Origin of the sequence: Marinobacter sp. P4B1, assembly GCF_001447135.1 — a bacterium.
Classification (GTDB): Bacteria; Pseudomonadota; Gammaproteobacteria; order Pseudomonadales; family Oleiphilaceae; genus Marinobacter; species Marinobacter vinifirmus.
The window spans coordinates 56,215-113,885 of record NZ_LLXM01000014.1; the positions used below are offsets into that span (position 1 = coordinate 56,215).

Genomic DNA, 57,671 nt, shown 5'->3' on the forward strand with positions numbered 1-57,671 from the left:
ATGCGACAACTGCAAGGAAACCTACGAACCCAGCCAGCAGGAGCAGATCTGGCTGCAGTCGTTCGACCTGGACCCGCTGGATATGGAGGCCGGCTTCGTAAAAGGCCGTGGCTGCTACCAGTGCAGCAATACCGGTTACCGGGGCCGGGTGGGCGTCTATGAAATGCTGGAAATGGACGAAGACATGCTTGATGCCCTGCGCCGTAGGGATGTCAGCGACTTCACCAAGGCCGCCCGGCGCAGCCCGCTGTTCCGGCCGCTGGGCCAGTGTGCCATGGACTACGCCTTGCAGGGCGTAACCTCCCTGCAGGAAGTCGCCCGGGTAGCGGCAACCAGTGAGGGTGCCAGCTGATGCAGTTCAGTTACCGGGGCAAAGACAGCCGTGGCGCTGTCCAGCAGGGGTTGCTCACCGCCGCCAGTGCCGAGGCCGCGGCCAGTGAACTCATGCGCCGCGGTATTACCCCGCTGGCCATCCGGGAACAGCAGGAAAAGAAAAGCGCATCCCTTGGCAAACTGAACCTGAATATTTTTGCCGACAAGGTCACCCTGGACGAACTGATCGTGTTCTGCCGGCAAATGCACGCACTCACCAAGGCCGGCATACCCTTGATCCGCACCCTGCGCGGGCTGGCGGAAACCACCCGCTCGCCGGCACTGGCAGAGGTGCTGGAAGATGTCTGCAACCGGCTGGAAGGCGGTACCACCATGGCCACCGCCATGCAGGCCCATCCGGAAGTTTTCTCCGACCTGTTCGTGGCCATGATTCACGTAGGCGAAAACACCGGCCTGCTGGACGATGCCTTCAAACGCCTGTCGGAAATCCTGGAACTGGAACGGGACACCAAGCGCCGGGTAAAACAGGCGCTGCGTTATCCCATCTTTGTGATTGTGGCCCTGCTGGCGGCCCTGATGGTGGTGAACTTCCTGGTGATTCCCAAGTTTGCCAACGTGTTTGAACGCATGGGTGCAGACCTTCCGCTGCTCACCCAGGTTCTGGTGGGCACCTCCAACTTCCTGCTGAACTACTGGTACGTGATGCTGTTTGCCACAGCGGCCACCGCCGTCTTGCTGCGCCAGTGGGTGCAAACAGAAAAAGGCCGGCTGGTATGGGACAGGTACAAATTGAAATTACCGGTGATCGGCCCGCTGCTGCAGCTGATTACCCTGAGCCGCTTCGCCCGCAACTTCGCCACCATGCTGCGGGCCGGCATGCCGGTAACCAGTGCACTGAGCGTAGTGGCCGATGCCACCGACAACGCCTGGCTGGCCAGCCACTTCAAAGACATGCGCCAGGGCATTGAGCGGGGTGACAGCCTGCTGCGCACCGCCCGCAGCAGCGGTATGTTCAACCCGCTGATTCTGCAGATGATTGCGGTAGGCGAAGAAACCGGCTCGGTAGACGACATGCTCAACAACGTGGCCGATTTCTACGACGAAGACGTGGACTACGGCCTGAAGCGGCTGGCGGAATCCATCGAGCCGATACTGATTGTGGTGATGGGCGTATTGGTACTTATTCTGGCGCTCGGCGTATTCCTGCCAATATGGGATTTGGGATCCGCCGCCATGGGGCGGGGATAAGCCTTGGCAGGCCCGGACGGCCGGACAGCGGCAGACAACCACCGCCGCTTCCGGGCACTGGTTGCCTTCAGCATACTGGCCATTGCCATGTGGTTTTTGCTGGACGCCATAGAACAAACCCAGTACCGGGCCGAGCAGCAAAGTGCGCGGCTGATGCTGAACCAGGTGCGCAGTGCCCTGGTAGTGCGCAGTGCCGAAGCCATACTGACCCGGGGCGAAACCCTGGAACAGTTGGCCGGCCTGAACCCGCTGCCCCTGCTGGACTTTGGCACCGGGGCGCAAGTTGAAACGAGTTGCGAGGAACTGGCCCCGGACAAACCGGGCTGGTGCTTCAACCCACAGCAGCAATGGCTGGTTTACCAACCCGGCCAGCCCCTGCTGCTGGAAGGTCGCCGAAGGGAGCCCGGCGCACCGTTTATATGGCAGGTGCAGGTGGATTACGCCGCACCGGCCACTCAGGGAAATAATAAAAACAAGCGGGCTACTGGCCTGAAACTGAGGGAAATTGACGACCATCAAGTAAGCGTAAGTCAGTAGGGAATGGTCATCAGAACACATGAGATAATTATCAATAAGCTTTAACACTCTGAGGAGAATTAAATGAGCGCTAAGCAACGGAACAAAGGTTTTACCCTGATTGAACTGGTGGTGGTAATCGCCATCCTGGCTATTCTGGCAGCGTTTGCGTTGCCGCGGTTTGCGCAGCTTTCGGAAGAGGCGCATAGCTCGAACGTCAAAGCCACTGCGGGTGCATTGGCTGCGGGTGTGGCCTTGGCAAAGGCTCAGTGGGTTGCGAATGGCCTTACAGCAGCGACCGACACCCTCGAAGGCTTCGGTGACGGCGACCTGAACGTTTCCAGCCGCGGCTGGCCGGTAGCCTACACCGGTGGCTATACCGGAGAAGCTGACGGAACCGCTGCCATGAACCCCAGCCGCTGCGAGCAAGTATGGGAAGGTGTTCTGCAATCTAATGCGCCGACGATTACCGGCACTGCGCCTGACTACGTGGTCACTGGTGCGGACTCCGTATGTACCTATACCTACCAGGTAGATGGCCTTGCGGGTACAGCTGATGAAAAGAACATCACTTATGATGCGTCTACCGGTGACATCGAAACCACTGAAAACCAGTAATTTTCACGTAAGACCTAGTTAATCAATCTAACGGAGAAATCCTATGAGAAATATGATTCCGAACAGAAAAGAGAAAGGCTTCACCCTGATCGAACTGGTCATGGTGATTGTGATTTTGGGTATTCTGGCGGCGTTTGCTTTGCCGCGGTTTGCGGATTTTGGTACTGAAGCGAGAGTGTCGTCGATTAATGGTTTGGCAGGCTCTATGAGATCTGCTGCTTCTATTGCCCATGCGCGTCAGTTGGCTGACGGCTCAGCGTCTGATGCTGATGTAATTCTTGAAGGCGTTACTATTGATATGGTTGCCGGTTACCCAACTGCGGATGAAAATGGTATCGAGAAGGCGGCTCAGATTAGCTCCGACTACTCGAAAGACTCGACAGGTGCAGGTCCTGATGCAGGAGATTCAATTGTTTATTACATTGCGCCTGATGAGGGGGCAACGACAACTGATACATCGGACCAATGCCGGGTGAAATATACCGCGGCAAATGATACGAGTGGTTCTGAAGCGCCAATTTCTGTGACCGTACAAACCGGCGGTTGCTAACGATTGTATGAATGTGAGGCGACGCCTTTACAGTGATCGGCTGGAAGGTTATTCGCTGGTTGAGTTGATTCTGGTAATCAGCCTAATCGGCGTGCTTTCTGCACTCGGTATCGGGCTGTATACCAGATCCTCCGCCTTCTCCCCCCTGCTGGCCACCCAGCAACTTGCCTCCGCCACGCTGCTTGCCCAACAGGCAGCGCTGGCGGGCAATTCTGCGAATACTGTAACCATCAGCCGGGATACGAAGAGTTTCAGTTTCTCGGCTGCTGGTTCCAGCTTTTCCATGCGCCATGAAGGCGCCACCATGAGTTACCGGCCTGTGAGTCAAACTGCAGCGTCTCCTGTAACCAGCACGAATACCCAGATTGCCTTCGACCGGATGGGGCGCATTGCCCCACCCGTTAGCGGTCAGGACATCGAATTCAAAATCTCCGGCGACAGCAACTTCACCCTGTGCCTGAGTTCCCTTGGTGCCGTTTACCAGGGGGCATGCCAGTGAGGCAGCCATGCCTCGGCAAACCTCGCCAGCAGGGCGCCACCCTGGTGGAACTGGTCATGACCATCGTCATCATCGGCGTCGCCATCGCCGGTGTAGTCGGTGCCTTTTCCCTGATCACCGGCCGCAGCGCCGACCCGCTGAACCAGACCCGCGCCGTGGCACTGGCTCAGTTGTATATGGATGAAATTCTCGCCCGCAATTACGACGAATCCAGCAAGGTTGGCGGTGGTAAGGTTTCGAGTTCGCAAGTGGATTGCGAGCCAGCTGAGACAAGCAGTCAACCGCGGGCCGATTATGAAGATGTAAACGACTACCACGCCATCACCAACGCGATTCCCGAGGATGGCGAAGGCAATCCGCTGCCCGGCTACGGCAATTTCCGGATTTCCATCACCGTGGCCTGTGCCGGCAATGATATCTCAGAGATGCCGCTCGCCAATGCCGACGCCAAACGCATCGACATCACCATCACCGATCCCTCCAACGCCACCTACCAGTTCAGCGCCTACCGGGGGAACTTCTGATGCGCAGGCAGCCCGGTTTCACCCTGGTTGAACTGGTTATGGTTATCGTGCTGCTAGGCATCGTGGCCACCATTTCCGTGCAGTTTGTTTCGCTGTCGACTCGTGGGGCGCTGGATGTGGGGGCTCGACAGCAGCGGGCCTTGCAGACCGTGGTGGTCAGTGAACAGATTTCCCGGGAACTGCGTAATGCCTTCCCCAACTCCATCCGAATCTCGGGCAATTGCCTGGAGTGGATTCCGATAGAAGCGGCCACTACCTACATCCGCCTTGGCGGGCCGGACTTTGACCGGATTGCGGTCGTACCATTTGCGGAGGAGCCTGAAACCGGCAATCGAGTGATCGTTTATGGCTATGGTGGCAGCCGTGATGATCTTTATACCGTTGACTCCGGCCGCGGCCCATTAAGTTCTCCGGTCCAAAGTATTGATGACAGCGTGTCGCCTCCGGAGATTGTGCTGGAATCAGATCACCGCTTTAACGGCCAGTCACCGGAACGCCGCCTGTATGTGGTAGGTGACCCAATCAGCCTGTGCCAGGCTGGCACCTTCCTGCGCCGTTACAGTGATTACGGTTTCAATGGGACGCAGTCTGCACCGCCTGCCGGCACAGGCGCAGTGCTGGCCGCAAATCTGACCGGCCCTGTGGAATTCGATTACAGCCCCGGCACCCTGGAGCGCGGCGCTATACTGCGTTTCGCTTTCACTCTGAAAGACCCCGCCGGCGATGAAACCACCCCCGTCAGCCAGGAGGTACAAATCCGCAATGTCCCCTGAGCGCAGCATCCAAAAGCAGGCTGGTGCTGGCCTGCCTATCGCCATCTTTATCATCACTGTATTGGCGTTGCTGGTGTATGGCATGACGCAGTTGCAGGAAAGTTCCGGTAAATCTGTGAGCTTGCAGATTCAGTCCCAGCGGGCATTTTTTGCGGCGGAGAGTGGGGCGCAGTTGGCGGTGGCTGAGATTCTGGATTCCGGCGATTGTGCCGGCGTGCCGGCAGAATTGGATTTCACCGTGGGTGCCCTGCGCGATTGCAAGGCAACGCTCGTATGTTCGGTTAGTGATCCGTATCCGCTGACGGGTAGTGGTGGTGACCGTGTGCTATCGCTGATAAGCACCGGGGAGTGCGGGGCTGGAAACGAGCTGGCTCGCCGAAGTGTGGAGGTCAGGGTCCGATGAGGGCTTTTGTTGCGTTTGTGATGGCGTTGTTCAGTTCGCTCGTGTGGGCCGAATGTTCAGAAGACTATGTTGGGCTGGCGGTGATCAACGAGGTCGCGGACACCGGAAACTTTATCGAAGTAAAGTTGCTTTCCTCAGCGATTAGCCCTGAAGAGTACAATCAATGGACGCTGGATTATTGCACTTTGACCGGTCAGGGAAACAATCAACGCGTTGAATGTGTGGGTGATGGTGCGGCGGCTGGCGGATTACCGTTGTCCGGTGCCGATTCCACCGGTTATCCGTGGCTTGTTCTTAGTCCAGGTAGTGGAGATCCAGACGTTAACCTTAACGGCATTGAAATCCGCCTTCAGGACCAGAATGGAGGCACGATTGACTACCTTCGGGTCTACGATGGGAAAAGCAATAAATTCGATGGCTCGGATTTTGACAGTCTTACCAATGATTGTTCTATTGCAACGGTCATTGATGAAGGAGGCTCGCAGGGTAAGTTAACCAAGCGTGAACCAGATGGCGCTGGCGACTGGCAACTATCCGGTGGGCAGTCTGGAGGCGGAACGTCTGAGGGCTCATCGAATGATGGCGGGAATGTTGCACCAGATGCAGTGGTCGGTATTGATAGTGTGACCGTAGAGCGTGGTCAGGTTGCAACGCTGAAGGTCACGCTGGATGAGACTGTGGCTGTGAGTACCACGGTTAGTTATCGCACTCGGGATGACTCTGCGGAGGCTAACAGCGATTATGTTGCCAAAATCGGCACCGTGACCATTCCAGCGAATAGTACAGAAGCAACTATCACTGTGGTAACTCAGGGCTCTCCTTCACAGCAATCCGAACGATTCTTTGTTGAGCTCACTGGCGTAACCGGTAATGTCGCGCTTGGCTCACAGATCGGTGTAGTGACGATAATGCCGGCTCCGGTGGCGTGGTGGCGGTTTGAGGGGAATGCGGAGGATGAAACAGGGAGCGGGTTGAATGGAACGGTGAACGATGATGTTTCTTTCTCAGGACTCAGTCCTGCGCTCCCCGGCTCCCCCGGAACCTGCTCATATGCGCGCTTAGATAATCAGAATTTTTTGATTATTCCGGCTACCGTCGGACGGATCACTGTTCCAGACTCTGATCAACTTGACTTAAATGATGAGTACACTATCGCTGGATGGGTTCGGCGGGAGGAAAGTGGGGGAGGCTATATTCTTTCCAAACCTGACAACTATCAATGGTATGTTGACAGTTCCGGTCGTTTTTACTGGTACTGGGGCAGTTCCGGGCAACTTCGCAGTCAAACGGGAGTTCTGCCTGAAGGTCGATGGGTTCATGTGGCGGTTACCTATGAATCTGGTTACCAGGCGCTTTATGTGGATGGAGAGTTTGTTGAGAATGAGTTTCTTGGCGGGCTGATCCCAACCTCGACTGATGATTTAGTCTTCGGCCGAGAATCCTATTTGAATCTTCTGTCCTCCAGCCGCCTTTCCGGCTCTATTGATGAATTTCGCATCTACAGTGAAGCGTTAGCTCCCGCGGCTATCAATAAAATCTACAACGCAGTCTTCCCCTGCGCAGGAAGTGAGCCCAGGCTCGCAGACTTTCGCATTTCCTATGACCCCGCCGGTAGTGTCTGCGAACCGCTGGCGGTGCGTGTAGAGGCGTTGGATTTGTCCGGGGCCACGTTGACGGGCTACACCGGTAAGATCGATTTATCGACCACTAGCAACCACGGTACCTGGAGCGTCAACGAGGGTAATGGTGCTCTCTCTCCCCTGCCGGATAACTCTGATGACGGCCAGGCCAGTTATCAGTTCGACCTGAGTGATGCAGGTGTTGCCACATTTGCTTTTTCGAATACTCATGCCGACCTGCTCTCCATTAGGGGCACCGACTCGAGTGAAGGTGTTGTCGCATCGGGTGGCGCGGTCGAGTTTCTGGAAAATATCTTGCGCCTGTCGCCTAACGACCTGCTTGGGGATGACCTGATTGCGGGGCGGGCGCATCAGTATGATGTGTCTTTGATCAAAAGAGATGACTCTGGTGAGTGTGGCGTTGCAACAGACTACGAAGGTACACACCTGCTGGATGTTTGGCTGGATCGTACCTCAAATGACCCCGGGGGCGCGGGCCCTGAAGTTCGTGGCGAGAACACCCTTCAGGAAGCGGGAAATGAATCAGGAAGCGGCAGCGTGGAAGTGGAGTTCACAGGAGGTCAGGCAGACCTTTTTATAAAGCCTGTCGATGTGGGGGAGTACACGGTACGGTTGCTTGATGCATCCAGTGGTTATGCCAGAGATCTGGCGGGTGCGGCGATTCCTATACCCTCTACATCTACCGGATCTCCCTGGACAGCCCGGCCCTTTGCGTTGGCGGTGAATGCTCCGGGTAATCCGGGCGCTACGGATGCCAATGGTGGGGTTTTCCGGGCAGCGGGAGAGTCATTCCGTCTTGAAGTGGCCGGCGTTTTGTATGATGCCGCTGATGACTCGGATGGAGATGGTCAGGCAGAGCCCGGTGCCAATGTTTGGGATAATGCCCGGGCAGTGTCGTTTGGCCAGGAGGGAGAAAGCACTGTTCTGAAAAGCACGCTGCTGGCCCCAGCTTATGGCGAGGCTGATGCTTTTTTCCCGGGTGCAGAGCCGATAGCCGATTATTCCGGTGGCATAGGCGGTCGGGATGATTATCGGTTTGACGAGGTCGGTATTATTTCTGTCAGCGGCAGCATTGCCGATGGTAGTTATCTGGGCGCCAGCATCGCTAGAACCGAGCGGATGACGGTGCTTTCGCCCGACATTGGTCGTTTCACGCCGTCATATCTTGAAGTGCGGCTGTTCGATGAGGGCACTTTGGGTTCCGCCTGTTCAGCGGGTGCTCTAGCTTTCACCTATCTTGGCCAGCCGTTCAGCTGGCAGGAAACGCCAACCATTCGGGTGATTCCGCGTGCGGTTGGCAGTCAGGAAACCACCAATTATCTGATTGGTGACTTTATGAAGCTGCGGGCGAGCGGGATCACGCACGCCTGGCCTGATGAAGATCCGGCAGCGGAAGTGACAGATGGATCGGGCGCGTTTTTGACTTTTAGATTCGTAACGGAAGACGGCAGTATCGAGGATCGTTCGGATGGCGCCCCCATCTACTACCGCTATTCGGTGGCTGACCAGTTCAGCCACGAGAAGACGGCCTTCACCCGCGTGACACCTTTCGACCCTAAACCTGTATTCGGACTTGAAAGTGTATCTGATCTTGATGGTGTTGGCTGGGCGGCTGACCCGGACGCGCTATTGGGTTCCCCGGAAGCGTTTACCCCCGCAACCGAAGGGCCTGTCCGATACGGCCGTCTGGAGCTGGAAAACGTCTACGGCCCCGAAACCGGCGATCCTTTACTAATGCCGTTCCGCGCCACCTACTGGGACGGCACCCGGTTCGTCACCAACACCGATGACAGCTGTTCGCCCTGGGCCACCAGCGATATCACGGTGACAGACCCGGGTGGTGTGATGGCTGAGCTAGCCGATTTGTCGGGTGAGCTCGAACAGGGGACAGCTGCGCCGCTGGAGCTGGTGCCAACGGGTAATCGGGGCGAAGCCATCCTGGAGTGGGACGTTCCGGTATGGCTGCAGGATGACTGGAATCAGGACGATACGCTGGTGAACCCCCGCGCCACCGCCACCTTCGGCGTCTACCGCGGCAACGACCGCATCATCTACTGGCGCGAAGTCCCCGCCAACTGAATCCAATCTCATGGGGGAAGAGGCTTACTCCTCCTCCCCCTCCGGATGGTCCATCCCCAACTCGTTAATCTTCCGCGTCAGGGTATTCCGCCCCCATCCCAGCAGTACCGAGGCATCCCGGCGGCGGCCGCCGGTGTGTTTCAGGGCAGCCTCGATCATAATTTTCTCGAACTCCGGCACGGCGGTGTCCAGGATGGCTTTCTTGCCCCGTTTCAGTTCCAGTTCGGCCCAGTTTTTCAGGCCTTCCTGCCAGGTCTGGCCGGTGCCGGTGTTGTCGGTGTCGGCCTGGTGCAGCAGTTCCGGGGGCAGGTCGTCTACGTGGATTTCCCGGCCGCTGGCCATTACGGTCAGCCAGCGGCAGGTGTTTTCCAGCTGGCGCACGTTGCCGGGCCAGGGCAGGGTGGTCAGGTATTCTTCGGCATCTGGCCGCAGTATTTTCGCTTCTACCGACAGTTCCTTGGCGGCCCGCTTCAGGAAGTGCTGCATCAGCTTGGGGATGTCTTCCCGGCGTTCGGCCAGTTTGGGCAGGTGTACGCGGATTACGTTCAGGCGGTGGAACAAGTCTTCGCGGAAGCTGCCGGCCTGCACCAGTTTTTCCAGGTCCTGGTGTGTGGCGGCGATGATGCGCACATCCACTTTGATGGGGGTGGTGCCGCCTACCCGGTAGAATTCTCCATCCGCCAGTACCCGCAGCAGTCGGGTCTGGGTGTCGGCGGGCATGTCGCCGATTTCGTCCAGAAACAGGGTGCCGCCGTTGGCCTGCTCAAACCGGCCCTGGCGGGTGGCGCCGGCGCCGGTGAAGGCGCCTTTTTCGTGGCCGAACAGTTCCGATTCAATCAGGTCTTTGGGGATGGCGGCCATGTTCAGGGCGATGAACGGGTTGTGGGCCCGGGGGCTGTGGTTGTGCAGGGCCTGGGCCACCAGTTCTTTACCGGTGCCACTCTCGCCGTTGATCAGTACGGTAATGTTGGAGTTGGAGAGCCGGCCGATGGCCCGGAACACCTCCTGCATGGCCGGTGCTTCGCCGATGATTTCCAGGTTTTTCTGAACCGACTCCATCTGGGGTTCTGCCGCGGCCTTTTTCTCGTGGCTGTGGGCGATGGCGCGCTTAACCAGGGCCACGGCTTCATCCACATCAAAGGGTTTGGGCAGGTATTCGAAGGCACCGGTCTGGTAGCTGGTCACCGCGCTGTCCAGGTCGGAGTGGGCAGTCATGATGATAACGGGCAGGTCCGGGTGCTTCTTCACGATCCGGGACAGCAGGGTAATGCCATCTACGCCGGGCATGCGGATGTCGCTGATGATGGCATCCGGTTGTTCGTGCTCCAGGCGCATCATGATGCTTTCACCGCTGTCGAATACGCGGGGGTGCAGGCCGGCCTGGGTAAGGGCACGGTCCAGTACCCAGCGGATGCTTTTGTCGTCGTCTATGATCCAGACGTTTCCCGTTCGGCTCATTGGTTTTCCTCCAGAGGCAGGAAGATGATGAAGTCGGTTCTTCCCGGTTCACTCTCGCATTCCACCAGCCCGCGGTGCTGGCCGATGATGCTTTGGGTAATGGAAAGCCCCAGGCCCGTGCCGGATGCCCGGCCACTGATCATGGGGTAGAAAATGTTCTGCAGCAGTTCCGGCGGTATGCCCGGGCCGTTGTCGATGATGTCTACCCGGCACACCAGGCGGTGGCGGCGGTGGCCGATGGTGAACTGGCGCAGGGCACGGGTGCGGAAGGTGATGGTGGGCATGTCACCGCTGTGGCTGTCCACCTGGTTTTCGAAAGCAGCTTCCATGGCGTTCCGCGCGATGTTCAGGAAGGCCTGGATCAGCTGTTCCTTGTCGCCGGTGAATTCCGGGATGCTGGGGTCGTAATCCCGCTTCAGGCGCACCCGGCCCTTGCTTTCGGCTTCAATCAGGGTGCGTACCCGTTCCAGTACTTCGTGGATGTTGGTGCTGGCCATCTGCAGGGCTTTGTTGGGGCCCAGCATGCGGTCCACCAGGCTGCGCAGCCGGTCGGCTTCGTTGATGATCACCTGGGTGTATTCGCGCTGGTCTTCGCTGTTCAGTTCCCTGTCCAGCAGTTGTGCCGCGCCCCGGATGCCCCCGAGCGGGTTCTTTATTTCATGGGCCATGCCGCGCACCAGGATGCGGGTGGTTTCCTGCTGGGAGATGATGTCTTCTTCCCGGCTGATGCGCAGCATCCGGTCTTTCGGCTGGATTTCGATCACCAGCTCGGTGGGGTCTACGCTGACCGGGGTTACCGAATAGTCTACGGTGAAGCGTGAGCCTGTCAGCAGGGCGAACTCGGCCTCGCGGCGGGTGTAGGACTGTCCGTTGTTGAGGGCTGCGTACAGGGTCTTCAGGGCGTCGCTGGAGTCGATTAGCAGATCGCCCAGCGGTTGGCCACGGGTGCGGGTCAGGCTGGTTTCAAACAGGTTCTCGGCCGCCGGGTTCAGGTAACGGATAGTGAGGTCTTCGCCCAGCACCAGAAGGGAGGTGGTCAGGCTGTCCAGAATGCTTTTGTATCCACTGTCCGGGGTGGCGGGCGGCTGCGACGTCATGCTCGGCTTCCGTTTTCGTTTCATGCGTGTACCCCGGTTTTGCAAAATCCGAACCAGTTTTTCTGGCTGACAGAAAAAAATGGGCAACGGCCGGGCGCGGGCCGGCCTGTGGGGCATGGCGGTGCTGTGGCCTGGTGCAGATGGTTCGGGAAAGGCTACAGGCAGCCGGCGATTTGCCCCTTCGCTGCCCAGAGTATGGCGTTAATGTGGTGCGTATGCACTAAATTGGTGCAACTGATTCCGGGTGCTACCGCTGATGTGTTATCGGCGCAGAACAGACGGGCGATGAACGGTAAAGCTGATACCGGGGCCGGTTTTCACCTGAACGCCCTGGTCGTCGATGATGTGCACACCGGCCTGGTGGGTGCCGCGATCAATGTTGTTTACGGTTACCGAGCCGGAGGAGCTCTGGCCTACGGGCTGGCCGTCGAGGGTGATTTCGTATTTGTGGCCACGCTGGAGGCCGGGGGTGCTGCGCACTTCAAAGGTGACGTCGCCACTGCCGCTGTGGAAGGCCTGGTCGTTTTGCGGGTGCACAAAAGTGAGGCTGTCGTAGTTGGCGCCTTCCTTCTGGACTTCTTGCCGCAGCTGGTCGGTTTCCCGCACCACTTCCGGCTTGGGCAGGGTGATGGTGGTAACCGGTTTTACTTTTACGGTTTCGCTGCCCTGCATCGGCTCGTCTGAGAAGGTGACGTTGCCCTGGGCATCCACATGCCGGTACACCTCTGCGTGGGCGCCGGCGGCGGCCAGTAAACAGAATCCGGTTACAAGGGCGAGAGGTGCTTTCATAATAAAGGCCTGCATTGATCAACTGCCTCGATTATCGGCGCCGCTGGCGGTGTTTTCAACGGCTGATACAAAAAAACCCCGCACGGGGCGGGGCTGGCTGTCACCGGGCTGCACCAAATTGGTGCAGGGGCTTAGCAGGAGTAATACAGTTCGAATTCAACCGGGTGAGTGGTCATGTTGATACGCTCAACTTCGCCACGCTTCAGGTCGATGTAGCCGGCAATCATGTCTTCGGTGAACACGCCGCCGCGGGTCAGGAACTCGTGGTCTTCTGCCAGGCAATCGAGCGCCTCCTGCAGGGTAGTGGCTACCTGCGGGATGTTCATCGCTTCTTCCTTCGGCAGGTCGTACAAGTCCTTGTCCATGGCATCGCCAGGGTGGATCTTGTTCTGGATGCCGTCCAGGCCGGCCATCATCAGGGCGGCGAAGGCCAGGTACGGGTTGGCTGCCGGGTCCGGGAAGCGCACTTCGATACGGCGTGCCTTCGGGCTGCTTACGTACGGAATCCGGATGGAAGCGGAACGGTTACGGGCAGAGTAGGCCAGCATGACCGGGGCTTCAAAGCCGGGTACCAGGCGCTTGTAGCTGTTGGTGGCCGGGTTGGTGAAGGCGTTGATGGCCTTGGAGTGCTTGATGATGCCGCCGATGTAGTACAGGGCCATTTCGCTCAGGCCGGCATAGCTGTCACCTGCGAACAGGTTTTTGCCGTCTTTGTTCAGGGACATGTGCACGTGCATGCCGGAACCGTTGTCACCTACGACCGGCTTGGGCATGAAGGTGGCGGTTTTGCCGTAGGCGTGGGCTACGTTGTGCACGCAGTACTTCAGAATCTGAACTTCGTCTGCCTTGCGGGTCAGGGTGTTCGGGCCAACGCCGATTTCACACTGGCCGGCCGTGCCCACTTCGTGGTGGTGCACTTCGATGGTCAGACCCATGCTTTCCATGGCCGCACACATAGCGCCACGCAGGTCGTGCAGGCTGTCTACCGGCGGAACCGGGAAGTAGCCGCCTTTCACGCCCGGGCGGTGGCCGATGTTGTTGCGGTCGAAGTCTTCGCCGGATACCCAGGCGGCTTCTTCTGAGTAGAGCTCGTACATGGAGCCCTGCATGTCGGTCTTCCACTTAACGGAATCAAAGATGAAGAACTCCGGCTCCGGGCCGAACAGGGCGCCGTCGGCAATGCCGGTAGACTTCAGGTATTCCTCTGCGCGACGGGCAACTGAGCGGGGGTCACGCTCGTAACCCTGCATGGTGGTGGGTTCCACGATGTCGCAGGTAATGTTAACGGTGGTTTCTTCGGTGAACGGATCCAGCACGGAGGTTTCATCAACCGGCATCAGGATCATGTCGGACTCGTTGATGCCTTTCCAGCCAGAAATAGAAGAGCCGTCGAACATCTTGCCGTCGGCAAAAAAGTCTTCGTCTACTTCAGTGGCAGGCAGTGTAACGTGCTGTTCTTTACCGCGGCTGTCGGTGAAGCGCAGGTCAACCCATTTGACTTCGTGTTCTTTGATCAAATCAATCGTCTTGGACATTGTGCATGCTCCGTAGTGATTTCGTGTTCGTTGTGCCGGATCGTTCAGTGTGCTGAGGCCCGATCTCTTGCAGGTGAAGGCAGCTTACCAGAAGCCTTTGGCCCTTACCTTTCAATTACGGCTGCTCCTCACTAAGCAAGTGCCTTGCCAGTTTTGTGTAACTGCGCCACAACAGCGCAGTGGCAAGGCTTTGGTGCGTTGTGTGTGCAAAAGTGTACGGTGGCCGGCCTGGAATTGCACCAGAATAGCGCACCACTTTGGTGCGAAAACCGGTGGATTGCCTGATATCAGTGCGCCGGAAGGGTTGGTTACATATTAGGCACTATTCTTCATATTATCGACATGGACTTTTCGATATACTGCGCGCCGCTAATTTCTGCAGGATACCCGTTGTGATTGATAAGCTTAGAAACGTCGCCATCATTGCCCACGTTGACCACGGTAAAACCACCCTGGTTGACCAGTTGCTGCGCCAGTCTGGCACCCTGGACCGTAAAGAGCTCGAAAACGAGCGCGTTATGGACTCCAACGACCAGGAAAAAGAGCGTGGCATTACCATTCTGGCAAAAAACACCGCGCTGAAATGGAAGGACTACGATATCAACATCGTAGACACCCCGGGCCACGCTGACTTCGGTGGCGAAGTTGAGCGGGTAATGAGCATGGTAGACAGTGTGCTGCTGGTGGTGGATTCCATCGACGGCCCCATGCCGCAAACCCGCTTTGTTACCCAGAAAGCTTTCGCAGCGGGCCTGCGCCCGATTGTGGTTGTGAACAAGATCGACCGCCCGGGTGCGCGCCCGGACTGGGTTGTAGACCAGGTCTTTGACCTGTTCGATAACCTGGGTGCCACCGACGAGCAGCTGGACTTCCCGATTGTTTACGCCAGCGCCCTGAACGGCATTGCCGGTATGGACCATGAAGACCTCCAGGACAACATGGACGCCGTGTTCCAGGCGATTGTTGACCATGTGCCTGCGCCTTCTGTTGACATGGACGGCCCGTTCCAGATGCAGATCTCCCAGCTGGACTACAACAGCTTCCTGGGTGTAATCGGTATCGGCCGTATCATGCGCGGTAAAGTGAAAACCAACACTCCGGTGGTGGCTCTCGGTGCCGACGGCAAGAAGCGCAACGGCCGTATTCTGAAAATTATGGGCCACTCCGGCCTGCAGCGTGTGGAAGTTGAAGAAGCCCAGGCCGGCGACATTGTGTGCGTAAGCGGCCTGGACCAGCTGTTCATTTCCGACACCCTGTGTGATCCCTCTACCGTAGAAGCCTTGCCGGCGCTGACCGTTGACGAGCCCACCGTATCCATGACCTTCCAGGTAAACGATTCGCCGTTTGCCGGTAAAGAAGGCAAGTACGTGACCAGCCGTAACATCAAAGAGCGCCTGGAAAAAGAGCTGCTGCACAATGTGGCACTCCGTGTTGAAGAAGGCGATTCAGCGGACAAGTTCAAGGTGTCTGGCCGTGGTGAACTGCACCTTTCGGTTCTGATCGAGAACATGCGTCGCGAAAACTTCGAGCTGGCCGTAGGCCGCCCGGAAGTGGTGGTCAAGGAAGTAAACGGCCAGAAGGAAGAGCCGTACGAAAACGTGATCATCGACATCGAAGAGCAGCACCAGGGCGCGATCATGGAGCAGATGGGTCTGCGTAAGGGTGACATGACCAACATGATCCCGGACGGCAAGGGCCGAATCCGCCTGGAATACACCATTCCTGCCCGCGGCCTGATCGGTTTCCGGAACACCTTTCTGACCATGACCTCCGGTACCGGCATCCTGACCTCCACCTTCAGCCACTACGGCCCGGTGAAGATGGGTGACGTAACCAGCCGCCAGAACGGCGTTATCGTTTCCATGGCGACCGGTACTGCGCTGACCTACTCCCTGGAAACCCTGCAGAGCCGGGGCAAGCTGTTCCTCGACCCGGGCCAGGAAATCTACGAAGGCCAGCTGTGTGGTATCCACAGCCGCGACAACGACCTGGTGGTTAACCCCACTAAGGGCAAAAAGCTGGACAACATGCGTGCCTCCGGTAAAGACGAAGTGATCGGCCTGGTGCCGCCCATCAAGTTCACCCTGGAGCAGGCGCTGGAGTTCATCGACGACGACGAGCTGGTGGAAGTCACGCCCAAGTCGATCCGTCTGCGCAAGAAGCTTCTGACCGAGAACGAGCGTAAGCGCGCGGGTAAGAAGTAACGGGCTTTTTTTGCCACGGAAGAACACGGAAGACACGGAAAAATAGAAACGAAGTTTTCCGTGTTTTTCCGTGGATGCCGTGGCAAAGCTATCCTTTCTTTATCATCCCCATCTATCTCAGCTAGACTGCCGTTATCCCTGAAACGGAGTTCGTCATGCTGAACCTCTACCCCGAAATTGAACCCTACGCCCGTCATCGCCTTGCGGTGGACGAACCCCATGAGCTGTACCTGGAAGAATCCGGCAATCCGGATGGCATTCCTGTGCTTGTGGTTCACGGTGGGCCGGGTGGTGGGTGTGAGGATTACCATCGGCGGTTTTTCGATGCCGAGCGCTTCCGGATTATCCTGATGGACCAGCGCGGCGCTGGCCGTTCCACGCCTTTGGCGGAGCTGGAAGGCAACAGCACCGACAAGCTGGTTCAGGACATGGAAACCATTCGCCAGTTTCTGGGCATTGACCGCTGGTTACTGTTTGGTGGCAGCTGGGGCTCCACGCTCAGCCTGGTGTATGCCGAAACCTATCCGGAGCGGGTTCTCGGGCTGGTGTTGCGGGGTATCTTTCTGTGCCGGCCGCGAGATATTCAGTGGTTCTACCAGGAAGGCGCGAGCCGGGTGTTTCCGGATTACTGGCAGGATTTTCTGGCCCCGATTCCTGAAGATGAGCGCCACGACATGGTAACGGCCTATTACCGGCGGCTCACCAGCGCCAATGAACTGGAGCAGATACAGGCGGCCAAGGCCTGGTCGATCTGGGAAGGCCGTTGCGCCACCCTGCATCCGAACCCCAAGGTGGTGGAGCATTTCGGCCACCCCCATGTCGCCATAGCCCTGGCACGTATTGAGTGCCACTACTTCATGAACAACGCCTTTCTGGAACCGGATCAGATTGTGCGGGACGCGGGCCGGCTGGCGGATATCCCCGGGGTAATTGTGCACGGCCGTTACGACATGGTGTGCCCGCTGGATAATGCCCTGGCCCTGCACCGGGCCTGGCCGGAAGCCGAGCTGCATATTATCCGGGATGCCGGCCATTCCGCGTCCGAGCCGGCTATTGTGGATGCGCTGTTGCGGGGCGTAGAAGAGGTAGTGGCGAAAAGCCTGCCCAGCGCCGGTTGAGCATAGACTTATTATTGGCCTTCAAGGGCTTGCGGCCCCGCCGAGGGCCCTATACACTCTTGCGCGTTGCTGATTTTTAACCCTGTGCTCATCTTGCCAAGGGATGGAATGAAAGGACTGATCCAGCGCGTTTCCGAAGCCAGTGTAACGGTGAATGGGGAAAAGATTTCCGCCATTGGGCCGGGGCTTCTGCTATTGCTGGGTGTGGAAAAGGACGACACACAGAATGAGGCCAGGGACTTGTGCCGAAAAATCCTCTCCTACCGGGTATTCCCCGACGAGCAGGGCCGGATGAACGTTAACGTTCAGGACTCCGGTGGATCCCTGCTGATTGTTCCCCAGTTCACACTTGCCGCCGATACCGGCTCCGGCACCCGCCCGGGGTTCTCGCTGGCGGCTGCGCCGGATATGGCCAATTCCCTGTATCAGAATTTTGTGGCCCAGGCCCGAGCTGAACTTGGGGAGAGTCGTGTTGGGGAAGGGCAGTTCGGTGCAGACATGAAAGTGGCCCTGGTAAATGACGGCCCTGTCACGTTCATGCTAGAAACCGGCAAAAAGGGTTAGTGCACCGAAATGTGACAGAGTTGTATCTGGCGCCTCACAAAAGGGCGGTAGATAAGGTAATGTTTGAGCCGGTTTGTGGTTTTGCTAGCTCGGACTGCCTTAGTTGATTGTTCTGGAAGCGGTTTTTGGGTTCTGGCCCTGATTTTGGTAGATAAAACCGGAATCTGTGGTCAAGCCATTGAGGAATAAAGAACTTTGCTTCCTGACCAAAAAAGGCTAAAAATTAGCCCGTGAAAATTTGCAAAAATGCAAACATTGTATTAAAACAGGTTCATCACGCTGAACTTTAACAAAGTTCTGTAAGTGGTTGAGAACTAAGGTTCGGGGCTTTCCCGGCCAGATAAAAAGAAGAAATGTCGGCCCCCTGTTGGAAATAAATGGGGGTTGATCGGGGTTCCGGTAAAGCCGGCATTTGCTGGATTTACCAGTAAAAATCGGGGCTTACACCCGTCGAAAACCTGAGTTAACTCAAAAAGGAAGACGCAACATGAAAAAAACTATTCTTGCTTCTGCTATTGCAGCCGCAACCTTCTCTGGCGCTGCTCTGGCCCAGGAAAGCAACCTGCCGACTATCTACGGTAACATTCAGTACGCTCTGGCTTACGAGAACTTTGACGAAGGCCCATACTCCGTCGATCATTTTGATAACGGTTCTACTCTCGGCGTAGCTCACAGCCACGAAATTGCTCCTGGTATCACTGGTTTCTTCAAAATGGAACTGGAAGGCATCGATGCTGATGATAAAGCCGAGAGCAACGGTATCGACGGCCTGGATGAAGCCTACATTGGTGTGAAAGGTGATAACTTTGGCCAGATCTGGGTGGGTTCTGATGACTCCACCTATGAGTCAGCCATTGACAAGATTGCTAATTTCTATGAAGTGGGAGCCTACAACCTGGGCGGCGGTTACGAGACAGGTGAAGGCGACCTGATCCAGTACATGTCTCCGTCTTTTGGTGGCTTCAAGCTGGCCGCAGCAGTTCAGGTTAACGGAACTGAGAAAACAGGTGGCAAGTCCTATCCTTACCAGCTGGCGGCGATCTATAGTGTTGATGCGCTGGAACTTGCGTTCGCTATGGACTCAAACGATGGTTCTCTGGATTATTCCAGCGCTAATGACCTGAATACTAACAACGAGAACACCTACGGCCTGCGCGCTACATACAACCTGGATAACCTGAGCCTGACCGCTCAGTTCCAGACCCGCAAGGACGTTGAAGACAAATTTGGTTTGATGGGTGTTTACACTTTAGGTAAGAACCAGTTTGCTCTTTCTTATGAGCGTTCTGAAGCGGACGGTGATCTGAATGCCCAGAAACCGGGCGACCAAGATGTAAAAGACATTGTGACCATTCAGGCGCTGCATAACCTGTCTGACAACATGTATGTGTATGTTGAAGGTTACCTCGCAGGCGGAGACCAGGTGCACCAGTGGGATTCCAACGGGGATGACGAGATCACTGCTGCTGATTTCGCCACTGACGAGAAAACCCTCGCAGCCGTTGGGGCCGTTTACTACTTCTGATCAGCTAACCAGCTAATCAAGTAGTCTCAAAAGCCGGTGACTCAGGTCACCGGCTTTTGTATTTTAAGGCCACTCATTTTTACCGGAGAACCCCATGGCCACAGAACTCGAAATCAAGCTCACCCTGTCTGAGGCTGCACAAGCCAAAGCCCTTGAGTGGTTGCTGGCCAGGCCGGAAGCGATTGAAGGCCAGCGCAAGACCCTGATCAATCGCTACTACGATACCCCGGATGCCGCCCTTAACCGTGCTAAGGCCGCCTTGCGGGTGAGGCAGGCAGGTGACAGGTTTATCCAGACCCTGAAAACCAAGGGCGAGTTTGTGGATGGTGCCCATCGGCGTGAAGAGTGGGAGTGGGAATTGTCTGGGCCGGATCTGGATTTGTCTCTGCTGGAGCAAACGCCCCTGCATGGGCAGGTCGATCTGTCAGACCTTGCGCTGGCGTTCGAAACCAACTTCCAGCGGCAGGTGGTGATGCTGGAATCCGGCAGCAGTGTTATTGAAGTGGCTGTGGATTCTGGTGAAATTCTCGGCGGCGGCCGTTCGCTGCCGTTGCACGAGGTGGAGTTCGAGCTAAAAGCCGGCGAACCTGGGGAGTTGATGCGTTGGGCGAAGGCGCTTGCCTGCGAAGTTCCGGTGTTCCTAAACCTGGTCAGCAAGGCTGAGCAGGGATATTTCCTTGCGGGTATTTACCGTCCCGAGATTCTCGTTTCCAGTGAGCCCTTATCGGTAACGAAGCTGCTGCATACGCTGAGCGTAAGCTGGCTGACCGGTGAACCAGTCAAGCTGCCCCCAAGCGCTTTAAGTGCGATCGCTGAGACGGCGGGCGCAGCCGGATTTGATAAGGAGTGGCAAGAGCTCAGTCGTTCGCTCCAATCCGGCACCACAACTGATGACCTGATTCAAAAATTCCCGGAATTGGGCCGGTTGCAGTTAGCACTGGCCCTTGTCGGCTAGGCGGTTCAGGAACCGCTTTCTTTTTCAGCGGCAGCCTCTGCCGCGGCCTTTTGCTCATTTTGTTCGTGCATGGATCGCCACTGGGCCAAAAAGTCCCGGTAGCGATCCAACGCTTCTTCCACCACGGAAACTTCCGGTGTTTCCGTTGAGCGCACCAGTACGATCAGTCCTTTCCCTTCCACTTCCTTGTTGGTTTCCGGATGGCAGATCACTTCATTTTCGTGGTCGATATAAGCCAGTGCCGTGCCAATGCCGTGGCGAACTAGAGCGCTGACGATGTCTGCCCAGGTCAGGTCGTCCAGTTCCAGGTCGTAGCGGTGTGGGTGGTCACGCTCGTAGTTGAACATGTCTTCCAGCACTTTCTCTGAACCCGGCGCCACCACGGCGCGCACCATGATTTCTGGATAGGTTCGAACCGGCCGAATGATGGTTCTCACCCCCAGAGCCTTGAAGCGATCCCGGTTTGCATCACTCACGCATTCCACGGTGGTTTTACCGCCCAGGTTGGACTCTGCCAGCCGGTGGGCGATATCGAAGGTCAGGCTGTCGGAGAAAGGATCGGACTCGTCGGCCGCGAGCACAATCACGTGCCTGGCACTCCCGGCGTGGACCGATTTCAGCGCTTCCGGATCATTGCCTGCACCGTGGAAGTGCACCATGCCACAATCCCGAAGCTCTGCCGGCAGGCCTCCCGGAAACTGTCGGGTCAGAAGCATGATCGGGACTGTGTGGTATTCCGGTATCGACCGGATCTGGGTGGCGAAGCGCATGAAGTATTGTTCGCCACCGGTGCGTGGGGTGTTGATGATTACGATGTGGTCTTTCATGTTGTAAATCCAGCGTCCGGAGAGGATTCGTTCACGGCGGTAGAACCGGTATTCAATATAGTCGCTGACAATCAGCGTGAGCAGGGTGATGGCAGTTACAAACATCAGCACCACGGTACTGATGCGACCGATGGCGGTTACCGGCGCGTAGTCACCATAGCCTACGGTGACCAGTGTGGTCATTGTGAGCCACACGGCTTCGAAAAAACTCAAAGGCTCTACAGCCCAGAGGATCAGGATCTGCGCGGAAACCAGAGCTCCCAGTGTCAGGAATAGCCGGCTGATGCGTTGGCGGATCAGCCCTCCCATTGGGAGGTGTGGCTGCGAGTGTTCCGGGTTCAGCGGGCGACGATTGCGCATCATGGAGTGAGGCTGCCTGTTCAGTCCGTGGCAAGTTCGTTATACAGTACCGGAAATATATCAGAGAGACAGGGGTTTGCGTTATGTCTGAGCCTATGGGTTCGTTACCAGCGGAGCTGTCACAGGCGGATGTTGCCGAGGCCTGCGCCCGCAGTGTGTTTCTGGCCCAGACGCTGGAACGTTATCCGGAGCAGGTTCAGGCTGCCGTTAAGGCCCGCCCACTGACCGAGCCCACCACAGAAGCGTGGCTGAAACAGCGCTGGGGCGAGTTCCTGGCAACCGTTGATTCAGAGCCATCGCTGCACGCCGCCCTTCGCCAGTACCGCCGGGAAATCCAGTTCCGCATTATCTGGCGTGACCTGATGAACTGGGCAGACCTGAACGAAACCATGCTGGCCACCAGCGCCTTTGCCGATGTGGCCATTGATGGCGCTCTCAGCTGGCTTTATGAAAAGGTCTGTGAGGAATTCGGTACCCCCATGGGTCGTGACCCGATGACCGGTGCCGAGGTTCCCCAGAAACTGGTGGTGCTGGGTATGGGTAAGCTGGGCGGTCGGGAGCTCAACGTTTCCTCGGATATCGACCTGATCTTTGCCTTTCCCTCCAAGGGGGAAACCGAAGGTGGCCGCCGGGCCCTGGATAACCAGCAGTTCTTTATCCGTCTTGGTCAGCGATTGATCCAGGCCCTGGACCAGATTACGGCGGATGGTTTTGTGTTCCGGGTGGACATGCGCCTGCGGCCCTACGGCCAGAGCGGTGCCCTGGCACTGAGTTTCGCAGCACTGGAAACCTACTACCAGGATCAGGGTCGGGACTGGGAGCGCTATGCCATGGTCAAGGCCCGGGTAGTGGCCGGCGACCAGCGGGCAGGGCAGGTGTTGATGGAAAGCCTGCGGCCCTTTGTTTACCGCAAATACATCGACTTCAGCGCCTTCGAATCCCTGCGCACCATGAAAGACATGATCAGCCGGGAAGTTCGCCGCAAGGGGCTGGAGAACAATATAAAACTGGGCAGTGGCGGTATCCGCGAGATTGAGTTTGTGGTGCAGGCGTTTCAGCTGATCCGTGGCGGGCGTGACCGGGAGCTGCAACAGCGGGAATTGCTGAATATCCTCAGGGAACTGGAAGAGCTGGAGCTGCTGCCATCCTCCGTTGTGAAGGAGTTACGAGAGGCCTATGTGTTCCTGCGCAACCTGGAGCACGCCCTGCAGGGGATGGAAGACAAACAGACCCAGGTTCTGCCGGACGACGAACTGTCGCAGGCCCGGGTTGCCCGCATTATGGAGTTTGATGACTGGACCGCCTTCCAGCATGCGCTGGATGAGCATCGCAATCGCGTTGCCCGGCACTTCGCCAACATCATCGCGACTGAAGACGAGGAAGGCGATTCCGAAAACGGCATGGATGACGGCTGTTACGAACTCTGGCTGGCGGAAATGGAAGAGCCCGCTGCGGTGGAATGGCTGGCGGAGAAAGGTTTCGAAAACCCGGAAGACAGTTACAAGCGCCTGGTGAGCCTGCGGGACAGCCGAACCGTGCAGACCCTGCAAACCCAGGGCCGCAAACGGCTGAACCAGTTCATGCCGTTATTGCTGAACGCGTTGATGGATGTTGAGAATGCGTCGGAAACCCTCGACCGGGTATTGCAGCTGGTAGAGGCCATTTTGCGCCGCACCGCCTACATGGTGCTGCTGGTGGAAAACCCCGGCGCGCTTACGCAGCTGGTGCGCCTGTGTAGCGACAGCCCCTGGATTGCGCGCCTGCTGGCAGAAACCCCGCTGCTGCTGGACGAGCTGCTGAATGCCGAGAGCCTGTACAGCCCGCCTGCCAAGGAAGAGCTGCAGGACGACCTGCGTCAGCAGATGCTGCGCATTCCCTACGAAGACCTGGAAGAACAGATGGAGGCGTTGCGTTACTTCAAGAAGGCCCATGTGCTTCGGGTGGCGGCTTCTGAGCTCAAGGGCACCTTGCCCCTGATGAAGGTGAGTGATTACCTGACCTGGATTGCCGAGGTGGTGCTGGACCATGTGGTGGATGTGGCCTTCTCCAACCTGGTCAGCCGCCACGGTTATCCGCGCCGGGCAGATGGTTCGGCGTGTGACACAGACTTTGCCATCATCGGCTACGGCAAGCTCGGCGGTATCGAACTCGGTTACACCTCGGACCTGGACCTGGTGTTTGTACACCAGGCCGATCCGCAACTGGCCACCGATGGTGACAAGCCCATCGACAACGCGGTGTTCTACACCCGCCTGGGCCAGCGCATTGTGCACATTCTCAGCACTCAGACGCCTTCCGGCCAGCTTTATGAAGTGGATATGCGCCTGCGGCCGTCCGGTAACTCCGGCCTGCTGGTCAGCACCTTGCAGGCGTTTGAGAAATATCAGCAGAACGATGCCTGGACCTGGGAGCATCAGGCCCTGGCCCGGGCCCGTGGCGTTGCCGGCTGCCCGGATACCCTTCAAGCCTTCGAGGGTATCCGTCACCAGATTCTGTGCACGTCAAGGGATAAAGCTGCCCTGCGCCAGCAGGTGGTGGAGATGCGGGAGAAAATGCGCAGTAGCCTCGGCACGCCGGAAATCCGGCGGGACGAAGTGTTTCACATCAAACACGATGCCGGCGGTATTGTGGATATCGAATTCATGATGCAGTACCTGATGTTGGCCTGGAGTGCCGAGCACCCGGAGCTGACCCAGTGGAGCGACAATATTCGCCAGATGGAAGAGCTGGGCCGTGCCGATGTATTGCCGGTGGAGGACACAGAGAAGTTGCGGGAGGTATACATTACCTTGCGTTCGACCATTCACCGCCGGGCGCTGCAAAACCTGAATAGCCAGGTGGAGGGCAATGCATTTCAGGAAGAGCGTGACTACATCCAAAGTATGTGGAAAAAATTCATGCTTGAGTAGCAAGCTAAATTTATTTCTGTCCGGCTTTCCTGCTAGAATGCTGGATCCCCGAAAACTGCTTATTCAGGAGCACTGTAGAAATGTCGATGGCTGATCGCGATGGCCTTATCTGGCTGGATGGTGAAATGGTTCCCTGGCGGGAAGCCAAAACCCACGTACTCACTCATACCCTGCATTACGGCCTTGGCTGCTTTGAAGGCGTGCGTGCGTACAATACCGCGAACGGCCCGGCAATTTTCCGGCTGAAAGAACACACCGACCGGTTGTTCAACTCCGCCCACATCCTGAACATGAAAATGCCGTTCAGCAAAGACGTGATCAACGAAGCCCAGCGTGCTGCGGTTCGTGAGAACAATCTGGACGAAGCCTACCTGCGCCCCATGGTATTCCTGGGTTCCGAAGGCATGGGCCTGCGCGCTGACAACCTGCAGGTGCACGTAATGGTTGCCGCCTGGAGCTGGCCGTCTTACATGTCGCCAGAAGCCAAGGAGCTGGGCATCAAGGTGCGCACCTCCTCCTACACCCGCCACCACGTGAACATCACCATGTGTAAGGCGAAGGCCAACGGCAACTACATCAACTCCATGCTGGCCCTTAACGAAGCCATCTCCGGCGGCGCTGAAGAAGCCCTGCTGCTGGACAACGAAGGCTACGTGGCGGAAGGCTCCGGCGAGAACATCTTCATCGTGCGCAACGGTGAGCTGCACACCCCGGAACTGACCTCCTGCCTGGCCGGCATCACCCGCGCCACCATCATCGACTTCGCCAAGGACCTTGGCCTGGTGGTGAAAGAACGCCGCATCACTCGCGACGAAGTGTACATCGCTGAAGAAGCCTTCTTCACCGGCACCGCCGCTGAAGTGCTGCCGATCCGTGAACTGGACGGACGCCAGATTGGTGAAGGCAAGCGTGGCCCGATTACCGAGAAGCTGCAGAGCATGTACTTTGATGCGGTGAAGGGTAAGCTGGCTCAGCATTCAGAGTGGCTGACGCCGGTTAAATAAATTGATGTATCGGGCCTGAAAGGTCGAAAAGCCGCTCTTTGTTCTCAGAAGGGCGGCTTTTTTATGAGTGTTGTCTAAACAGTGTTGCAAAAGGTGGATTCTTTGAGTTCTGGTAACGAGGTGCGTATACAATCTGTTGACGTTACTGCTCTGCTGGCACCTGAGTATGTAGATAACTTTGACACTGGCTGGTTTGATCCAGATTTTTGGCAGGCTAAGGCAACCCCCGTTTCAGTGGGAGGGCGGGGTAGTGCGTGGTTTATTGAGCGTCCCAAGGGGGATTGGGTTTTAAGGCACTATCGGCGTGGAGGTTTGGTAGCGCGTTTCAATGAAAACGCATACCTGTACACTGGAGAACGCGGTGTTCGCTCGTTCTCAGAATTCCGCCTGCTGCAGCAGATGGCAGAAATGAAATTGCCGGTTCCTAGGCCCGTTGCTGCCGGGTATTCCCGTCACAGGCTGTGGTATCAAGCTTCGATCATCATCGAGCGTCTGCCCGATGTTATTCCTTGGGGCGAGTTATTAACGCGCCAAGAAGATTGCAGTGTTACCTGGGAGCGTGTTGGTCGCGTGCTCAGAAGCTTTCATGACAAGGGGGTTTACCACGCTGATTTGAATTGCTTCAATATTTTGATCGCTTCGGACAAAGTCTACTTGATCGACTTTGACCGGGGCGAATTGAGGCGGGCGCCGAAGGTGCCTGGTGAAGGTTGGCAGGGGGCTAACTTGACGCGATTAAAGCGGTCGATTTTAAAGATTGCAGGCCATGACGATCGTTCGTCATTGGCTTTGTCCGAGCATTGGGCGCGGTTGTTAGCAGCTTATTGTGGATGAAATTCGTACTGGTTCTTTTCTTCTTCGGTTGTAGCGAGCACCCACAAAATTAATAGCATGAATGCGTAAACCATGACGCCACTATTATGCTCAAAGAAGGCTTGAGTCAAACTGAAGCAGAGGTATGAGGTGCAGAGAATCACGCCTGCAATTGCAAATGGCTGTTCAGACGGCAGGCAGCGTTTGGATTTTCTAAAGAATAGAATCAAAGGTACAAAATACAGAAGCGCCAGTGAAATGACACCGACACCGCCGCGCTTCTGCCAACTATCCAAGAAGTCATTGTGTGCATGCCTAAACTTCAATATGTGAGGGTCTAAACCTGCCTCTGAAACAAGTCGCTGTTTCTGGATTTCGACTTCATGCTCGCCCCATCCCACTATCGGGCGCTGAGCCCCTAAGACGATTGCCGCCCTCCACATCTCCAGTCGAACTCCAACGGATGTGCTCGCATTATCGCTGTCAAAGTAATCTTGAACTTCAGTTATTGCTTGATGGGCTCTCTGGTGGACTCGTGTATCACTGGAGAAATTGAAGAGAGTAACCAGCAGACTTGTCACGACCATTCCAATGAAAATACTTGCTTTGGTGATCCGGGGCCTCAGGATGATCAGGCAGATGAACGCGTTGATGGGTAAGGTTATCCAGCCTCCGCGACTACCTGACAGCAGAGAGGCGGTTATACCGCCAACGAAGCCCACAAGCGCTAGGACCTTTAACATAGCTGTTTTTTTTCGTTGATGGCTAGCCCACAAAAATCCAACAAGGCTTAATGATCCTAATAACAATGCAATATTGCCGAACTGTATCGCTTGAGTATCGCCGTGTGCTCTGCTTAATCCGTCAAAAAATACTTGCTTGCTTGCCCACAGGCCAGTGAGGGAAGCTCCTAAAGCAATGCCTGCCCAGAGGAAGGCGGGGCGAGGTGGGTACTTAAGTAAAAGAGGCAGTATCAATAGGGCAAAGATAAACCTGCTAGGTCGATCAAGTGTGCGAAAGCCCTGATCGTGAATAAGGGCGGTTGCGAGTGCAGATATGAAGAATAAAGAAAATATTGCTGCCAGCAGGAGGCAACTTTTTCCCGGGAGTTCTGGCCTTTGGGGCAAAGCGTAGCTAACTAACGCGAGAATCAGAAGAAAGGCCGGTCCCCAGGAATATCCAGACGGGGTCGTCAATGCCAGGCTTCCGAATAGAAATACGGATATAGAAGTGAGCAGCGTAAGTGCGTCACCGTTTGCTGGCTTTCTCGGGCACGAGGGAAAAGGCTCGGGCATTTGTTGATGAGAGTTGGCTGACATCACGCCTGGACCCTCTCCCTCATGACATCACATCCACTAGTGCGTCGGTGCGTTTAACCTTGATTTTGCTTGGTGTGATATGTTTTCTGTAGCCAAATAAAAAACCTTGTAACAGGTGCGCCGCTGCAGCCGCCTCCATATCACTCCCCTTATCCCCAATCATAATGCAGTCCGCCGGATTCAGATCAAACTCCTCAATCCCCTTCAGTAGCATCCCGGGTTTCGGCTTACGGCAGTCACAGTTCCGTTCATCTGCCGGCCCAAAATCAGGATGGTGCGGGCAATGATAAACCTTGCTGATGGTCACGCCCTGTTCTTTGAAGCGTTCCACCATCCAGTCTGTCAGCTCTTTGAACTGGGCCTCAGTGTACATGCCGCGGGCAATGCCAGACTGGTTGGTAACCACAATCAGCAGGTAGCCCTGATCCTGATAGTGCCGGCAAACCTCGAAGATGCCGTCGATAAACTCAAAGTCCTCTTTGCGGTACACGTAGCCGTGATCCACGTTGATCACGCCATCCCGGTCCAGGAATAAGGCTTTGTTGGTCATAGGTTCCGTTCCTGAATACAGCGGTCCAACATGTCGATGACCTGTTCCGTTGTGATGTTCGTCATCAACTCTTCGCCCTTGAGCCTCTGGCCCCAGCGGCTTTGCTCCGGTGTTTCCCCTCGCATCTGTTTCAGGGCGGGGGTGTAGGCGTCTACCACGTATTCCTGCCACAGATAGGGGCCGGTGCGTTTCGGGTTGCTGTGGGCATAAAGGCCAATAACCGGCGTGCCGGCAGCAACGGCCATGTGTACGGGGCCAGTGTCTGGTGCCAGTACAAGGCTTGCTTCGCCAATCAGGGCGAACAGCTGCTTCAGGCTCGACAGGCCAACCAGGTTGCGTATGGGGTGTTTGGCGTGGGCCTGAATGTTGGCAGCCAATTCCTTCTCACGCTCTCCCGGGCCGCCACAAAGATAAACCGAAAAGCCCAGGCTGGCGGCGTGGTCGGCAACGGCCGCGTAGCGCTCAGGCAGCCAGTTCCGCTCGGCGTTCGAGGCGGCGGGGGTGATGATCAGGTGTTTGCTGGTGGCCGGGTCGAGTTGGGCTTTGGCCCAGTCCCGATCTTCCGCATTAACCGGAATGTTCCAGTCGGGCGCTCCGAGTGGGATGCCCAGCGATTTCTGAAACTGTCGGAAATTGTCCAGTACGTGGACCTTGTCCGTTGGCTCGATCTGCTCGTTGATAAACAGGCTGTGCAGCTCTTTGCTCTTGGCTTTGTTGTAGCCAATCCGTCGTTTGGCAGAAATGCACAAACTGGCGAGGTTCGCTCGCAGCGCAACTTGCATTAGCAGAAGGGCGTCAAATCGTTTGCCCTGGAGCTGGCGCCGAAGGTTGCGGAATGCGGCCAGGCCCTGTTGCTTGTCAAACACAACAAAGTTGACGCCGTCCGTGCCTGTCATCAGCGCGGCTTCAGCCTTGCCGATCACCCAAGTGATCTCAGCTTCCGGGTAATGCTGCCGGATAGCATGAACTACTGCAGCGGCGTTGCAGGTGTCACCAATGGCCGACAGGCGCAGTAGGCAGATGGAGCGGGGCGCAGACAAATCAGCCTCGAACTTTCTTGATCAGCCCGGTGGTGGAACGGCCTTCAACTGTGGGCAGGATAGCAACCTCACCGCCGTTTTGCTGAACAAAGTCCGCGCCGACGATGGTGTCGATTGAGTAGTCGCCGCCTTTGGCGAGCACCTGCGGATTCACCCGTTTGATGAGTTGCTCCGGCGTGTCGTTCTCCTCAGTGTTGTCTCCGAAGGGGATGACCCAGTCCACGCAGGCCAGGGCGGATAACACTTCCATCCGGTCTTCCAGCGAGTTTACCGGGCGTTCTTCGCCCTTCAGGCGACGTACTGAGGCATCAGAATTCAACCCGACCACCAGTCGATCACCCAGTGCACGGGCCTGTGCCAGATAGCGCACGTGGCCGGCATGCAGGATATCGAAGCAACCGTTGGTGAAGACAATGCGTTCGCCCTGTTGTCGGGCGTAATCAATATGCAGCAGGCTTTGCTCGACGCTGGGGTGGTAGCCGCTGGTTTTGGCCGACCACTGGTGGCTTGCGCGGGCAGCCAGCTCTTCCGGGGAAACGGTGGCGGCGCCTAGTTTGGCGACCACAATGCCAGCCGCAAGGTTGGACAGCCAGGCCGCGTCTTTCAATTCGAACCCGGCGCTCAGCAAGGTGCCCAGAGTGGCGATCACGGTGTCACCGGCACCGGTGACGTCACTCACTTCCAGGACTTCCGCCGGGAAATGGTGATGTTCAGTCTGGGTTATCAGGCTCATGCCTTGTTCGCTACGGGTCAGCAGCATGGTATCGATACCCGCTTCGGCCAGCATGGCGCGGGCAGAACTCAGCATCGCTTCATCGGACGAGGCATCCCCACCGGCCGCCTTGAATTCGGTCAGGTTCGGGGTGATGACGGTTGCGCCACGATACAGTGAGAAGTCTTTGCTTTTCGGGTCCACCAGGACCTGCTTGCCGGCCTTTCGCGCAGCCTGGATCAAGTCGCCAACACAGGCGAGGGTGCCTTTGGCGTAATCGCTGATGATGACGGTATTGTATTGCTCAACCAGTTCGCCGTAACGCTGTTTGACGCTTTCGGCCTGGGCGACGGGGAAGGTGTCTTCCATGTCGAGCCGAACCATCTGTTGATGGCGGGAGATGATACGGGTCTTGGAAATAGTGCGTGCGTCGTCCAGTTCCAGGAGCTCGGAATGGACCTTTTCCTTGACCAGAAGATTTTTCAGCAAACGACCGTCTGTGTCGTTGCCGATGATGCCCAGAATGGCGGCCTGGCCGTCAAGGTGGGCGATGTTTCTGGCAACGTTGGCGGCACCGCCGGCTCGGTCCTCAGTGTGGGCAACCCGCACCACAGGGACGGGTGCTTCCGGAGAAATGCGGTTGGTGTCGCCAATGAAATAGCGGTCAAGCATGACATCGCCAATCACCAGGACAGAGGCGTTCTGGAGCTGGTCCAGCCGGGCCAGGTCAAGCATCAGTCAAGGCCTCCGGACAGTACTACCTCATCCATCGCCTCACACAGCCAGTGGCCGATGAACATATGGGCCTCCTGAATGCGCGCGGTTTCGTCACTGTTGATGATGATGGACAGTTTGGCGATGTCTTTTACCTTGCCGCCGTCTCTGCCAGTGAGGGCAACGGTTCCGGCGCCCAGGTCGTTGGCGGCTTTCAGGGCCCGGTTGATGTTCTCGCTCTGGCCGGAGGTGGTCAGGCCGATCACCAGATCCTCAGGCTTGCCCAGCCCCAGCACTTGCCGCTCGAACACGGTTTCAAACTCGTAGTCATTGGGGTGCGCGGTCAGAATCGAGGTGTCTGTAGTCAGCGCGATGGACGCTAACGGGCCGCGCTCTTTCTTGTAGCGAACCATAAACTCGGCCGCCAGGTGCTGAGAGTCTGCTGCACTGCCGCCGTTACCCATAAAGATGACCTTGCCGCCGATTTTCAGGCACTGCCGGGTAAGCTCGAGCAGTTGTTCCGCCACTTCTTGATACTCTTCCAGAATGGCAAAGGTTTTGCGGTGCCGTTCCAGAGTGGCGAGGTAGCTGCTTGGCTGGGACATGGGAGCCTCCGGTGTTAGCTTTCATCTGGGCGCGCCGGTGTTTCACGGCACCGGCTAGAAGGCGCAAAGTGTACCATGGTGGCTTAAGGCGTCCCATATGCTTTTTTCCGTACTAAACGGCTGTTAATGCAGTGTTCACAGTGTTCTTCGCCACTGATGTGAATGGTTTTGGCGGTTTTAGCTATGGGTAAAAGAGGTTAAGATGGCAGCCATATTCCGGGCCGTTGTCAGGCCCGCCCGCACGGAATTTTCAGGAGCCTTACCATGATTGTCGTCACTGGCGGTGCCGGTTTCATCGGAGCGAACATTGTCCACGCACTTAATCAGCGGGGCGAGACAGACATTCTCGTTGTTGACGATCTGACCGACGGCACCTATTTCCGTAATCTGGCGGAACTGGATATCACCGATTACATGGACAAAGGCGAGTTCCTGGAGCGGGTTAAGGCGAATGACCTGCCGGTGGGCATCCGGGCGATCTTCCACGAAGGGGCGTGTTCAGACACCACCGAGTGGGACGGCAAGTTCATGATGGAGAACAACTACACCTACTCCAAGGTGTTGCTGCATTGGTGCCTGGACCACAAAGTGCCTTTTCTCTACGCCTCCAGTGCGGCGGTCTACGGCGCCAGCGATGAGTTCCGGGAAGCGCGCGAGTGCGAACGGCCACTGAACGTCTATGGCTATTCCAAGTGGCAGTTTGACCAGTACGTGCGCACGATTCTGCCGTCTGCCCGTAGCCAGATTGTCGGCTTCCGTTACTTCAACGTCTACGGCCCCAGAGAGCAGCACAAGGGCAAGATGGCGTCCGTGGCCTATCACCTGCACGAACAGATCAAAGCTGGCCAGAATCCCAAGCTGTTCCAAGGTTGGGATGGCTATTCTGACGGTGGGCAACAGCGTGACTTTGTATATGTAGACGACGTGTGCAAGGTGAACCTGTGGTTCTATGATAATCCGGACCAGTCCGGCATTTTCAATCTGGGCACTGGCCGTGCCCAGTCGTTCCTGGAGGTGGCCGAGGCGGTCATCCAATACCACGGTAAGGGCAAGGTGGAGTTCATCCCTTTCCCGGATGAGCTGAAAGGCCGTTATCAGAGCTTTACCCAGGCGGATGTCAGTGCGTTGCGTGATGCGGGCTATACCGATTCGTTCACCGACGTTGCGGGTGGTGTCGCGGCGTACCTGGCCTGGCTGGATCGATGAACTGCCTGGTGGTTGGCCCGTCCTGGGTGGGCGATATGGTTATGGCCCAGGCGCTGTTCATGTCCCTCAAACAACAGGACCCGCAAGCAAAAATCGACGTGCTGGCTCCCGGGTGGTCGCTCCCGATCATCGCCCGTATGCCTGAGGTCAACACAGGCATCGCGGCACCCTGGAAAAGTGGTGAGCTGGCCCTGAAGGCCCAGTGGCGATTGGCCCGAACGCTGAAAGGATACGATAAAGCGATTGTCCTGCCGCGTTCGTTTAAGTCCGCTTTGATTCCTTTCTTTGCAGGCACTCCCGAGCGGGTTGGCTTCAGCGGGGAAGGGCGTTCGATTCTGCTTACCGATGCCCGGCGCAGACACCCAACCCGAGACGGCTCTACCATTACCGACAAAACCGTGTGGCGTTACATGGGGCTTGGGGCCAGCAAGGCGGATTACGAGAACTATCAGTTTGATGTGCCACAACCGTCACTGACGATCGACAAGGCGAACCTGAAAGACGTGATGGGCAAACTGGGCCTGGACCCGGAATGTCCCGTCATTGCGATCTGCCCCGGTGCGGAGTTCGGCCCGGCAAAGCAGTGGCCCCTTGAAAGCCACCGGGCGCTCGCTGAAAAACTGGTGCAGCAGGGCTTTCAGGTCTGGATTATGGGCGGTCCGAAAGATGTTGAGTCGGGTGACGAGATTGCCAATGGTCAGGAAGGCGTGTTCAACCTTTGCGGTAAAACCCGCCTGGAAGATACCGTGGACCTGTTCAGTCATTGCCGCAAAGTGGTCAGTCACGATTCCGGTTTGATGCATGTGGCTGCGGCCTCGGGTGCTGAAGTGGTTGCCATCTACGGTTCCACCAGCCCCGATTTCACTCCGCCGCTGACGGATAATGCGACGATTGTCCGGCATCCGGTGGAGTGCAGCCCCTGCTTTGAGCGCACCTGCCGTTTCGGCCATTACAACTGTCTGACGGGCATTTCGGTGCAGCGGGTTATGGAGGCCTGTCAGTGAAACTCAGCGCGGTACTGATCACAAAAAACGCAGGGACAGAGTTTGCCAAGTGCCTGGAAAGCCTGGCGTTTGCCGATGAGATCGTGATTCTGGATTCCGGTTCGACGGACGATACGCTGGCTATCGCGGAGCAATTTGGCGCGCGCATTTTCCGGTCTGGCGATTGGCCAGGTTTTGGTCCGCAGCGCCAGAGAGCTCAGGGCCACGCGCAGGGCGAGTGGTTGTTCTGGATTGATACCGACGAAGTGGTCACCCCGGAACTGGCCTCCTCCATTCAGCACGCTATCGCGCAGGCACCGGTGCAGCAGGTGTTTCAGGTAAAGCGGTTGTCGTGGTTTTTTGGCCGTTTCATCCGGCACTCTGGCTGGTATCCCGATAAAGTAGTCCGGTTGTACCGCCGTGAAGAATACGGGTACGACGATGCTCTGGTGCATGAAAAGGTTCACTGCCCCGATGCCAGCGTAGAGACGCTTGACGGGGATTTGCTGCACTATACCGCCACTAATTTCCCGGACTACATGGCAAAATCCGTTCGATATGCGGAGGATTGGGCTGAGGGCCGGGCCCGTCGTGGCAAGAAAGCCTCACTGTTCTCTGCCTGTAGCCACAGCCTTGGAGCGTTTGTCCGGAAGTATCTGCTTCAAAGAGGGTTTTTGGACGGCCGGCATGGGTTTTTGCTTGCGATGATCACTGCGTACTATGTGTTTAACAAGTACGCAGCTCTCTGGATCAAAACGCGCCGTTGATGGTTTCTTCCAGAACTTTGTAGAGTTCACGAGCGGACTGCCCTACATGAAAGTGTGATTCGATTCGTTCCCTTGCTTTCTGGCCCATCAGTGAGCACTGATCTTCAGACTGATGTAGACGAAGGATTGCGTTAGCAATTTCTTCCGCGCTACCCGGTGTAACCCGGATACCCGATATGCCGTCCTCAATGAGTTCTGCGCTGCCTCCGGTATCACTGACGATGGGGGCAACGCCGTAGGCCATGGACTCAATAACCGTTTTCGGCAGCCCTTCCCGTTTGGTGGATGCCAGCACTGAGGCGTTGCACGCAGCAATGATCGCCGGTGCGTCGCGCCGAAACCCGGTGATGTGGATGCGGTCCGCCATCGGGCTGGATTTTATCAGCACCTGAATTTCCTCAGAGTCCATCCCCTGGCCCACCAGCAAGAGATGGATATTGCTCTCTGCGGGCAGCATGTGAGTTGCTTTCAGAAGCACTGGAAGGCCTTTTCGGGGCCTTACGTTAGCCACCGAGCCCACTACAAACGCGCCGTCCGGTATGCCAAATTCACTGAGCTGAGCGGGCTTGTCCTGGTACCAGTTAAGGTTATGTCCCTTGTAAACGGTGCAGACTTTGTGCCTGTTTCCCCAGACGTGGTTCTGTAAATCGTCCCGTGTTGCTTTGGAAACACAAACGATCCGGTCAACGCGGGGATTGAGGTGAGTCAGGTAACAACTGGGATCCCAACGGCTGATGTTGCCAGTCTGCCCCCGATAGGTGAGAACCTTTACTGGTAGGCCTAGGGCTGCAAAGTTGGCGTTGGTAATGGCCTTGTTGTTGAAACTGTAGACCGCATTGAATTTGCCCTTTTTCAGAATGCCCCGGATTCTTCTGATAGCTCCAAGTTCAAACTTCTTGGCGGGGTGACATGCATGAAGCTTGATGCCCGCTTCCTCGAATCGTTTGCCGTATTCGATATCGGGTTGAGTGACCAACTCTACGTGAACGCCAAGTTTGGCGAGTTCGATCAGCATTTCCGCTTCCGGGCGAACCGAGTTCCAAGTGTCCAGGTAAGAGCTGATGACCAATAACTTCACGATTTTATTCCTTGCCGCGCCAATAGGTTAAACTGGCGCCATTAAAACATTAGGGAACGCGATTTGGTATGCATATATGCCACGTAAATCTGGCCAGTGGTTTTGCCGGCGGGGAAAGACAGACGGTAAACCTGATTCGCTATCTGGCTGCACAAGGCTGTGAGCAAACCCTGGTGGCAAAACCGGGTAATCCGATGATTGACGAAGTGAGTGGTTTGCCGGTGAAGGTGCGGAGCACGTCCCACTTTATCTCCGGACACTCGCGAGGCGCCTGGGACTTGATTCACTGCCATGATGGTAAGGCAGTCTATTGGGGCCTGCTGGAGAGTCTTTTGCGGAAAACGCCTTACATCGTCACCCGCCGAGTAGAAAACCCCCTGAAGAATAAAAAGGTGACTCGCGCAGCATATGGCAGAGCAGAGGCCGTGGTGTGCCTGAGTCGGGCAGTCCGAAGTGCGGTGCAACGATTGTTGCCGGAGGCTGATTGCCCGGTTATACCGTCCAGCTTCTCTGGGTTTCCGGCGGATCCTGATGAGGTGGCCAAGATTCGTTCCCGGTATGTGGGCAAGTTTATTGTTGGTCAGGTCGGTAGTTTTTTCCAGATCAAGGGGTACCACGTGACTATTGAAGCGGCACGGATACTGGCAAGCCAGCATCCGGACCTGGTATTCGTTTTTCTGGGCCAAGGGCCTGAACGTGAAAGTTTGGAGCAGCAAGCTCAGGGGCTGGATTCTGTGGAATTTGTTGGTCACCAGAAGGACGTTGGCAGTTGGCTTGCTGCTATGGATTTGCTTGTGTTCCCATCGCTTCAGGAAGGGTTGGGGTCGACCATCCTTGAAGCTATGCAGCATGGCACGCCAGTTATTGGTAGTAATGTGGGCGGTATCCCCGACATCATCGAAAGTGGGCGTAACGGTCTGTTGGTGGAGCGTGAAGATGCCGCTGGGTTGGCTGAGGCGGTCCATAAATTGATTGGAAGCGCCGACTTGCGCCTGCAGTTTGTCAAGCAGGCGAAGCTCGATCTTGAAAAGTTCAGCCCGGAGGCAGTTGGCAAGGCCTATCTGAATTTGTATCGGCAGACTATCTGAGCTATTCGCAAATCTGCCCGGGCTTATAAGGATTCGGATTCCCTGGCGGCCGGTGTCTCATCCGTTTGTACTCCCACTGGTACTGCTCAGGGGCCATTCGTACCACCTTTTCCACGGATTGATTCAAGGCGGTGGCGCCGGCCACTGCATCATCGGCACCAATGCCAGGCTCCGCCGGAGTGACCAGAATCTTGAAGCCTTCGCCGTTGGGCAGGCGTTGGGCGTAGGTAACCAGCACGTTGGCTCCGGTTTTCTGAACCAGTTTCCCTACCAGTGTCATGGTCATCACCTCCATGCCGAAAAAGGGCGCGTAGGCGTTGGTTTTGCCACGGGGTGACTGGTCCGGGAGAATGCCGGCTACACCGCCTTCCTTCAAAATGCCCATCAGTCGCATCAGCCCTTTACGGTCGCCGCGCACCAGTTCGGAACCAAGGCGTCCTCTCACCCGAATCATATAATCCTCGAATTCCTTGATGTGCGGAGGGCTATAGAGCGCTGCCATTTTGTAGCGGGAGGAGAAAAACAGGCCGGTCAACTCCCAGTTGCCCAGGTGCGGCGCGAGCAAGATTAACCCTTTGCCCGTCGCCAGGGCTTCGTCAACCAGTTCCAGACCCTCGGTTTCCTTGATCAACCCAAGGCACTTCTCTACGGGCCATTCCCACATCAGGGGAATTTCCAAAGCTGTCATGCCGGTGTGAGCCAGAGAAGCCCGGGATAGTTCCTGGCGTTCCTTTTTCGTAAGTTCGGGCAGACAGATCTCCAGATTGATGTCGGTAATCTTCCGTGGCCTGCCGCCTAGTTTCCACGCCAGGAGCCCAGCCCAGTTGCCGATTAATTGAGCGGTTCCCAGCGGTAGAAGACTGACAAAACGTAACAGGCCAGCGATCAGGTAATACTTAAGTTTGCTCATGCTTTGCCGTACCGATCCTTAAATCTCACAATATCGTCTTCACCCAAATAAGATCCGGATTGTACTTCGATCAGTTCCAGATCGATCACACCGGGGTTTTCCAGGCAATGAATCTGGCCTACCGGAATGTAGGTGGACTGGTTTTCCGTGACCAGATAGGAATCGTCGCCGTTGGTGACTTTGGCCGTGCCGCTGACCACAATCCAGTGTTCTGCCCGGTGGTGGTGCATCTGGACAGATAGCTTGGCGCCGGGCTTCACGGTGATGCGTTTCACCTGGTAGCGGTGGCCGTTATCGATAGAATCATATACACCCCAGGGCCGGTAAACTTCCCGGTGGTTCATGTGCTCGTGTCGACCATCACTTTTAATGCGTTCAACGACCTTTTTGACATCCTGGACCTGATCTTTGTGGGCGACGAGCAGGGCGTCTTTGGTTTCAATGATCACCAGATCTTTCACACCAACCGTGGCTACAAGGCGGTTATCTGCCCGGACCAGGGTGCTCTCTGTGTTGTGGGCAATGACATCTCCGCTGAAGGCGTTTCCGCGGCTGTCTTTTTCAGACACCTCCCTTACGGCGGACCAAGAGCCGATATCGCTCCAGCCGGCATCGAGCGCCACCACGGCGGCGTTATTGGTCTTTTCCATCACGGCGTAATCTATGGATTCTTCCGGGCACTCGGCGAATACGCTTTCATTCACGCGGGTGAAGTGCAGATCCTCGCTGGCGTCATCCATCGCTCCCTGGCAGATGGTGAGAATGTCCGGGCGGTGTTTCTGCAGTTCCTGAAGGTAGGTGCGGGCGCCGAAAAGGAACATGCCGCTGTTCCAGAGGTAATCACCGGATGCGAGGTATTTTTCCGCAGCTGTCTGGTCGGGCTTCTCTACAAACCGGCTGACGCTGAAACTGTCGTCGGCCAGTATTGGGCCTTGCTGAATGTAGCCGTAAGCGGTTTCCGCATGACCGGGTACTATGCCGAAAGTCACCAGCTTATTCTGTTGAGCCAGGGGCGCGGCCTTCTGGATGCAGCTCTGGAACGCAGCGATGTCTTTGATCAGGTGGTCTGCGGCCAGAACCAGCATCAGCGGGTTCTGGTTTTCATCGATGTTTTTAACCAGTTGCAGTGCTGCCAGAGCGATGGCCGGTGCCGTGTTGCGCCCACAGGGCTCCAGGATAATTCGGGCATCTTTGTAGCCCGCCTGGCGCATTTGCTCAGCCGCCAGAAATCGGTGCTCTTCGTTGCAGATCAGGAGTGGGTCGGCCGACTCCATGCCGTCCAGCCGGGCTACGGTCAACTGCAACATGGATAGATGTTGGTCCGTCAGTTTCAGGAACTGCTTGGGGTTCAGTTGCCTGGATAACGGCCAAAGGCGCGAGCCCGTCCCTCCGGCCATAATGACGGGGTAAATCATGTGTTTGCTCCACGCGTAGCTTTCGGTCAGCATTAGCCTTTTCTGATGGCCAAATATTATCATAGGTGCGCTAACTCGGCAGTGTTTGGGGCCGAGTAGGGGCCAGTTTGCGGGTGTTTATGATGAAACTGCCGTTATCGGTTTACTACATCACGTTGAATGAAGAGGAAAGGCTGCCGGAATCTCTTGAGAAGGTGAAGGAATGGGCTGGTGAAATCATCGTTGTTGATTCGGGAAGCACAGACCGAACCTGTGAGCTAGCGGAGGCCGCAGGCGCCCGGGTGGTTTATCGGGAATGGGAAGGCTTTGCGAGCCAAAAGGCCTATGCCGCCAGCCTTTGCGTGAACGACTGGGTGCTTGATCTGGATGCTGATGAAGTGCTTTCCGATACGCTGGTGCGCAACATCAAGCAGCTGTTCTCCAAGCCGATCTCTCCGGATGTCGCTGGCTATCGTATGCGCTGGGTTTTGTCGTCCCCCAACCCGAGGCACCCTTTTCGGCATGACAAGTCCAAGAAGATCCTGCGGCTTTACAACCGGAAACGGGCTGCGATCCATGCCGAAAAACACAGTAACGATGACCGGCCTAGAGTGCATACAGGTAGTGTGTTGGAGCTCAAAGGCGATGTCTTGCACAAGACATTGATCTCTCTGGAGCAGATGGAAAGAAAATACACTCAACTGTCCAGCGAGCAGGCCCGGTTCCTGTATGGGAAGGGCCGGCGAATTTCGACCCCGCGTCTGATGATCGAATTTCCTTTGAAGTTTTTGAAGTATTACCTGATTCACCGCCAAGTATTGAATGGCTGGTTCGGGTTCAGTGTTTCTGTTGTGGCCGCTAACCGTAATTTCATGCGATTGGCGAAGGCAAGGGAGCTGCAGGTACTTGAGGGAATCAGTCGTTCCGGTGGCGAGGAGCGGTAAGACGCTCTCGCAGGTACTATTCGGCTTGATACACTCTGACGGTTGCCTCTGCCATGCCCCTGAGCGTGAGATGTGTCTGCGCATAGTCAAATGCGGATTGCTCAGATTCTTGAAGACCACCCAGGTTGTTCAGTGCGCTAGCGATCACGTCGGCGATAGCCTGAGCGGAAATGTTCCTGGCGAGAGCGTTGTCTGGAAGCAGGTCGACACTGCCTGACACCGGGGTTGAGACAACCGGTAGTCCGGCCATCAAGGCTTCGATCAACACGTAAGGAAACCCTTCCCGCCTTGAGCTGAGAACCATCAAGTCGGCGTGGGACAATGCCGACGCCAGTGTTGTTTGGTGCCCTGCCATCGTCACAGAGTGTCTCAGGCCTTCATCGTCAATCAGCCGATGCAGGTTTCTGGCTTCAGAGCCATCACCAAAGATGGTTAGGTGTGCCGTCGGAAAACGGTCATGGATCATACTCCATGCCTGAATTAGCATATCGAAGCCCTTTACTGCCTCCAGTCTCCCGGCAGCAATGACGTTCGTTGTTTCGGGGAGTGGATGGTTGCCGGGGGGCGATTTAGGAGTTTCCTTCCGGATTCCATTGTAAATCAGATGACGGGACGGGTGACTCAGGCCCTCGTAGATCGACCCGCTGACGGCAATGACTTTGTCCAGCAGAAGGAAAGGGCGAAGGTGTGATTTGCTTCCGTGAATAGTCCCTACGGTTTGCCAGGTCTGACGAGGCAACCTGCCCAGTATGAGGGCAGCTTTATTGCCGTGGGCGTGGGCGACATCAGGAGAAACCCGCTTCAATATCCGGGAAACGCACCAACGAAGCCAAGGGTTGTTTCGGCTCAGCTTCATCGGGCACGGGTGAAACTCGGCGAATGGGAAGTGCGAGCGGTAGTCGGGATGGGCGATTATGTGCACCTCGTGTCCGATGCCCGTGAGGGCTTCCGCCAGGTCCGCCACATGTTTTTCCATGCCCCCCCAGGCACTACCAGGCGTTGCGAATATCAGGGCGACCTTCAAACCGGTTTTCCGTTCAGGGCTTGTTGATAAACCCGAAGCGTCCCCTCCGTCTGGGCCCTCAACAAAAACCGCTCCGGCAACTCAATCTCCGGCCGGGGCTTATCCAGTAGTCCCAGCACGGCACTGGCAAACGCCCCGGTATCATCCGGCGTAACCAGCCCTTCCCGAAAGCAGGCCTGCAGGGTTTCTGCGGCTCCACCACGGTTGTAGGCCACCACCGGTGTGCCGGAGGCGAGTGCTTCGGTAACGGTGCGCCCGAAGGGTTCAGGCTTGGTGGACATATGGCAAACCACGTCGGCCAGCAGGTAAAGATTAGTCATGTCGTTGCGCTGCCCCAGGAAGGTGACCTTGTCGGTCAGGTCCAGGCGGCTGCGTTCTTTTTCCAGCTCTTGCAGAAATCTTTCCTTACCGGGCTCTGCGCCGCCAACGATGATGCCGTGACAGTCCGGCCGTTGGCGTACGATTCTGGCCATGGCTTCCATGAAATGCAGTTGGCCTTTCCAGCGGGAAATTCGGCCGGGCATCATGATGATCTTCTTGCCAGCCAGTTGTGGAAAACGCGATAGCAGGATATCCAGCCACTGGTCGTTGATGGCGCGGTTACGGAAGGCGTCAATGTCTACGCCGCGCTGGATTACCGTCAGTTTGTCGTCCGGAACATGGAAGTTTGTCTGCACGTAATCCCGCACGCAGTTAGACACTGCAATCACCTGGTCTGCCTTGGCCATGATGGCGCTGTACGGATTGACGGAATACATGCCGTGGAAGGTTGAGACTATGGCCGGGTGTTCGTTCCGTGGCAGTGTTTTCAGGGCCAGGTGAATAATCCATGCGGGCATCCTGGAGCGCACGTGCACAATATCCGGCTTGAGCTCTTGCAGCAGTTTGCGCATCGGCAAAACCTGCCCGAACGAGGCGGGTGTTTTGCGGTGAATGGGCATGTGGATATGGGTCGAGCCCTGGCCGCGAACCTGTTCGGCCATCGGGCCACCGTTGGAGACTACGAATGACTGGTGGCCGCGTTTGACCAGTTCTGCCGCAAACTCTACGGTGCCACGTTCCACGCCACCGCTGTACAAGGCGGGCAAGGCCTGCAGTATTTTCACGGTCGTTGCTCCTTGTTTTGTCCGGACTGGAGAAGGCGGGGAAAGCGCTCGATGATCCAGCGCGCTGCCCTGTCGGCTTCCCATAGCCTCGGGTGTTGTGGCCGGTGTTCAGCCATTACACTGGCATGGTCGCTCCAGTGGGCGACCAGCCCCAGCCTGGCTAAACGGTTAATGCCATTAACCACCCGGCTGCCAGCCCGGGGGGACAGGTCGAAAATGCCGGTAGGAACGCCAGAGGTAGTGGCTTCACACACCATGGACATGCTGTCTGGCGTTACCCAGACAGCCCGGGAAGTTTCGAGCTGGTGTTTCAGCCAGTCGTCGTCGGTCTGGCTGTGGTGAACAACCGAGACAGCTTTGCTTTGAAGTTCCGTCAGTCGCCGGTAAAGAGCCTCCGGTGTGCGCCGGGAATCGCTGATGGTCCAGTGCCACCGGGGGTATCGGGCAATAAGGTCGCTGATCTGCGAGGTGACGGTGTCGTTGTTCCAGTCAAAGTGCTCCGAGGGACCGCCGACGAGTATGAGCGCGTTCGGCTTGCCGGTCAGTTCGGCCAGCGGCGTGATTGCATTGATGACGCCCTCCGTGTTCAGCACGGTTTTTGAAGGTTTTACGTCGTCGTGGGCGGGAATGATGGCGCCATCTACCCAGTTAAGGGGAAAGGCCGGTTTCATCAGTACCAGTGTTCTTGCCTTGCGGTACCGGCGCAAGGCCAGTATCAGGCGGTGGGTGCCGGAACCTGCCGCAACAATCAGGTCAGGTTGGGGCAAGGCCTTGTCCACGGTGGGAGCAAGTCCCAGCAAAGCCCTCCAGAGCGGCACAGGGTAATCCGCGGCGTTTAACCAATACAGCTTTGCGCCCGTTAGTGCACGCAAACGCCCGGCAATGCCTCGCAACTGGTTGCGGTGGCCGGGTTTGCTGTCGGTAATCAGCCAGATTGCCGGCGCCTGCGTATCGTTTTCCAAAGGGCTAGCCTTTTTTCTTGCGTTTGCGGCCGTAGAAGCCGGGGTCGTCTTTGTCCGGCCGGGTTTTGAAGCGGCGGTGCATCCACAGGTACTGATCCGGCGCCTTGCGGATTTCCTGCTCAATGATGGCGTTGATGCGGGTAGCATCTTGCAGGTCATCGCCGGTCGGGAAATTTTCCAGCGCCGGCTGGAAATAAATGTCGTAGCCCGGTTTGTCTTCGCGGCGGAAGTGGCTGAACGGCACTACCTTGCATTTGCTGCGTTCCACAATCCGGGAGGTGGCGGTAATGCTGCCGGCCGGAATGCCGAAGAAGGGGGCAAACACGATGTCTTTGCGGCCGTAATCCTGGTCGGTGGCGTACCACACAGCGTGGTTTTGCTTCAGGCACTTGAATAAGCCGCGCAGGTCTTTGGCGCCGAGCACTGTGCCATAACGCCGGCCCCGGGCCCGGGTCATGACGGCGTTCATCAGCGGGTTGTTGTGGTCCCGCTGCATCACGTCCGCTTCAATAAACTCGGTAACCAGGCTGCCCCCCAGGTCCAGCGTGCTGTAATGGCCGCCCAGAAGCAGCACGCCGTGGCCGCCTTCCAGCGCTTTCTCAAGATGCTCCACGCCATGAACCTGCGTGATGCCAGTGAGTTTTGCCGGGTTTCGGAACCAGGCAATGCCCAGTTCCATCACGCCAATGCCGTTGGCGATAAAGGCATTGCGCACCAGTGCGTCCTGTTGGTGCTTGTTCAGCTCCGGAAAACACAGCCGGATGTTGGTTTCGGTAATATGTCGCCGGCTCTTCGCCAGTTTCCAGGCAACCAGGCCGATTATCTTTCCCAGCCACCACTGAAAACGAATGGGTAACTGCGCAGCCAGCCACATCACCGCAATGCCCAGCCAGGTTGGCCACCAGCGGGGATGGCGGTAAGCTGAGTAGTCGGTGTTTCTGGGGAGTTTGCGGTACTTCTTTTTCAAAATCGTGAATCCTGCATCGACAAACGTTTTACCGGGGGGCAAGATGCCCGTCCACAGCAAATTTATCCCTATGATAACGCACTGTTTTGCCGGGAGTCCTGCGTGTTCCAGTTTATCTATTCCCTGCTGATCCGGCTCGCCCTGCCGTTTATCCTTGTCCGGCTCTGGTGGCAAGGCCGCAAGGCGCCGGCGTTGCGGCAAGACTGGCAACATCGCCTTGGGCTGGCGCCCCAACTGCACGGCCCGGTGATCTGGGTGCATGCGGTTTCGGTGGGTGAAACCATTGCCGCCGGCCCCATGGTGCGGCGCCTGTTGGCCCGAAACCTGGGTGCGACCATTCTGATGACAGCCATGACCGATACCGGGCTGGCCCAGGCCCGGAAGATGTTTGGTGACAGGGTAGCCTATGCCTATGCTCCTTACGACACGCCAGGAAGTATTCGGCGCTTCCTGAATCGTGTTAACCCCCGCATCCTGGTGATCATGGAAACGGAAATCTGGCCCAATATGATCCGCCAGTGCCGACACCGTCATGTGCCTGTTTTTCTGATCAATGCCCGCCTGTCTGAACGATCTGCCCGGGGGTATGAACGGGTTCGGGGCGTGGCAGCACCTATTATCAAAAGCATCAGCTGGGTGGCTGCGCAGGCCGAAAAAGACGCAGAACGGTTTCGCCGCATCGGAGTGGCTCCGGGAAATGTTGAAGTTACCGGCAGCGTAAAATTCGATGTGGACATTCCTGGTGATGTCCGTGCGGCCTCTGTCAGCTTCCGGAAATCTCTGGGTGAGCGCCCCGTCTGGATTGCCGGCAGCACCCACACCGGAGAAGACGAGCAATTGCTGGCGGCTCATCGCCAGATTCTGGCCCAGCACCCCGATGCCTTACTCATCATTGTGCCCCGGCATCCTGAGCGGTTTGATACGGTGGCCGGCCTGGCGGAGGAACAGGGCTTTTCCGTGGTTCGCCGGTCAACAGGAGCATCTCCCGCTGGTGCGGAGGTGTATCTTGGCGACACCATGGGAGAGCTGATGATGCTTTATGGAGCCAGTGACCTCGCCTTCGTGGGCGGCTCACTGATCGAGCGGGGAGGGCACAATCCGTTGGAGCCTGCGGCCTGGGGTATTCCTGTGTTCTCCGGTACTCATGTGTTTAATTTCGAGACAATCTATCATCGCTTACTGGACGATCAGGGTGTCCAGTTGGTCGAGAATGCGGATGAACTGGCGCAGGCGATCTGTTCACTGATGGACGATCCGGAGGCGCTGAAGGCATACGGTGAGCGGGCGCTGGCGGTAGTTAACAGGAACCGGGGTGCGCTGGATAAAGTCGTGGAGGGTATTACGGAACGGTTGTAATTCCGGGCGCCGCACGGGCACCCGGAATTTTGCACGGTTAGCCCGCTTACTGCATCGGGTCGTCCAGTGTTTTTCCTTCTTCGGCCAGGGCTTCAATGCCCCGGGCGCCTTCGCTGAGCCAGTTGTTCAGGTCAATCAGGTCCTGCGGGCTCAGGGTGCCCGCCGCCTGCTTCAGTTGCAGGGTGTTGATCACGTAGTCATACCGGGCGTTAGCGTAATCCCGCAGCGCCACGTAGTAAGCGCGTTCGGCATCCAGCACTTCCACAATGTTCCGTGTACCTACATCGTAGCCGGCGCGGGTTGCATCCAGTGCACTGCGGCGGGAGATGATGGTTTGCTCAAGGGCGGATGCGGTTTCCACGTTGTTGTTAACGGTCAGGAACAGGCTGCGGGTGTTCACCTGTACATCTCGGCGTGTGGTGTTCAGATCCTGTTCGGCCACGGTGACCAGTGAGCGCTGCTGGCGCACGCCGGCTTCAGTGCCACCGCCCATGTACAGGGGAACGTTCAGCTGCAGGCCGATGACGCCTTGTGATCCTTCAAACTGGCTTGCGTTTTCGCGGCCATGAATGTCGGTTTCGCTGTATGACGCAGTAAGGTCAAGAGTCGGCAGATGGCCGGACTTGGCCACTTTGAGGTTCGCTTCGCTGGCGTTTAGCTGCGACATGGCCGCCTGAATCGCCCAGTTCTGGTCGAGCGCAGTATTTTCCCAGTCATTCGGGTTCATCGGCTCCGGGCGGCCCAGCGGGAAGTTCTCCCGCAGATTTTCCAGGTCTTCCGCGTATTCACCAGTTAACCTGGCCAATTGCTCACGCGCCACGTTCAGCTGGTTCTCGGCGGCGATGCGCTGGCTCTTGCTGTCGTCGTAGCTGGCGCGGGCCTCGTATACTTCGGTGATCGCAATCAGGCCTACGTCGAAACGCTCCTGGGCCTGTTCGTACTGGCGCTGGATGGCGGCTTCGGTAGCGCGGGCGGTTGTTACGGTATCCTGGGCGCGCAGCACGTTAAAGTAGGCGGTGGCCACATCCAGAATCAGCTGCTGCTGGGCCAGGTTGTACTGGGCCTGGGCGGCTTCGGTCTGGAACTGGCTGGCGTCGTAGCGGAACCAGTTGTCGGCCCGGAAGATGGGTTGAGTAAGCTGTACGCCATAGCTGAATGGACGGTTGTTTGTTGCAGAGCCCCGTTTCGGATCTGCAGAAACGTGGCTGCCTTCAGCAAACGCACCAATCTGCGGCAACAAAGAGCTCTTGCTCACATCACTGGCGGCCTGCTGGGCCTGGAACTGTGCCATGGCAGAGGCAATGCCGGAGTCGTAAGACAGGGCTTTCTCGTAGGTTTCCATCAGATCCAGAGCAAGCGCAGGCTGGGCTGCGAGCAGGGTGATCAATCCTGGAAGTAAACGTTTTTTCATTGGTTCTCCTGAAATACTGACTCCGGGAATCTGCCCGGCAATGACCCAAAGGTATTGGTTGACCATTATGGACAATAATCGTTCCCGTCTCTAGACTTGCTAAGTCCACGTATTTTGTGGACAAACGAATTCAGAATCGCGTCTTGACGGGGTGCTGATCTGCCGGAAACCGGCGATCGGCTGAGATTGCAACGCAGAACCCGCGACCTGATCCGGATAATACCGGCGTAGGGATTAAGACCGTACGAACCGTGCCAGAGCACCCTTCCTGGGTGAATCTGGCGCAGCTCCGTCATACGCGACCCGATACCACAAGAGCAACCGGGAGCAGTTCATGACGGACTTACCAGCATACCTCAGCGACTCCGCAAAAGTAGACTCCGCAGCAATCAAACCATTACCAAGCTCACGAAAAATATACGTGCAGGGTAGCCGACCCGATCTGCGGGTGCCAATGCGGGAAATTACCGTGGGCGACACCCCCACTGAAATGGGTGGCGAAAAGAACCCGCCGGTGGTGGTGTACGACACCTCCGGGCCCTACACAGACCCGGAAGCCACCATTGATCTCCGCAAAGGCTTGCCGCCGGTTCGCGCCGCCTGGATTGCCGAGCGAGGCGATGTAGAGCAACTGGACGGCTACACCTCCGAATTCACCCGCCGCCGCATGAAAGACCCTCAGCTTGATCCCCTGCGGTTTATGGACGAGCGAAAGCCACTGCGCGCCAAGCCCGGAAGAAACGTATCCCAGATGCACTATGCTCGCCAGGGCATCATTACGCCGGAGATGGAATACGTTGCCATTCGGGAAAATATGAAGCTGCAGGAGGCCCGGGCCAACGGCTTGCTGGCGGAACAGCATCCCGGCCAGTCCTTCGGTGCCAACCTGCCGCCTGAAATCACCCCCGATTTTGTTCGGGATGAAGTGGCCCGGGGCCGCGCCATCATTCCGGCCAACATCAACCATCCGGAAACCGAGCCGATGATCATCGGTCGCAACTTCCTTGTGAAAATCAATGGCAACATCGGCAACTCGGCGGTGACCTCGTCCATCGAAGACGAAGTGGAAAAACTGACCTGGGGTATCCGCTGGGGTTCGGACACGGTGATGGACCTGTCCACCGGCAAGAACATCCACGAAACCCGCGAGTGGATTATCCGCAACTCCCCGGTCCCCATCGGCACGGTGCCCATTTATCAGGCCCTGGAGAAAGTGGGCGGCGTGGCGGAAGACCTGACCTGGGAAATCTTCCGGGACACCCTGATCGAACAAGCCGAGCAAGGCGTGGATTACTTCACCATCCACGCCGGTGTTCGGTTACACCACGTGCCACTCACTGCCAAACGCACCACCGGCATCGTCTCTCGCGGTGGCTCCATCATGGCCAAGTGGTGCCTGGCGCACCACAAGGAAAGCTTCCTGTATGAGCACTTTGAAGACATCTGCGAAATCATGAAGGCCTACGACGTGTCCTTCAGCCTTGGCGACGGCCTGCGCCCGGGTTCCATTGCAGATGCCAACGACGTGGCACAATTTGGCGAGCTGGAAACCCTGGGAGAGCTTACCAAGATCGCCTGGAAACACGATGTGCAGTGCATGATCGAAGGCCCCGGCCACGTGCCCATGCACCTGATCAAGGAGAACATGGACAAGCAGCTGGAATGCTGCGATGAAGCCCCGTTCTACACCCTCGGCCCGCTGACCACGGATATTGCCCCGGGCTATGACCACATCACCTCCGGCATTGGCGCGGCGATGATCGGCTGGTATGGCTGCGCCATGCTTTGCTACGTCACCCCGAAAGAGCATCTGGGCCTGCCCAATAAAGACGACGTAAAAACCGGCATCATCACCTACAAAATCGCCGCCCACGCTGCCGATCTCGCCAAAGGCCACCCAGGCGCCCAGATCCGCGATAACGCCCTGTCCAAGGCCCGCTTCGAGTTCCGCTGGGAAGACCAGTTCAACCTCGGCCTGGACCCGGACACCGCCCGCGCCTACCACGACGAAACCCTGCCCAAGGAATCCGCCAAAGTGGCCCACTTCTGCTCCATGTGCGGGCCGAAGTTCTGTTCCATGAAAATCTCGCAGGAAGTGCGGGATTACGCAGCAGAGCAGGGCATTGACGAAGTTTCAGCAATTGACGCCGGCATGGAGGCCAAGTCTCGGGAGTTCGTGGAGTCTGGCTCCAAGCTTTACGATAAGGTTTGAGGTTGGAGTTTGTGAGCACCTAGCCTTTTGGTTGGGTGCTTAGAGCCGGGGTGGTGGGCCGGTTCAGAAAACGCTCAAGCCATCCGTGGGCGCTTCTGCTCCGCCATCCATGGCTCCGCAAATTTCTGAACCGGCCCACCACCCCGGCTCAATCGATCTCCGGAAGTAAGCGCTCTTGAGCGATGATCAGGTGATCCAAGATGGTCGATGGTTCGCAAATAATGTACTTAATGTTCAGCGGACTGTAAAAATGCTCGAGGCGGGCCTTGGGACGTCCTTTCCAAAAATTTGCGGAGCCATGGATGGCGGAGCAGAAGCGCCACATGGACGTGCCGCAAGGAGCGGTTTTTGGAAAGGACGTCCCAAGGACCGCCAAACTTCGGGCTAGAAGGCTGGGGCCGTAACTTGCAGCTTCACCATCATTACCGCTATCGTTCCAAGCCGAACACCAAACCGGAAACCCGAATGCCGAAACCGTTCCAGTTCAACGCCAGCGACGTCAAAATCGAAAAACGCGAAACCGTCTTCCAGGGCTTCTTCCGCATGGACAAACTCTGGCTGACCCACCCGCGCTTTGACGGCCGCGACATGCCCACGTTCACCCGCGAACTCTTCATCCGCGGCGACGCCACCTGCGTGCTCCCCTACGACCCAAAAAGGGATGAAGTCGTGCTCCTGGAACAGTTCCGTCTCGGGGCCCTGGGCCGCAACCAATCCCCCTGGTTGCTGGAGCTCGTAGCCGGAATGAACGAAGACGGCGAAAGCCCGGAAGACGTAGCCCAGCGGGAAGGGCAGGAAGAAGCCGGCCTGAGTTTCAGCCGGCTGGACAAGATCTGTGATTACCTGGTTTCCCCTGGCGGCACCACCGAGATGATCCACCTCTACTGTGGCCAGGTCAGCACTGCCGAAGCCGGTGGTATTTTCGGTGTGGAGCATGAACACGAAGACATCCTCAGCCACGTGGTCAGCGCCGACGAGTGCTTCGCCATGATGGCCGATGGCCGCATTAACAATGCCGCTGCGATCATTGCTATCCAGTGGCTACAGCTGAACCGTGACAGGCTGCGCCGGGAGTGGTTGGCATGACTGAGTGGGTGAAGCGTCCCAAGTCCTATGTGCCGGATTTACGCCAGCTGGGTGCGTTGTGTGATGGCAACTATCAGCGGCTCCGCAAACTGCGGCAGCTGGAATCCGATGGCAAGCCGGTGTGCGAGTTTGAATTGCACCGGGAGAACCAGTATCTGGGGCGAGTGCGGATGGAAGTGCTGCAAACGGCAAAGTTCACCGAAACCCTGTTGCTGGAGCAGGTGCACAACAGCGGCCGCTGGCTGAATAATCCCCAGATGACCGTGCGTGTCTACCACGATGCAATGATGGCAGAAGTCATCAGTTGCTACCGGCAGCGCCAGATCGCGCCGGTGAACGATTACCCGAACCGTTTTATGCATCACCCCGATGAAAAGGTTCAGGTGAATGGTTTCCTGGCCGACTGGCTGGACTACTGTTTGCGCTTCGGGCACCTGCCCATGGAGAATGCCGTCTGGTCGGCGGGTGAGGGGATCGACTAGACAGCGTCTCACTCTGCCTGTGGTGAAGTTGTCAAAAACTGCAAAAATTTTGTGTCTGCGGGCCAGAATGTGAACAATCTACGATTTCACATTAATCAAAAGGAACCCGGCCATCGTACACTCGTTGTACTTTCAACCGTTTGCCCCGAACAGAACAGGTCCTGAATGTCTGACCACCAATCTGCCCGCCCGCTAAAAGTCTTACAGCTGACAGACCCGCACCTGATGGCACGGGAAGATGGTGCCCTGCTGGGGGTAAACACCCGCGAAAGCCTGTCGGCCGTCATTGAAGAGGCTCTGCGCAGCCATGGCCAGCCGGACCTGATTCTGGCCACCGGCGATATAAGCCAGGATGCTTCCGTGGCTTCCTATCATTATTTCGGGCAGAAACTGGAGGCTTTCCAGTGCCCGTCTGCCTGGATTGCCGGCAATCACGATGATTCAGCCACCATGTACGCCGTTGCGGATGAATTCGACGCCCGGCGCCGGCAGTTTGTGCTTGGGGGCTGGCACTTCGTTATGCTGGATTCCTCCGTACACGGGAAAGTGCATGGAGAGCTTTCGGCGGACGAATTGGCGTTCCTGGACCAAACCCTGTCGGAACACCCGGGCTTGCCCACCATGGTTTGCCTGCACCATCACCCCGTCGATATCGGCTCGGACTGGATGAACCAGATAGGCCTCAAAAACCGTGAGGCTTTCTGGCAGGTGATCGACCGGCACACGAACGTCAGAGGCGTGCTCTGGGGGCACATCCATCAGGAGCTTCAGCAGCAGCGCAACGGCGTGCAGCTAATGGCCTCTCCGTCGACCTGTATTCAGTTTGCGCGAGGTTCCACTGATTTTGCGGTAGAACCGCTAGCCCCGGGCTACCGTTGGTTTGAGCTCGATCCTTCCGGCAACATCACCACAAAAGTCTGCCGCGCAGAGGAGTTCCGGTTCAACCTAGATGAAGGTAGCTCCGGCTACTAGCCGATCAAAATGTCCCTATATATTCCCAATGACTGACCTGCGCGCCAGTATGTAAACATATAGGGACAACACTGTGCGCGAGTGTCAGGCGCGCAGTGCTTGCGCAGCCGCCACCATCGTCTCCAGGGCCGGGGTTACTTCCTCCCACTTGCGGGTTTTCAGGCCGCAATCCGGGTTAATCCACAGCCGCTCTGCCGGGATGCGCTCTGCCGCCAGGGTCATCAGGTTGATGATGTGGTCCTTGTCCGGAATGTTGGGCGAGTGGATGTCATACACGCCCGGCCCGATATCGTTCGGGTATTCAAAGTTCCGGAAGGCATCCAGCAGTTCCATATCTGACCGCGAGGTTTCAATGGTGATCACATCGGCATCCATGCGGGCGATGGCTTCGATGATGTCGTTGAACTCCGAATAGCACATATGGGTGTGGATCTGGGTGCCGTCTTCCACGCCATTGGCAGCGATGCGGAAGCTGTTGATGGCCCAGTCCAGGTAGTTTGCCCAGTCTGACTGCCGCAACGGCAGGCCTTCGCGCAGGGCGGCTTCGTCGATCTGGATGATGTTCACGCCGGCTTTCTCCAGATCCTGCACTTCCTCGCGAATGGCCAGGGCCAGTTGCAGGCAGGAGTCTTTTCTTGGCTGATCGTCCCGCACGAAGGACCAGTTCAGAATGGTCACCGGGCCGGTCAGCATACCCTTCACCGGTTTGTCGGTGAGAGACTGGGCGTAGCGGATCCAGTCCACAGTCATTGCCCTGGGCCGGCGAATGTCGCCAAACAGAATGGGCGGTTTCACGCAGCGGGAGCCATAGGACTGTACCCAGCCGAAGCGCGTAAAGGCGTAGCCGTCGAGCTGTTCACCGAAGTATTCCACCATGTCGTTGCGCTCGGGTTCGCCGTGCACCAACACATCCAGCCCCAGTTTTTCCTGCGCTTCGATGCAACGGGCGATTTCTGCCTGCATTTGCTCGGTGTATTGGGTGCCGCTCAGCTCGCCTTTGCGGAACTGCAGGCGGGCCTGGCGGATTTCCGGGGTTTGCGGGAAGGAGCCAATGGTGGTGGTCGGGAATGCCGGCAGGCTAAGAATTTGCCGTTGTTTGGCGATTCGCTGGGGGTAGGGGCTTTGGCGATTACCTAGCTCTGGCGTTACCGCAGCAACGGCTTTTTGAACGGTAGGGTTGGTTACCCGGCTGGATCTGCGACGGCTTTCGATGGCGATACGGTTTTCAGCCAGTTCGCTGCGCACGGCGGTGCGACCTTCGTTAAGTGCTTTTGCAAGCGTTTGCAGCTCATCGAGTTTCTGCACTGCAAAGGCCAGCCAGCTACGGATTTCGGTATCCAGCTCCTGCTCACGGGCCAGGTCGACCGGCACGTGCAGCAGTGAACAGGAGGGCGCCAGCCACAGGCGCTCGCCCAGCTTTTCGTTCAGTGGTTCGAGCCAGTCCAGAATATTGTTCAGGTCGGATTTCCAGATGTTGCGGCCATTGATTGCGCCCAGCGAGAGAATCTTGTGGCTCGGCAGCCAGTCCGCCACCCGGCTGACTTCTGCCGGTGCGCTCACGGCATCAATGTGCAGCCCGGCCACCGGCAGTTCGCAGGCCAGTTGCAGGTTGTCCCGGAGTTCTCCGAAGTAGGTGGCCAGCAGCAGTTTCGGGCGATTGGCCTTGAGCTGGTGATAGGCCAGATTGAAGGCATAGCGCCAGTTGGCGTCCAGGTCGGTCACCAGGGCCGGTTCATCAATCTGTACCCAGTCAGCGCCGGCATCGGCCAGGGCTTCCAGCAGTTGCGAATACGCAGGCAGCAGGCGTTCCAGCAAGTCCAGCCGGTTGCTGCCATCGGAGGTTTTACCCAGCCAGAGGTAGGTCACTGGCCCGATGATGATGGGTTTGGCCTTAACGCCCTGTTTTTGCGCTTCGGCCAGTTGGGCGAGCAGTCGCTCAGGGTTCAGTTCAAAACGGGTGTCGGCGGTAAACTCCGGCACAATGTAGTGATAGTTGGTGTCGAACCACTTGGTCATCTCGCCCGCTGCGGTGGCGCAACAGGGGCTGTCGTTGGCGCCCCGGCCCCGGGCGGCGCGGAAATAGGCGTCCAGCTCCGAACCTTGCTTGTCTGCGACTCGTGCCGGCAGGTTGCCCAGGGTAACGGACATGTCTAACACCTGGTCGTACAGGGAAAAATCTCCCACAGGTACGAAATCCAGCCCGGCCTGTTGCTGCCAGTGGTGCCGACGCAGGTCAGTGGCGGTGATTGCCAGCTCCTGCTCGGTTTGCCGGCCGGCCCAGTAATCTTCCAGTGCAAATTTCAGCTCCCGCTGTCCGCCAATGCGGGGGAAGCCCAGGTTGTGTGTGGTTGCCATGATCAAATCCTTGAATCTGTGTGTTGAATCAGGAGCTAAGGTTAGGCGGGTGATTGCATGAATAAAAATGGTATTATTTCAACATTCAATGAACAAAATTCACGGATGGTCATGATCGAACGAAATCACCTGGAGATTCTGCGCGCTGTTGAACGGCAGGGTTCCCTGACGGCTGCGGCCGAACAGCTGCACCTTACCCAGTCGGCGTTGTCCCATGCCATGCGAAAGCTGGAGCAGCAGCTGGGTACGCCTGTCTGGCTTCGGGAAGGCCGCCAGTTGCGGTTTACCCAGGCCGGCAATCAGCTGCTGGGGCTGGCGAATCGGTTGCTGCCACAGTTTGAGCATGCAGAAATGCAGATCCGCCAGATTGCCAAAGGCCAGCGAGGCAGCTTGCGGGTGGGTATGGAATGCCATCCCTGTTACCAATGGCTGTTGAAGGTCGTCGGCCCCTACTTGCAGCAATGGCCGGATGTCGATGTGGATGTAAAACAGGAGTTCCAGTTCGGTGGCATGGGCGCGTTGTTCGGCCATGACATCGATCTGCTGGTGACCCCGGACCCGCTGCACAAGCCCGGCGTGTGTTTCGAGCCGGTATTCGATTATGAGCAGGTGCTGGTCGTCCCCGAAACCCATCCGCTGGCGGGCGAGCACTGGGTAGAACCCCATCAGCTCGAGCAGGAAACCCTCATTACCTATCCGGTTGCGGTCGAGCGCCTGGACATTTTTACCCGGTTCTTCCTGCCCGCCCATACTGGTCCGGCTCGGCATAAAACCATTGAAACCACTGACATCATGTTGCAGATGGTGGCCGCAGGGCGAGGCGTGAGTGCACTGCCCCGGTGGCTGGTGGATGAATATGCCCGCAACCTGCCTATAAAAGCCCTGAAACTGGGCCAGCAGGGCATGCCCAAACAGATCTTTCTGGGCTTCCGGGAGCGCGACGAAGGGGTGGATTACCTGAATGCGTTCGTGAAGCTGGCCCGGAGCATTCGCTGGAACTAATCTCTTCGGTTAAACTGCGCGGAAAATTTCAACAGGACACACGAATCATGAGCGACATTCCTGCAGACCTGAAATACATCGAAACTCATCAATGGGTGCGGGTAGATGCCGATGGCACAGCTACCGTGGGCATCACCGACTTCGCCCAGGAGCAACTGGGCGACGTGGTCTACATCGGCGTGCCCGAGGTCGGCGTGACTGTAAACGGTGGTGAGGAAGCCGGTGTGGCGGAATCCGTTAAGTCAGCGTCTGACGTATTCAGCCCGGTGACCGGTGAGGTTATCGAGATCAATGAAAAGCTTGAAGACGAGCCGGAAATCGTCAATGAAGACCCGTATGGCGATGGCTGGATGTTCAAGGTGAAGCTGGCCGATGAAGGCGAGCTTGACGGCCTGATGGATGCTGCGGCGTACGCAGAACACGTGGCCGCTGAGGAATAATCATTGATGGACTTTCCCGTTCTCTACCTGCGCAAAGGCGCAGAACGCCGTCTCCGTGCCGGCCACTTGTGGGTATACAGTAACGAAGTAGACACCCAACGCAGCCCGCTGCCCGGGTTTGAGCCCGGCTCACAGGTGCAGGTGCGTGCTTCGAATGACAAGCCCATGGGTATCGCCTTTGTGAACCCTCATGCGTTGATTTGCGGCCGGCTGATCAGCCGGGATGCGGATCATGGCATGACGCCGAAGCGCTTAACCGACCGCATGGAGGCAGCACTGAGTCTGCGGGAAAGATTGTTTCACAAACCGTTCTACCGCTGGGTCTTTGGCGACAGTGATGGCTTGTCGGGCCTGGTGGTCGACCGCTTTGACGACGTGGTGGTGGTGCAAATCTCCACCGCTGGCATGGAGCAGATGAAAGACGCCATCGTGCGAGCCGTTCAGCGCCTGGCCCATGCCCGCATTATCGTGCTGAAAAACGATGGCAAGATGCGCAAGGTGGAAGGCCTGGATACCTACGTGGAATTTGCTCATGGCCCGGAAGCCGACACCGTTCTGGTAGAAGAAAACGGCGCCCGCTTTGAAGTGCCATTGGCTGGCGGCCAGAAAACCGGCTGGTTCTACGACCACCGCATGAACCGCCAGCGCCTTCAGGCCTATGCGCCCGGCAAGAAAGTGCTGGATGTGTTCAGCTACGTGGGTGGTTGGGGTATTCAAGCGGCTTGTGCGGGTGCATCCCAGGTGACCTGTGTAGACGCGTCTTCATCGGCAGTGGATGCGGTGCATCACAATGCCAAACTGAACGGGCTGGAGAACGTAGACACGATTGAAGGCGATGCCTTCGACGCCCTGAAAGCCCTGGCAGACGAGAAAGAAAAGTTCGACATCGTAGTGCTGGACCCGCCCGCACTCATTCCCCGCCGCCGGGATCAGAAAGCGGGTGAACAGGCCTATGCTCGCCTGAATCAATTGGGGCTCAGGCTGCTGGAGCGTGATGGATTGCTGGTATCCGCATCTTGCTCCATGCATTTGTCCCAGGAAAAACTGATCGACATTATCCGGGGCAGCGGCCGCAAGATCGACCGGTTTGTGCAGCTGCTGGAGCAGGGCCATCAGGCGCCTGATCATCCGATCGTGCCGGGGATTCCGGAGACCGACTATATCAAGTCGTGCTTTGTGCGTTCCCTGACCGGGTTTTTGTGATCGCCGCCAGGGGAGAATGGCGGTAGAGAAGGGTGGGGTCTGACCCGTAGGGTCAGACCCCTTTGTATCCGTCAGGGTTGGTGCACCAAGCCTTACCCCCGCAGCGACATCACCGCCCAGCCATTCGCAATAGCCGTCTTCTCCAGCGTCGGGTCCGGGTCCACCGCCACCGGATTCTCCACCTTCCGCAACAGCGGCAAGTCGTTGTGGGAGTCACTGTAGAACCAGGCTCCGTCCAGGCTCTCGTTATGGGCGGCCAGCCAGTCATTCAGCCGCACCACCTTGCCTTCCTGGAAGCTCGGCGTACCTGCCACTTCGCCGGTGAACTTGCCGTTTACCAGCTCCGGTTCCGTAGCAATCAGGTGCTCTACGCCCAGTAACTCGGCAATCGGTTCGGTAATAAATCGGTTAGTGGCGGTGATGATCATCAGCGTATGACCCTGCTCGCGGTGCTCTGCCAGCAGTTTCGCGGCCTTGTCTTGCATCATCGGCTGAACTTTCTTGGCCATAAAGGCTTCGCGCCAGCTTTCCAGCTCATCCATGCTGTGCCGGGTTAACGGTGCCAGTACAAAGCGCTGATAGTGGAAAACGTCCAGCTCGCCGTTCAGGTATTCCTCGTAAAAGCGGTCATTGGCCCGCTTGTACTCTTCGGCATCCACCATGCCTTCTTCCACCAGAAACTCACCCCATGCGTGGTCGCTGTCACCATTGAGCAGGGTGTTGTCCAGATCAAAAATTGCGAGCGTCAAGCCGTTTCCTCCCATCGTTACAGGCTTCGTAGCAAGGCGCACAGTCTAGCATGACCTGCCGCCAACGGCTCCGTTTGCCGAACCCTTGGGATTCTGTAAGAATGAGAGCAACTTGGACAATTTCCGCCGGTTACAAATTAACCGGCAGCCGACTTTAACGAGGACTGTGCCGTGATCGACTCAGACGGTTTCAGACCCAACGTCGGAATCATTCTGGCCAACCACAGGGGAGAAGTTCTCTGGGCAAGGCGAATAGGGCAGGACTCCTGGCAGTTTCCGCAGGGTGGTATCAAGCACAATGAATCACCGGAAGACGCGCTGTATCGGGAGCTTGGAGAGGAAATCGGCCTCAGTGCCAGCGATGTGGAAATCATCAGCTGCACCCGGGGCTGGCTGCGATACCGTCTTCCGCGAAGGATGGTACGCCACAACTCGCACCCCGTTTGTGTGGGGCAAAAACAGAAATGGTTCCTGCTGAGGATGTTATCGCCAGACGCGCATGTACGCGTGGATGGCACGGATTCACCGGAGTTCGACGGCTGGCAGTGGGTAAGCTACTGGTATCCGTTGGGGCAGGTGGTCTCATTCAAGAGAGAAGTATACAGACGTGCGCTGAGAGAACTGGCTCCCAGACTGTTCCATAACATGGAACAGTGGCATCGGAGTGAGCAGAACCGGCGTTGAAGGAACATC

At 57.1% G+C, this 57,671-nt stretch carries 52 protein-coding genes and 1 riboswitch (1 of these 53 running past the window's edge); of the genes, 32 read left to right on the forward strand and 20 right to left on the reverse strand.

The window, feature by feature from the left end; genetic code table 11:
* The 10 genes from AQ621_RS10950 to AQ621_RS17350 form a co-directional block, all read left to right on the forward strand.
* On the forward strand, positions 1-352 hold the 3' portion of the coding sequence (locus tag AQ621_RS10950; RefSeq protein WP_058341470.1) for a GspE/PulE family protein. It extends 1,367 nt beyond the left edge of the window; the window shows 352 of its 1,719 coding nt (coding positions 1,368-1,719); its start codon lies off the left edge, out of view; the stop codon is at positions 350-352.
* Positions 352-1,581 carry a type II secretion system F family protein gene (locus AQ621_RS10955; protein ID WP_058341471.1) on the forward strand — a complete coding sequence of 410 codons (1,230 nt, stop codon included), beginning with the start codon at positions 352-354 and terminating at the stop codon, positions 1,579-1,581. The genes AQ621_RS10950 and AQ621_RS10955 overlap by 1 nt, the downstream gene beginning before the upstream one ends.
* 3 nt (positions 1,582-1,584) lie before the next feature.
* On the forward strand, positions 1,585-2,118 hold the full coding sequence (locus tag AQ621_RS10960) for a hypothetical protein (RefSeq protein WP_058341472.1): 534 nt from the start codon (positions 1,585-1,587) through the stop codon (positions 2,116-2,118).
* A 63-nt stretch (positions 2,119-2,181) separates the two neighbouring features.
* On the forward strand, positions 2,182-2,715 hold the full coding sequence (locus AQ621_RS10965; RefSeq protein WP_058341473.1) for a prepilin-type N-terminal cleavage/methylation domain-containing protein: 534 nt from the start codon (positions 2,182-2,184) through the stop codon (positions 2,713-2,715).
* A 43-nt stretch (positions 2,716-2,758) separates the two neighbouring features.
* Positions 2,759-3,265 carry a type II secretion system protein gene (locus AQ621_RS17960; RefSeq protein ID WP_058341474.1) on the forward strand — a complete coding sequence of 169 codons (507 nt, stop codon included), beginning with the start codon at positions 2,759-2,761 and terminating at the stop codon, positions 3,263-3,265.
* Positions 3,266-3,278: 13 nt separating this feature from the next.
* Positions 3,279-3,764, forward strand: coding sequence for a pilus assembly FimT family protein (locus AQ621_RS10975; protein WP_227508308.1), 486 nt, complete (start codon positions 3,279-3,281; stop codon positions 3,762-3,764).
* Complete coding sequence (locus AQ621_RS10980) at positions 3,755-4,288, forward strand: type IV pilus modification PilV family protein (RefSeq protein ID WP_058341476.1); 534 nt, start codon at positions 3,755-3,757, stop codon at positions 4,286-4,288. Before AQ621_RS10975 ends, AQ621_RS10980 begins: the two co-directional genes overlap by 10 nt.
* Entirely contained in the window at positions 4,288-5,061 is a 774-nt protein-coding gene (locus AQ621_RS10985; RefSeq protein WP_058341477.1) for a PulJ/GspJ family protein, read from the forward strand. The genes AQ621_RS10980 and AQ621_RS10985 overlap by 1 nt, the downstream gene beginning before the upstream one ends.
* Positions 5,051-5,464: a hypothetical protein gene (locus tag AQ621_RS10990; RefSeq protein WP_058341478.1), complete on the forward strand. Its 414-nt coding sequence runs from the start codon at positions 5,051-5,053 to the stop codon at positions 5,462-5,464. Before AQ621_RS10985 ends, AQ621_RS10990 begins: the two co-directional genes overlap by 11 nt.
* Positions 5,461-9,183, forward strand: coding sequence for a DUF6701 domain-containing protein (locus AQ621_RS17350; protein ID WP_082641045.1), 3,723 nt, complete (start codon positions 5,461-5,463; stop codon positions 9,181-9,183). The genes AQ621_RS10990 and AQ621_RS17350 overlap by 4 nt, the downstream gene beginning before the upstream one ends.
* 24 nt (positions 9,184-9,207) lie before the next feature.
* Here AQ621_RS17350 and glnG read toward each other — a convergent pair whose 3' ends face one another.
* From glnG to glnA, 4 genes are all read right to left on the reverse strand, one after another.
* Positions 9,208-10,641, reverse strand: a complete 1,434-nt coding sequence (glnG, locus tag AQ621_RS11010) for a nitrogen regulation protein NR(I) (RefSeq protein ID WP_058341482.1) — start codon at positions 10,639-10,641, stop codon at positions 9,208-9,210.
* Entirely contained in the window at positions 10,638-11,738 is a 1,101-nt protein-coding gene (glnL, locus tag AQ621_RS11015; RefSeq protein ID WP_058341483.1) for a nitrogen regulation protein NR(II), read from the reverse strand. Before glnL ends, glnG begins: the two co-directional genes overlap by 4 nt.
* Before the next feature lie 261 nt (positions 11,739-11,999).
* Positions 12,000-12,527 (reverse strand): DUF4124 domain-containing protein, encoded by a 528-nt coding sequence (locus AQ621_RS11020; RefSeq protein WP_058341573.1) that lies wholly within the window; start codon positions 12,525-12,527, stop codon positions 12,000-12,002.
* A 131-nt stretch (positions 12,528-12,658) separates the two neighbouring features.
* Complete coding sequence (gene glnA / locus AQ621_RS11025) at positions 12,659-14,062, reverse strand: glutamate--ammonia ligase (RefSeq protein ID WP_058341484.1); 1,404 nt, start codon at positions 14,060-14,062, stop codon at positions 12,659-12,661.
* Between the two features lie 392 nt (positions 14,063-14,454).
* On the opposite strand from glnA, the gene typA reads away from it, so the two are divergent.
* The 5 genes from typA to AQ621_RS11050 all read left to right on the forward strand — a co-directional run bounded on the left by typA (position 14,455) and on the right by AQ621_RS11050 (position 20,428).
* Complete coding sequence (gene typA / locus AQ621_RS11030) at positions 14,455-16,266, forward strand: translational GTPase TypA (RefSeq protein WP_058341485.1); 1,812 nt, start codon at positions 14,455-14,457, stop codon at positions 16,264-16,266.
* A 155-nt stretch (positions 16,267-16,421) separates the two neighbouring features.
* A complete protein-coding gene (pip, locus tag AQ621_RS11035) occupies positions 16,422-17,384 on the forward strand; it encodes a prolyl aminopeptidase (protein WP_058341486.1) in 963 nt (320 codons plus the stop codon).
* Positions 17,385-17,492: 108 nt separating this feature from the next.
* Complete coding sequence (gene dtd, locus AQ621_RS11040; RefSeq protein WP_058341487.1) at positions 17,493-17,948, forward strand: D-aminoacyl-tRNA deacylase; 456 nt, start codon at positions 17,493-17,495, stop codon at positions 17,946-17,948.
* A 487-nt stretch (positions 17,949-18,435) separates the two neighbouring features.
* Positions 18,436-19,473 (forward strand): porin, encoded by a 1,038-nt coding sequence (locus tag AQ621_RS11045; protein ID WP_058341488.1) that lies wholly within the window; start codon positions 18,436-18,438, stop codon positions 19,471-19,473.
* Between the two features lie 94 nt (positions 19,474-19,567).
* Positions 19,568-20,428, forward strand: a complete 861-nt coding sequence (locus AQ621_RS11050) for a CYTH domain-containing protein (RefSeq protein ID WP_058341489.1) — start codon at positions 19,568-19,570, stop codon at positions 20,426-20,428.
* 5 nt (positions 20,429-20,433) lie between these two features.
* Here the strand turns inward: AQ621_RS11050 and AQ621_RS11055 are convergent, their stop codons facing one another.
* Positions 20,434-21,618: a potassium channel family protein gene (locus tag AQ621_RS11055; RefSeq protein WP_058341490.1), complete on the reverse strand. Its 1,185-nt coding sequence runs from the start codon at positions 21,616-21,618 to the stop codon at positions 20,434-20,436.
* Positions 21,619-21,698: 80 nt separating this feature from the next.
* Here AQ621_RS11055 and glnE point away from each other — a divergent pair, with 80 nt between their 5' ends.
* The 3 genes from glnE to AQ621_RS11070 all read left to right on the forward strand — a co-directional run bounded on the left by glnE (position 21,699) and on the right by AQ621_RS11070 (position 26,362).
* Positions 21,699-24,524, forward strand: a complete 2,826-nt coding sequence (glnE, locus tag AQ621_RS11060) for a bifunctional [glutamate--ammonia ligase]-adenylyl-L-tyrosine phosphorylase/[glutamate--ammonia-ligase] adenylyltransferase (RefSeq protein ID WP_082641047.1) — start codon at positions 21,699-21,701, stop codon at positions 24,522-24,524.
* Between the two features lie 80 nt (positions 24,525-24,604).
* Positions 24,605-25,528 (forward strand): branched-chain amino acid transaminase, encoded by a 924-nt coding sequence (locus tag AQ621_RS11065; protein WP_058341491.1) that lies wholly within the window; start codon positions 24,605-24,607, stop codon positions 25,526-25,528.
* A gap of 102 nt (positions 25,529-25,630) precedes the next feature.
* Positions 25,631-26,362 (forward strand): 3-deoxy-D-manno-octulosonic acid kinase, encoded by a 732-nt coding sequence (locus AQ621_RS11070; protein WP_158499531.1) that lies wholly within the window; start codon positions 25,631-25,633, stop codon positions 26,360-26,362.
* Here AQ621_RS11070 and AQ621_RS17355 read toward each other — a convergent pair.
* The 5 genes from AQ621_RS17355 to AQ621_RS11095 are packed head-to-tail and all read right to left on the reverse strand — an operon-like array spanning position 26,350 to position 31,281.
* A complete protein-coding gene (locus AQ621_RS17355; protein ID WP_082641049.1) occupies positions 26,350-27,660 on the reverse strand; it encodes an O-antigen ligase family protein in 1,311 nt (436 codons plus the stop codon). The genes AQ621_RS11070 and AQ621_RS17355 overlap by 13 nt on opposite strands.
* 19 nt (positions 27,661-27,679) lie before the next feature.
* Positions 27,680-28,210, reverse strand: coding sequence for a D-glycero-beta-D-manno-heptose 1,7-bisphosphate 7-phosphatase (gene gmhB / locus AQ621_RS11080; RefSeq protein ID WP_082641052.1), 531 nt, complete (start codon positions 28,208-28,210; stop codon positions 27,680-27,682).
* Positions 28,207-29,250, reverse strand: coding sequence for a glycosyltransferase family 9 protein (locus tag AQ621_RS11085; protein WP_058341494.1), 1,044 nt, complete (start codon positions 29,248-29,250; stop codon positions 28,207-28,209). The genes gmhB and AQ621_RS11085 overlap by 4 nt, the downstream gene beginning before the upstream one ends.
* 1 nt (position 29,251) lies before the next feature.
* Positions 29,252-30,700, reverse strand: coding sequence for a bifunctional D-glycero-beta-D-manno-heptose-7-phosphate kinase/D-glycero-beta-D-manno-heptose 1-phosphate adenylyltransferase HldE (gene hldE, locus AQ621_RS11090; RefSeq protein ID WP_413772295.1), 1,449 nt, complete (start codon positions 30,698-30,700; stop codon positions 29,252-29,254).
* On the reverse strand, positions 30,697-31,281 hold the full coding sequence (locus AQ621_RS11095) for a D-sedoheptulose-7-phosphate isomerase (protein ID WP_058341496.1): 585 nt from the start codon (positions 31,279-31,281) through the stop codon (positions 30,697-30,699). The genes hldE and AQ621_RS11095 overlap by 4 nt, the downstream gene beginning before the upstream one ends.
* Positions 31,282-31,545: 264 nt before the next feature.
* Here AQ621_RS11095 and rfaD point away from each other — a divergent pair, with 264 nt between their 5' ends.
* From rfaD to AQ621_RS11110, 3 genes are read left to right on the forward strand one after another with little or no spacing between them, the layout of a single operon-like run.
* The gene (gene rfaD, locus AQ621_RS11100) at positions 31,546-32,487 is read left to right on the forward strand and encodes an ADP-glyceromanno-heptose 6-epimerase (RefSeq protein ID WP_058341497.1); all 942 of its coding nucleotides are present in this window, start codon (positions 31,546-31,548) and stop codon (positions 32,485-32,487) included.
* A complete protein-coding gene (gene waaF / locus AQ621_RS11105; RefSeq protein ID WP_058341498.1) occupies positions 32,484-33,491 on the forward strand; it encodes a lipopolysaccharide heptosyltransferase II in 1,008 nt (335 codons plus the stop codon). The genes rfaD and waaF overlap by 4 nt, the downstream gene beginning before the upstream one ends.
* The gene (locus AQ621_RS11110; RefSeq protein WP_058341499.1) at positions 33,488-34,237 is read left to right on the forward strand and encodes a glycosyltransferase family 2 protein; all 750 of its coding nucleotides are present in this window, start codon (positions 33,488-33,490) and stop codon (positions 34,235-34,237) included. The genes waaF and AQ621_RS11110 overlap by 4 nt, the downstream gene beginning before the upstream one ends.
* On the opposite strand, the gene AQ621_RS11115 is transcribed toward AQ621_RS11110, so the two are convergent.
* Positions 34,221-35,315 carry a glycosyltransferase family 4 protein gene (locus AQ621_RS11115; RefSeq protein ID WP_058341500.1) on the reverse strand — a complete coding sequence of 365 codons (1,095 nt, stop codon included), beginning with the start codon at positions 35,313-35,315 and terminating at the stop codon, positions 34,221-34,223. The genes AQ621_RS11110 and AQ621_RS11115 overlap by 17 nt on opposite strands.
* 68 nt (positions 35,316-35,383) lie before the next feature.
* Here AQ621_RS11115 and AQ621_RS11120 point away from each other — a divergent pair, with 68 nt between their 5' ends.
* A complete protein-coding gene (locus AQ621_RS11120; RefSeq protein ID WP_058341501.1) occupies positions 35,384-36,403 on the forward strand; it encodes a glycosyltransferase family 4 protein in 1,020 nt (339 codons plus the stop codon).
* Position 36,404: 1 nt separating this feature from the next.
* On the opposite strand, the gene AQ621_RS11125 is transcribed toward AQ621_RS11120, so the two are convergent.
* Together AQ621_RS11125 and AQ621_RS11130 are read right to left on the reverse strand one after the other, a co-directional pair.
* The gene (locus AQ621_RS11125) at positions 36,405-37,313 is read right to left on the reverse strand and encodes a lysophospholipid acyltransferase family protein (RefSeq protein WP_058341502.1); all 909 of its coding nucleotides are present in this window, start codon (positions 37,311-37,313) and stop codon (positions 36,405-36,407) included.
* Entirely contained in the window at positions 37,310-38,728 is a 1,419-nt protein-coding gene (locus tag AQ621_RS11130; RefSeq protein WP_058341575.1) for a mannose-1-phosphate guanylyltransferase/mannose-6-phosphate isomerase, read from the reverse strand. Before AQ621_RS11130 ends, AQ621_RS11125 begins: the two co-directional genes overlap by 4 nt.
* Before the next feature lie 119 nt (positions 38,729-38,847).
* On the opposite strand from AQ621_RS11130, the gene AQ621_RS11135 reads away from it, so the two are divergent.
* A complete protein-coding gene (locus tag AQ621_RS11135) occupies positions 38,848-39,651 on the forward strand; it encodes a glycosyltransferase family 2 protein (protein ID WP_227508310.1) in 804 nt (267 codons plus the stop codon).
* 16 nt (positions 39,652-39,667) lie between these two features.
* Here the strand turns inward: AQ621_RS11135 and AQ621_RS11140 are convergent, their stop codons facing one another.
* The 4 genes from AQ621_RS11140 to lpxL are packed head-to-tail and all read right to left on the reverse strand — an operon-like array spanning position 39,668 to position 43,710.
* On the reverse strand, positions 39,668-40,675 hold the full coding sequence (locus tag AQ621_RS11140; RefSeq protein ID WP_058341504.1) for a glycosyltransferase: 1,008 nt from the start codon (positions 40,673-40,675) through the stop codon (positions 39,668-39,670).
* Entirely contained in the window at positions 40,672-41,781 is a 1,110-nt protein-coding gene (locus AQ621_RS11145; RefSeq protein ID WP_058341505.1) for a glycosyltransferase family 4 protein, read from the reverse strand. Before AQ621_RS11145 ends, AQ621_RS11140 begins: the two co-directional genes overlap by 4 nt.
* Positions 41,778-42,743 (reverse strand): mitochondrial fission ELM1 family protein, encoded by a 966-nt coding sequence (locus AQ621_RS11150; RefSeq protein ID WP_058341506.1) that lies wholly within the window; start codon positions 42,741-42,743, stop codon positions 41,778-41,780. The genes AQ621_RS11145 and AQ621_RS11150 overlap by 4 nt, the downstream gene beginning before the upstream one ends.
* A gap of 4 nt (positions 42,744-42,747) precedes the next feature.
* A complete protein-coding gene (gene lpxL, locus AQ621_RS11155) occupies positions 42,748-43,710 on the reverse strand; it encodes an LpxL/LpxP family Kdo(2)-lipid IV(A) lauroyl/palmitoleoyl acyltransferase (protein WP_082641053.1) in 963 nt (320 codons plus the stop codon).
* Between the two features lie 102 nt (positions 43,711-43,812).
* Here lpxL and waaA point away from each other — a divergent pair, with 102 nt between their 5' ends.
* Positions 43,813-45,066: a lipid IV(A) 3-deoxy-D-manno-octulosonic acid transferase gene (waaA, locus tag AQ621_RS11160; RefSeq protein ID WP_058341507.1), complete on the forward strand. Its 1,254-nt coding sequence runs from the start codon at positions 43,813-43,815 to the stop codon at positions 45,064-45,066.
* 46 nt (positions 45,067-45,112) lie between these two features.
* On the opposite strand, the gene AQ621_RS11165 is transcribed toward waaA, so the two are convergent.
* Positions 45,113-46,477 carry a TolC family outer membrane protein gene (locus AQ621_RS11165; RefSeq protein WP_058341508.1) on the reverse strand — a complete coding sequence of 455 codons (1,365 nt, stop codon included), beginning with the start codon at positions 46,475-46,477 and terminating at the stop codon, positions 45,113-45,115.
* A 137-nt stretch (positions 46,478-46,614) separates the two neighbouring features.
* Positions 46,615-46,728, forward strand: a riboswitch (TPP riboswitch).
* A gap of 83 nt (positions 46,729-46,811) precedes the next feature.
* Here AQ621_RS11165 and thiC point away from each other — a divergent pair.
* From thiC to cpdA, 4 genes are all read left to right on the forward strand, one after another.
* Positions 46,812-48,689, forward strand: coding sequence for a phosphomethylpyrimidine synthase ThiC (gene thiC / locus AQ621_RS11170; protein WP_058341509.1), 1,878 nt, complete (start codon positions 46,812-46,814; stop codon positions 48,687-48,689).
* A 465-nt stretch (positions 48,690-49,154) separates the two neighbouring features.
* Positions 49,155-49,775 (forward strand): NUDIX domain-containing protein, encoded by a 621-nt coding sequence (locus tag AQ621_RS11175; protein WP_058341577.1) that lies wholly within the window; start codon positions 49,155-49,157, stop codon positions 49,773-49,775.
* Positions 49,772-50,257: a DUF1249 domain-containing protein gene (locus AQ621_RS11180; protein WP_058341510.1), complete on the forward strand. Its 486-nt coding sequence runs from the start codon at positions 49,772-49,774 to the stop codon at positions 50,255-50,257. Before AQ621_RS11175 ends, AQ621_RS11180 begins: the two co-directional genes overlap by 4 nt.
* A 165-nt stretch (positions 50,258-50,422) precedes the next feature.
* A complete protein-coding gene (cpdA, locus tag AQ621_RS11185) occupies positions 50,423-51,229 on the forward strand; it encodes a 3',5'-cyclic-AMP phosphodiesterase (RefSeq protein WP_058341511.1) in 807 nt (268 codons plus the stop codon).
* A gap of 84 nt (positions 51,230-51,313) precedes the next feature.
* On the opposite strand, the gene metE is transcribed toward cpdA, so the two are convergent.
* A complete protein-coding gene (metE, locus tag AQ621_RS11190; RefSeq protein WP_058341512.1) occupies positions 51,314-53,584 on the reverse strand; it encodes a 5-methyltetrahydropteroyltriglutamate--homocysteine S-methyltransferase in 2,271 nt (756 codons plus the stop codon).
* A gap of 111 nt (positions 53,585-53,695) precedes the next feature.
* Here metE and AQ621_RS11195 point away from each other — a divergent pair, with 111 nt between their 5' ends.
* The 3 genes from AQ621_RS11195 to AQ621_RS11205 are packed head-to-tail and all read left to right on the forward strand — an operon-like array spanning position 53,696 to position 56,229.
* Entirely contained in the window at positions 53,696-54,586 is an 891-nt protein-coding gene (locus tag AQ621_RS11195) for a LysR family transcriptional regulator (protein ID WP_058341578.1), read from the forward strand.
* 47 nt (positions 54,587-54,633) lie between these two features.
* Positions 54,634-55,026, forward strand: coding sequence for a glycine cleavage system protein GcvH (gcvH, locus tag AQ621_RS11200; RefSeq protein WP_058341513.1), 393 nt, complete (start codon positions 54,634-54,636; stop codon positions 55,024-55,026).
* A gap of 6 nt (positions 55,027-55,032) precedes the next feature.
* Positions 55,033-56,229: a class I SAM-dependent rRNA methyltransferase gene (locus AQ621_RS11205; protein ID WP_058341514.1), complete on the forward strand. Its 1,197-nt coding sequence runs from the start codon at positions 55,033-55,035 to the stop codon at positions 56,227-56,229.
* 92 nt (positions 56,230-56,321) lie between these two features.
* On the opposite strand, the gene AQ621_RS11210 is transcribed toward AQ621_RS11205, so the two are convergent.
* Positions 56,322-56,978 (reverse strand): histidinol-phosphatase, encoded by a 657-nt coding sequence (locus tag AQ621_RS11210; RefSeq protein WP_058341515.1) that lies wholly within the window; start codon positions 56,976-56,978, stop codon positions 56,322-56,324.
* Between the two features lie 171 nt (positions 56,979-57,149).
* Between AQ621_RS11210 and AQ621_RS11215 the strand changes: the two genes are divergently transcribed.
* A complete protein-coding gene (locus AQ621_RS11215) occupies positions 57,150-57,662 on the forward strand; it encodes an RNA pyrophosphohydrolase (protein WP_022989890.1) in 513 nt (170 codons plus the stop codon).
* The last annotated feature ends 9 nt before the right edge of the window (positions 57,663-57,671 follow it).

Coding starts and splice junctions, on each gene's coding strand:
- AQ621_RS10955 (WP_058341471.1), top strand. CDS start 352: ATGCAGTTCAGTTACCGGGGCAAAGACAGCCGTGGCGCTGTCCAGCAG.
- AQ621_RS10965 (WP_058341473.1), top strand. CDS start 2,182: ATGAGCGCTAAGCAACGGAACAAAGGTTTTACCCTGATTGAACTGGTG.
- AQ621_RS17960 (WP_058341474.1), top strand. CDS start 2,759: ATGAGAAATATGATTCCGAACAGAAAAGAGAAAGGCTTCACCCTGATC.
- AQ621_RS10980 (WP_058341476.1), top strand. CDS start 3,755: ATGCCAGTGAGGCAGCCATGCCTCGGCAAACCTCGCCAGCAGGGCGCC.
- AQ621_RS10985 (WP_058341477.1), top strand. CDS start 4,288: ATGCGCAGGCAGCCCGGTTTCACCCTGGTTGAACTGGTTATGGTTATC.
- AQ621_RS10990 (WP_058341478.1), top strand. CDS start 5,051: ATGTCCCCTGAGCGCAGCATCCAAAAGCAGGCTGGTGCTGGCCTGCCT.
- AQ621_RS17350 (WP_082641045.1), top strand. CDS start 5,461: ATGAGGGCTTTTGTTGCGTTTGTGATGGCGTTGTTCAGTTCGCTCGTG.
- glnG (WP_058341482.1), bottom strand. CDS start 10,641: ATGAGCCGAACGGGAAACGTCTGGATCATAGACGACGACAAAAGCATC.
- glnL (WP_058341483.1), bottom strand. CDS start 11,738: ATGACGTCGCAGCCGCCCGCCACCCCGGACAGTGGATACAAAAGCATT.
- AQ621_RS11020 (WP_058341573.1), bottom strand. CDS start 12,527: ATGAAAGCACCTCTCGCCCTTGTAACCGGATTCTGTTTACTGGCCGCC.
- glnA (WP_058341484.1), bottom strand. CDS start 14,062: ATGTCCAAGACGATTGATTTGATCAAAGAACACGAAGTCAAATGGGTT.
- pip (WP_058341486.1), top strand. CDS start 16,422: ATGCTGAACCTCTACCCCGAAATTGAACCCTACGCCCGTCATCGCCTT.
- dtd (WP_058341487.1), top strand. CDS start 17,493: ATGAAAGGACTGATCCAGCGCGTTTCCGAAGCCAGTGTAACGGTGAAT.
- AQ621_RS11045 (WP_058341488.1), top strand. CDS start 18,436: ATGAAAAAAACTATTCTTGCTTCTGCTATTGCAGCCGCAACCTTCTCT.
- AQ621_RS11050 (WP_058341489.1), top strand. CDS start 19,568: ATGGCCACAGAACTCGAAATCAAGCTCACCCTGTCTGAGGCTGCACAA.
- AQ621_RS11055 (WP_058341490.1), bottom strand. CDS start 21,618: ATGATGCGCAATCGTCGCCCGCTGAACCCGGAACACTCGCAGCCACAC.
- glnE (WP_082641047.1), top strand. CDS start 21,699: ATGTCTGAGCCTATGGGTTCGTTACCAGCGGAGCTGTCACAGGCGGAT.
- AQ621_RS11065 (WP_058341491.1), top strand. CDS start 24,605: ATGTCGATGGCTGATCGCGATGGCCTTATCTGGCTGGATGGTGAAATG.
- AQ621_RS17355 (WP_082641049.1), bottom strand. CDS start 27,660: ATGTCAGCCAACTCTCATCAACAAATGCCCGAGCCTTTTCCCTCGTGC.
- gmhB (WP_082641052.1), bottom strand. CDS start 28,210: ATGACCAACAAAGCCTTATTCCTGGACCGGGATGGCGTGATCAACGTG.
- AQ621_RS11095 (WP_058341496.1), bottom strand. CDS start 31,281: ATGTCCCAGCCAAGCAGCTACCTCGCCACTCTGGAACGGCACCGCAAA.
- rfaD (WP_058341497.1), top strand. CDS start 31,546: ATGATTGTCGTCACTGGCGGTGCCGGTTTCATCGGAGCGAACATTGTC.
- waaF (WP_058341498.1), top strand. CDS start 32,484: ATGAACTGCCTGGTGGTTGGCCCGTCCTGGGTGGGCGATATGGTTATG.
- AQ621_RS11120 (WP_058341501.1), top strand. CDS start 35,384: ATGCATATATGCCACGTAAATCTGGCCAGTGGTTTTGCCGGCGGGGAA.
- AQ621_RS11125 (WP_058341502.1), bottom strand. CDS start 37,313: ATGAGCAAACTTAAGTATTACCTGATCGCTGGCCTGTTACGTTTTGTC.
- AQ621_RS11130 (WP_058341575.1), bottom strand. CDS start 38,728: ATGATTTACCCCGTCATTATGGCCGGAGGGACGGGCTCGCGCCTTTGG.
- AQ621_RS11135 (WP_227508310.1), top strand. CDS start 38,848: ATGATGAAACTGCCGTTATCGGTTTACTACATCACGTTGAATGAAGAG.
- AQ621_RS11165 (WP_058341508.1), bottom strand. CDS start 46,477: ATGAAAAAACGTTTACTTCCAGGATTGATCACCCTGCTCGCAGCCCAG.
- thiC (WP_058341509.1), top strand. CDS start 46,812: ATGACGGACTTACCAGCATACCTCAGCGACTCCGCAAAAGTAGACTCC.
- AQ621_RS11175 (WP_058341577.1), top strand. CDS start 49,155: ATGCCGAAACCGTTCCAGTTCAACGCCAGCGACGTCAAAATCGAAAAA.
- AQ621_RS11180 (WP_058341510.1), top strand. CDS start 49,772: ATGACTGAGTGGGTGAAGCGTCCCAAGTCCTATGTGCCGGATTTACGC.
- cpdA (WP_058341511.1), top strand. CDS start 50,423: ATGTCTGACCACCAATCTGCCCGCCCGCTAAAAGTCTTACAGCTGACA.
- metE (WP_058341512.1), bottom strand. CDS start 53,584: ATGGCAACCACACACAACCTGGGCTTCCCCCGCATTGGCGGACAGCGG.
- AQ621_RS11195 (WP_058341578.1), top strand. CDS start 53,696: ATGATCGAACGAAATCACCTGGAGATTCTGCGCGCTGTTGAACGGCAG.
- gcvH (WP_058341513.1), top strand. CDS start 54,634: ATGAGCGACATTCCTGCAGACCTGAAATACATCGAAACTCATCAATGG.
- AQ621_RS11205 (WP_058341514.1), top strand. CDS start 55,033: ATGGACTTTCCCGTTCTCTACCTGCGCAAAGGCGCAGAACGCCGTCTC.